General features: G+C 60.8%; 60 protein-coding genes (1 of these 60 running past the window's edge). 25 read left to right on the top strand and 35 right to left on the bottom strand.

Annotated elements, in window-relative coordinates:
• Both IGW03_RS07250 and IGW03_RS07245 read right to left on the bottom strand, forming a co-directional pair.
• Positions 1-315 carry the 5' portion of a GntR family transcriptional regulator gene (locus tag IGW03_RS07250; protein ID WP_194721861.1) on the bottom strand. Its footprint begins 312 nt before the window's first position, so only the first 315 of its 627 coding nucleotides appear in the window; the start codon lies at positions 313-315; the stop codon falls past the left edge of the window.
• Positions 312-482 carry a hypothetical protein gene (locus IGW03_RS07245; RefSeq protein ID WP_194721860.1) on the bottom strand — a complete coding sequence of 57 codons (171 nt, stop codon included), beginning with the start codon at positions 480-482 and terminating at the stop codon, positions 312-314. Before IGW03_RS07245 ends, IGW03_RS07250 begins: the two co-directional genes overlap by 4 nt.
• A 9-nt stretch (positions 483-491) precedes the next feature.
• On the opposite strand from IGW03_RS07245, the gene IGW03_RS07240 reads away from it, so the two are divergent.
• Complete coding sequence (locus IGW03_RS07240; RefSeq protein ID WP_194721859.1) at positions 492-1,676, top strand: NAD(P)/FAD-dependent oxidoreductase; 1,185 nt, start codon at positions 492-494, stop codon at positions 1,674-1,676.
• Positions 1,677-1,691: 15 nt separating this feature from the next.
• On the top strand, positions 1,692-2,345 hold the full coding sequence (bluB, locus tag IGW03_RS07235; RefSeq protein ID WP_194721858.1) for a 5,6-dimethylbenzimidazole synthase: 654 nt from the start codon (positions 1,692-1,694) through the stop codon (positions 2,343-2,345).
• On the opposite strand, the gene IGW03_RS07230 is transcribed toward bluB, so the two are convergent.
• The 7 genes from IGW03_RS07230 to IGW03_RS07200 form a co-directional block, all read right to left on the bottom strand.
• Positions 2,339-2,629 carry a hypothetical protein gene (locus tag IGW03_RS07230; RefSeq protein WP_194721857.1) on the bottom strand — a complete coding sequence of 97 codons (291 nt, stop codon included), beginning with the start codon at positions 2,627-2,629 and terminating at the stop codon, positions 2,339-2,341. The two genes, bluB and IGW03_RS07230, sit on opposite strands and share 7 nt — an antisense overlap.
• A 64-nt stretch (positions 2,630-2,693) precedes the next feature.
• On the bottom strand, positions 2,694-3,146 hold the full coding sequence (locus IGW03_RS07225) for an SRPBCC family protein (protein WP_228535173.1): 453 nt from the start codon (positions 3,144-3,146) through the stop codon (positions 2,694-2,696).
• Entirely contained in the window at positions 3,139-4,419 is a 1,281-nt protein-coding gene (locus tag IGW03_RS07220) for a vWA domain-containing protein (RefSeq protein WP_194721855.1), read from the bottom strand. The genes IGW03_RS07225 and IGW03_RS07220 overlap by 8 nt, the downstream gene beginning before the upstream one ends.
• Positions 4,416-5,345: an AAA family ATPase gene (locus IGW03_RS07215; protein ID WP_194721854.1), complete on the bottom strand. Its 930-nt coding sequence runs from the start codon at positions 5,343-5,345 to the stop codon at positions 4,416-4,418. The genes IGW03_RS07220 and IGW03_RS07215 overlap by 4 nt, the downstream gene beginning before the upstream one ends.
• Positions 5,346-5,379: 34 nt before the next feature.
• Positions 5,380-6,177: an FAD binding domain-containing protein gene (locus tag IGW03_RS07210; RefSeq protein ID WP_194721853.1), complete on the bottom strand. Its 798-nt coding sequence runs from the start codon at positions 6,175-6,177 to the stop codon at positions 5,380-5,382.
• An 8-nt stretch (positions 6,178-6,185) separates the two neighbouring features.
• Positions 6,186-8,591, bottom strand: a complete 2,406-nt coding sequence (locus tag IGW03_RS07205; protein ID WP_194721852.1) for a xanthine dehydrogenase family protein molybdopterin-binding subunit — start codon at positions 8,589-8,591, stop codon at positions 6,186-6,188.
• Between the two features lies 1 nt (position 8,592).
• Positions 8,593-9,069, bottom strand: a complete 477-nt coding sequence (locus tag IGW03_RS07200) for a (2Fe-2S)-binding protein (RefSeq protein ID WP_194721851.1) — start codon at positions 9,067-9,069, stop codon at positions 8,593-8,595.
• A 485-nt stretch (positions 9,070-9,554) separates the two neighbouring features.
• Between IGW03_RS07200 and IGW03_RS07195 the strand changes: the two genes are divergently transcribed.
• From IGW03_RS07195 to IGW03_RS07175, 5 genes are all read left to right on the top strand, one after another.
• On the top strand, positions 9,555-10,577 hold the full coding sequence (locus IGW03_RS07195) for an XdhC family protein (protein ID WP_194721850.1): 1,023 nt from the start codon (positions 9,555-9,557) through the stop codon (positions 10,575-10,577).
• 168 nt (positions 10,578-10,745) lie between these two features.
• Positions 10,746-11,495, top strand: a complete 750-nt coding sequence (gene modA, locus IGW03_RS07190; RefSeq protein ID WP_194721849.1) for a molybdate ABC transporter substrate-binding protein — start codon at positions 10,746-10,748, stop codon at positions 11,493-11,495.
• Between the two features lie 16 nt (positions 11,496-11,511).
• Complete coding sequence (gene modB / locus IGW03_RS07185) at positions 11,512-12,183, top strand: molybdate ABC transporter permease subunit (RefSeq protein WP_194721848.1); 672 nt, start codon at positions 11,512-11,514, stop codon at positions 12,181-12,183.
• A gap of 11 nt (positions 12,184-12,194) precedes the next feature.
• Positions 12,195-12,896, top strand: a complete 702-nt coding sequence (locus IGW03_RS07180) for an ATP-binding cassette domain-containing protein (protein ID WP_194721847.1) — start codon at positions 12,195-12,197, stop codon at positions 12,894-12,896.
• A gap of 144 nt (positions 12,897-13,040) precedes the next feature.
• Positions 13,041-13,853, top strand: coding sequence for a TOBE domain-containing protein (locus IGW03_RS07175; protein ID WP_194721846.1), 813 nt, complete (start codon positions 13,041-13,043; stop codon positions 13,851-13,853).
• Positions 13,854-13,886: 33 nt separating this feature from the next.
• Here the strand turns inward: IGW03_RS07175 and IGW03_RS07170 are convergent, their stop codons facing one another.
• On the bottom strand, positions 13,887-14,417 hold the full coding sequence (locus IGW03_RS07170; RefSeq protein ID WP_194721845.1) for a MerR family transcriptional regulator: 531 nt from the start codon (positions 14,415-14,417) through the stop codon (positions 13,887-13,889).
• A gap of 96 nt (positions 14,418-14,513) precedes the next feature.
• Between IGW03_RS07170 and IGW03_RS07165 the strand changes: the two genes are divergently transcribed.
• Positions 14,514-14,804, top strand: a complete 291-nt coding sequence (locus IGW03_RS07165; RefSeq protein ID WP_194721844.1) for a hypothetical protein — start codon at positions 14,514-14,516, stop codon at positions 14,802-14,804.
• Between the two features lie 114 nt (positions 14,805-14,918).
• Here the strand turns inward: IGW03_RS07165 and IGW03_RS07160 are convergent, their stop codons facing one another.
• The 3 genes from IGW03_RS07160 to IGW03_RS07150 all read right to left on the bottom strand — a co-directional run bounded on the left by IGW03_RS07160 (position 14,919) and on the right by IGW03_RS07150 (position 16,569).
• On the bottom strand, positions 14,919-15,398 hold the full coding sequence (locus tag IGW03_RS07160; RefSeq protein WP_194721843.1) for a cupin domain-containing protein: 480 nt from the start codon (positions 15,396-15,398) through the stop codon (positions 14,919-14,921).
• Between the two features lie 126 nt (positions 15,399-15,524).
• Entirely contained in the window at positions 15,525-15,938 is a 414-nt protein-coding gene (locus IGW03_RS07155) for a VOC family protein (protein ID WP_194721842.1), read from the bottom strand.
• Between the two features lie 103 nt (positions 15,939-16,041).
• Positions 16,042-16,569, bottom strand: a complete 528-nt coding sequence (locus tag IGW03_RS07150; RefSeq protein WP_194721841.1) for a L,D-transpeptidase — start codon at positions 16,567-16,569, stop codon at positions 16,042-16,044.
• Between the two features lie 293 nt (positions 16,570-16,862).
• On the opposite strand from IGW03_RS07150, the gene IGW03_RS07145 reads away from it, so the two are divergent.
• The 3 genes from IGW03_RS07145 to IGW03_RS07135 all read left to right on the top strand — a co-directional run bounded on the left by IGW03_RS07145 (position 16,863) and on the right by IGW03_RS07135 (position 19,191).
• Positions 16,863-17,360, top strand: coding sequence for a cupin domain-containing protein (locus tag IGW03_RS07145; protein ID WP_194721840.1), 498 nt, complete (start codon positions 16,863-16,865; stop codon positions 17,358-17,360).
• Positions 17,361-17,558: 198 nt separating this feature from the next.
• Positions 17,559-18,428, top strand: a complete 870-nt coding sequence (locus IGW03_RS07140; protein ID WP_228535167.1) for a cytochrome b/b6 domain-containing protein — start codon at positions 17,559-17,561, stop codon at positions 18,426-18,428.
• Positions 18,415-19,191, top strand: a complete 777-nt coding sequence (locus IGW03_RS07135; RefSeq protein WP_323744941.1) for a molybdopterin-binding protein — start codon at positions 18,415-18,417, stop codon at positions 19,189-19,191. The genes IGW03_RS07140 and IGW03_RS07135 overlap by 14 nt, the downstream gene beginning before the upstream one ends.
• A 237-nt stretch (positions 19,192-19,428) precedes the next feature.
• Here the strand turns inward: IGW03_RS07135 and IGW03_RS07130 are convergent, their stop codons facing one another.
• Positions 19,429-19,674 carry a hypothetical protein gene (locus IGW03_RS07130; RefSeq protein ID WP_194721839.1) on the bottom strand — a complete coding sequence of 82 codons (246 nt, stop codon included), beginning with the start codon at positions 19,672-19,674 and terminating at the stop codon, positions 19,429-19,431.
• Positions 19,675-20,192: 518 nt separating this feature from the next.
• Between IGW03_RS07130 and IGW03_RS07125 the strand changes: the two genes are divergently transcribed.
• The 4 genes from IGW03_RS07125 to IGW03_RS07110 all read left to right on the top strand — a co-directional run bounded on the left by IGW03_RS07125 (position 20,193) and on the right by IGW03_RS07110 (position 23,649).
• Positions 20,193-20,483: a GYD domain-containing protein gene (locus IGW03_RS07125; protein ID WP_194721838.1), complete on the top strand. Its 291-nt coding sequence runs from the start codon at positions 20,193-20,195 to the stop codon at positions 20,481-20,483.
• Between the two features lie 37 nt (positions 20,484-20,520).
• Complete coding sequence (gene ycaC / locus IGW03_RS07120) at positions 20,521-21,153, top strand: isochorismate family cysteine hydrolase YcaC (protein ID WP_194721837.1); 633 nt, start codon at positions 20,521-20,523, stop codon at positions 21,151-21,153.
• A 481-nt stretch (positions 21,154-21,634) separates the two neighbouring features.
• Entirely contained in the window at positions 21,635-22,753 is a 1,119-nt protein-coding gene (locus IGW03_RS07115) for a sensor domain-containing diguanylate cyclase (protein ID WP_194721836.1), read from the top strand.
• Between the two features lie 194 nt (positions 22,754-22,947).
• Entirely contained in the window at positions 22,948-23,649 is a 702-nt protein-coding gene (locus IGW03_RS07110; RefSeq protein WP_194721835.1) for an alpha/beta fold hydrolase, read from the top strand.
• 82 nt (positions 23,650-23,731) lie between these two features.
• Here IGW03_RS07110 and IGW03_RS07105 read toward each other — a convergent pair whose 3' ends face one another.
• Both IGW03_RS07105 and IGW03_RS07100 read right to left on the bottom strand, forming a co-directional pair.
• On the bottom strand, positions 23,732-24,205 hold the full coding sequence (locus IGW03_RS07105) for an AtaL-like protein (RefSeq protein ID WP_194721834.1): 474 nt from the start codon (positions 24,203-24,205) through the stop codon (positions 23,732-23,734).
• Between the two features lie 48 nt (positions 24,206-24,253).
• Entirely contained in the window at positions 24,254-25,123 is an 870-nt protein-coding gene (locus tag IGW03_RS07100) for an NmrA/HSCARG family protein (protein ID WP_194721833.1), read from the bottom strand.
• 102 nt (positions 25,124-25,225) lie between these two features.
• Between IGW03_RS07100 and IGW03_RS07095 the strand changes: the two genes are divergently transcribed.
• Positions 25,226-26,119 carry a LysR family transcriptional regulator gene (locus IGW03_RS07095; protein WP_194721832.1) on the top strand — a complete coding sequence of 298 codons (894 nt, stop codon included), beginning with the start codon at positions 25,226-25,228 and terminating at the stop codon, positions 26,117-26,119.
• A gap of 62 nt (positions 26,120-26,181) precedes the next feature.
• Here IGW03_RS07095 and IGW03_RS07090 read toward each other — a convergent pair whose 3' ends face one another.
• From IGW03_RS07090 to IGW03_RS07080, 3 genes are all read right to left on the bottom strand, one after another.
• Complete coding sequence (locus tag IGW03_RS07090) at positions 26,182-26,616, bottom strand: DUF2000 family protein (protein WP_194721831.1); 435 nt, start codon at positions 26,614-26,616, stop codon at positions 26,182-26,184.
• A 47-nt stretch (positions 26,617-26,663) separates the two neighbouring features.
• Entirely contained in the window at positions 26,664-27,497 is an 834-nt protein-coding gene (locus IGW03_RS07085) for an AraC family transcriptional regulator (protein ID WP_194721830.1), read from the bottom strand.
• Between the two features lie 155 nt (positions 27,498-27,652).
• Positions 27,653-28,537 carry an aldo/keto reductase family oxidoreductase gene (locus IGW03_RS07080; protein WP_194721829.1) on the bottom strand — a complete coding sequence of 295 codons (885 nt, stop codon included), beginning with the start codon at positions 28,535-28,537 and terminating at the stop codon, positions 27,653-27,655.
• Positions 28,538-28,634: 97 nt separating this feature from the next.
• Between IGW03_RS07080 and IGW03_RS07075 the strand changes: the two genes are divergently transcribed.
• From IGW03_RS07075 to IGW03_RS07065, 3 genes are all read left to right on the top strand, one after another.
• Positions 28,635-29,543 (top strand): LysR family transcriptional regulator, encoded by a 909-nt coding sequence (locus IGW03_RS07075; RefSeq protein WP_194721828.1) that lies wholly within the window; start codon positions 28,635-28,637, stop codon positions 29,541-29,543.
• 386 nt (positions 29,544-29,929) lie between these two features.
• A complete protein-coding gene (locus IGW03_RS07070; protein WP_194721827.1) occupies positions 29,930-30,991 on the top strand; it encodes a MerR family transcriptional regulator in 1,062 nt (353 codons plus the stop codon).
• Positions 30,988-32,400, top strand: coding sequence for a carotenoid oxygenase family protein (locus IGW03_RS07065; protein WP_194721826.1), 1,413 nt, complete (start codon positions 30,988-30,990; stop codon positions 32,398-32,400). Before IGW03_RS07070 ends, IGW03_RS07065 begins: the two co-directional genes overlap by 4 nt.
• 318 nt (positions 32,401-32,718) lie before the next feature.
• On the opposite strand, the gene IGW03_RS07060 is transcribed toward IGW03_RS07065, so the two are convergent.
• From IGW03_RS07060 to IGW03_RS07040, 5 genes are all read right to left on the bottom strand, one after another.
• Positions 32,719-33,237 carry a hypothetical protein gene (locus tag IGW03_RS07060; RefSeq protein WP_194721825.1) on the bottom strand — a complete coding sequence of 173 codons (519 nt, stop codon included), beginning with the start codon at positions 33,235-33,237 and terminating at the stop codon, positions 32,719-32,721.
• A gap of 145 nt (positions 33,238-33,382) precedes the next feature.
• A complete protein-coding gene (locus IGW03_RS07055; protein ID WP_194721824.1) occupies positions 33,383-34,153 on the bottom strand; it encodes a glycoside hydrolase family 16 protein in 771 nt (256 codons plus the stop codon).
• A gap of 41 nt (positions 34,154-34,194) precedes the next feature.
• Positions 34,195-34,674: a hypothetical protein gene (locus IGW03_RS07050; RefSeq protein WP_194721823.1), complete on the bottom strand. Its 480-nt coding sequence runs from the start codon at positions 34,672-34,674 to the stop codon at positions 34,195-34,197.
• Positions 34,675-34,987: 313 nt separating this feature from the next.
• On the bottom strand, positions 34,988-35,572 hold the full coding sequence (locus IGW03_RS07045; protein WP_194721822.1) for a DUF2867 domain-containing protein: 585 nt from the start codon (positions 35,570-35,572) through the stop codon (positions 34,988-34,990).
• Between the two features lie 98 nt (positions 35,573-35,670).
• Positions 35,671-37,098 (bottom strand): cytochrome P450, encoded by a 1,428-nt coding sequence (locus IGW03_RS07040; protein ID WP_194721821.1) that lies wholly within the window; start codon positions 37,096-37,098, stop codon positions 35,671-35,673.
• On the opposite strand from IGW03_RS07040, the gene IGW03_RS07035 reads away from it, so the two are divergent.
• Positions 37,097-38,122, top strand: coding sequence for a helix-turn-helix transcriptional regulator (locus tag IGW03_RS07035; RefSeq protein WP_323744940.1), 1,026 nt, complete (start codon positions 37,097-37,099; stop codon positions 38,120-38,122). The two genes, IGW03_RS07040 and IGW03_RS07035, sit on opposite strands and share 2 nt — an antisense overlap.
• 159 nt (positions 38,123-38,281) lie before the next feature.
• Here IGW03_RS07035 and IGW03_RS07030 read toward each other — a convergent pair whose 3' ends face one another.
• Positions 38,282-39,073 carry a PhzF family phenazine biosynthesis protein gene (locus tag IGW03_RS07030; protein WP_194721820.1) on the bottom strand — a complete coding sequence of 264 codons (792 nt, stop codon included), beginning with the start codon at positions 39,071-39,073 and terminating at the stop codon, positions 38,282-38,284.
• Positions 39,074-39,433: 360 nt separating this feature from the next.
• On the opposite strand from IGW03_RS07030, the gene IGW03_RS07025 reads away from it, so the two are divergent.
• Positions 39,434-40,258 (top strand): isocitrate lyase/PEP mutase family protein, encoded by an 825-nt coding sequence (locus tag IGW03_RS07025; RefSeq protein ID WP_194721819.1) that lies wholly within the window; start codon positions 39,434-39,436, stop codon positions 40,256-40,258.
• Positions 40,259-40,550: 292 nt separating this feature from the next.
• Entirely contained in the window at positions 40,551-43,463 is a 2,913-nt protein-coding gene (locus IGW03_RS07020) for a PAS domain S-box protein (protein WP_194721818.1), read from the top strand.
• Positions 43,464-43,609: 146 nt separating this feature from the next.
• Here the strand turns inward: IGW03_RS07020 and IGW03_RS07015 are convergent, their stop codons facing one another.
• The 4 genes from IGW03_RS07015 to IGW03_RS07000 all read right to left on the bottom strand — a co-directional run bounded on the left by IGW03_RS07015 (position 43,610) and on the right by IGW03_RS07000 (position 46,295).
• Positions 43,610-44,194, bottom strand: a complete 585-nt coding sequence (locus tag IGW03_RS07015; protein WP_194721817.1) for a GNAT family N-acetyltransferase — start codon at positions 44,192-44,194, stop codon at positions 43,610-43,612.
• A 240-nt stretch (positions 44,195-44,434) separates the two neighbouring features.
• Positions 44,435-45,067 (bottom strand): dihydrofolate reductase family protein, encoded by a 633-nt coding sequence (locus tag IGW03_RS07010; RefSeq protein WP_194721816.1) that lies wholly within the window; start codon positions 45,065-45,067, stop codon positions 44,435-44,437.
• Entirely contained in the window at positions 45,064-45,759 is a 696-nt protein-coding gene (locus IGW03_RS07005; protein WP_194721815.1) for a glutathione S-transferase family protein, read from the bottom strand. Before IGW03_RS07005 ends, IGW03_RS07010 begins: the two co-directional genes overlap by 4 nt.
• A gap of 98 nt (positions 45,760-45,857) precedes the next feature.
• On the bottom strand, positions 45,858-46,295 hold the full coding sequence (locus IGW03_RS07000; protein WP_194721814.1) for a VOC family protein: 438 nt from the start codon (positions 46,293-46,295) through the stop codon (positions 45,858-45,860).
• A 160-nt stretch (positions 46,296-46,455) separates the two neighbouring features.
• On the opposite strand from IGW03_RS07000, the gene IGW03_RS06995 reads away from it, so the two are divergent.
• Positions 46,456-47,100, top strand: coding sequence for a TetR/AcrR family transcriptional regulator (locus IGW03_RS06995; RefSeq protein WP_194721813.1), 645 nt, complete (start codon positions 46,456-46,458; stop codon positions 47,098-47,100).
• 108 nt (positions 47,101-47,208) lie between these two features.
• Here IGW03_RS06995 and IGW03_RS06990 read toward each other — a convergent pair whose 3' ends face one another.
• From IGW03_RS06990 to IGW03_RS06980, 3 genes are all read right to left on the bottom strand, one after another.
• The gene (locus tag IGW03_RS06990) at positions 47,209-47,736 is read right to left on the bottom strand and encodes a superoxide dismutase family protein (protein WP_228535203.1); all 528 of its coding nucleotides are present in this window, start codon (positions 47,734-47,736) and stop codon (positions 47,209-47,211) included.
• 348 nt (positions 47,737-48,084) lie between these two features.
• A complete protein-coding gene (locus IGW03_RS06985) occupies positions 48,085-48,309 on the bottom strand; it encodes a DUF2798 domain-containing protein (RefSeq protein ID WP_228535165.1) in 225 nt (74 codons plus the stop codon).
• A 76-nt stretch (positions 48,310-48,385) separates the two neighbouring features.
• Positions 48,386-48,877 (bottom strand): DUF2938 domain-containing protein, encoded by a 492-nt coding sequence (locus tag IGW03_RS06980; protein WP_194721811.1) that lies wholly within the window; start codon positions 48,875-48,877, stop codon positions 48,386-48,388.
• Positions 48,878-48,963: 86 nt separating this feature from the next.
• On the opposite strand from IGW03_RS06980, the gene IGW03_RS06975 reads away from it, so the two are divergent.
• Positions 48,964-49,407 (top strand): helix-turn-helix domain-containing protein, encoded by a 444-nt coding sequence (locus tag IGW03_RS06975; RefSeq protein WP_194721810.1) that lies wholly within the window; start codon positions 48,964-48,966, stop codon positions 49,405-49,407.
• On the opposite strand, the gene IGW03_RS06970 is transcribed toward IGW03_RS06975, so the two are convergent.
• Positions 49,404-51,152: a histidine kinase famiy protein gene (locus IGW03_RS06970; protein WP_194721809.1), complete on the bottom strand. Its 1,749-nt coding sequence runs from the start codon at positions 51,150-51,152 to the stop codon at positions 49,404-49,406. The two genes, IGW03_RS06975 and IGW03_RS06970, sit on opposite strands and share 4 nt — an antisense overlap.
• Positions 51,153-51,506: 354 nt before the next feature.
• Here IGW03_RS06970 and IGW03_RS06965 point away from each other — a divergent pair, with 354 nt between their 5' ends.
• Positions 51,507-52,751 carry a glycoside hydrolase family 1 protein gene (locus IGW03_RS06965; RefSeq protein WP_228535163.1) on the top strand — a complete coding sequence of 415 codons (1,245 nt, stop codon included), beginning with the start codon at positions 51,507-51,509 and terminating at the stop codon, positions 52,749-52,751.
• Between the two features lie 65 nt (positions 52,752-52,816).
• On the opposite strand, the gene IGW03_RS06960 is transcribed toward IGW03_RS06965, so the two are convergent.
• Together IGW03_RS06960 and IGW03_RS06955 are read right to left on the bottom strand one after the other, a co-directional pair.
• Entirely contained in the window at positions 52,817-53,179 is a 363-nt protein-coding gene (locus IGW03_RS06960) for a hypothetical protein (protein WP_194721808.1), read from the bottom strand.
• Between the two features lie 226 nt (positions 53,180-53,405).
• Positions 53,406-53,573: a hypothetical protein gene (locus IGW03_RS06955; protein ID WP_194721807.1), complete on the bottom strand. Its 168-nt coding sequence runs from the start codon at positions 53,571-53,573 to the stop codon at positions 53,406-53,408.
• Positions 53,574-53,644 lie beyond the last annotated feature (71 nt).

Below are 53,644 nucleotides of genomic sequence, written 5' to 3'. Positions count from 1 at the left end.
GATGGCTTCGGCCTCGGCAATGTGCGCATGGCGCAGATTCGGAATGGACAGTTTCAGCGCGCGCGTTTCGAGACCGATGCGGATGTCGAGCATTTCGATTACGTCATCGATGGTATGCACCAGCACCACCGTCCCCTTCTGCGGGTCTTGCCGCACCAGGCCTTCGCCTTCGAGGCGCTTGAGCGCATCGTTGACCGGCAGGCCGTCGACGCCGAATTCGTTCGCGAGCTGTTCCTGATCGAGCGGCGTGCCGCCGCCGAGGTCGCCATCGAAGATGCGCTTGCGTAGCGTGGCGAGGATCTGGTCTGAAGTCACATGAGCCATCTGTGGTCGGCCTTGATCGTTTCCATTGCAGCACCGAAAAGGGCGGGCTGCCATGAGGTAATGTGCAAGGCATTATACTTTCGTAACGCGGGATAGGATACGGCAGGCATGCTGCGCCGGCCATTTTCCGCGCCGGATTCTTCGTCTGTATTGGCCATGGAAAACACATGACACCACTGCGCGGCAACTACGACGTCCTGATTGCGGGCGGCGGCATTATCGGAACGGCAATAGCCTGTTCTCTCAAGCAACAAAGTCCGGCGATCGAGATCGCGGTCATCGAACCCGATCCGACCTACGAGTTCGCATCGACGCCGCGCGCCTCGGGCGGCGCCAGGCGCCTTTTCTCCTGCCCGGAAAACGTGGCGATGTCGCAGTACAGCATCGACTTCATCAAGCGCTTCGGCGAACTGATGAGCGTCGATGGCGAGACCGCGCACATCGACTGGAAGGAGCAGGGCTATCTCTTCATCGTGCAGGGTGCGGCGGCCCTGCGCGTGCTGGAGGAGAACGCGCAGGTGCAGCGCTCGTTCGGCGCCGACATCCGCCTGCTCGACCGCGAAGGCGTGCGCAGCCTGTTTCCCTCCATGCGCGTCGACGACATCGACGGCGCCGCCTATTCTCCCGGTGACGGCTGGTGCGACCCCAGCAGCTTCCTGCAGGGCATGCGCCGCAAGGCCCATTCGCTCGGCGTCGAATACGTGCAGGCGAAGGTGGTCGACATCATCAATTCCGGCGGCCGCCTCAAGGGCGCGGTGCTCAGTACCGGCGACTCGGTCAGGGCCGAAATGCTGGTCAATGCCGCCGGCGCCTGGTCGGCGCGGGTCAGCGCAATGGCCGGCATGTTCCTGCCGGTCAGCCCGCTGCGGCGCTTCGAGCATTTCTTCACCGGGCAGAACAAAATAGAACCGCTGCCTTACGTGAAGGATCTGCAGCGATTGGCATTCCGCCCCGAAGGCAACGGCTACTCCGGCGGGCTGGTCAATTCGCATGAGCCGCGCGGCTTCAACTTCGAAGTCGATCACGACTATTTCGAACGCGCGGTCTGGCCGGCGCTGGCCCACCGCTTCCCGAGCGCCTTCGAAGGCGTGAAGTGCCACCGCACCTGGTCGGGGCTGTACGAGCAGTGCGAGCTCGACGGCAACCCCATCATCGGCAGCTGGACCGGGCATCATGAAAACTTCTTCGTCGCCACCGGCTTCTCAGGCCACGGCATGATGCATGCGCCGGCGGTCGGCCGCGCGATCGCCGAACTGATCCTGCATCGCCGCTTCGAAACCATAGACTTGGGTAGGCTGGGCTATGGAAGGGTGCTGAAGAATGAGCCTTATGCTGAACGCGGCATTCTCTGATCGGCAATGAACGACATGCCAGAATCATTCAGCACGGAAGACATCAATGCAGTCTACAAGGCCATTGCGCAGCGCCGCGATGTCCGTCATTTCATTCCCGGCCCTGTCGACGAGGCGCTGCTCGCGCGCCTGCTGACGGCGGCGCATCATGCGCCCAGCGTCGGCATGATGCAGCCGTGGCGCTTCATCCGCATACGGCGGCAGGAACTGCGCGATGCGATCTACCGCATGGTCGATGAAGAGCGCCAGCGCACCGCCGATGCGCTCGGTGAACGCGGTAACGAATTCATGCGGCTCAAGGTGGAGGGCATCCGCGAATGCGGAGAACTGCTGGTGGTGGCCTTGATGGACAGGCGCGAGCCGCACATCTTCGGCCGCAGGACGCTGCCGGAAATGGACCTGGCCTCGGTCTCCTGCGCGATCCAGAACATGTGGCTGGCGTCGCGCGCCGAAGGCCTCGGCATGGGCTGGGTCTCGCTGTTCGATCCCGAGCGCCTGGCGCAGCTGCTCGGCATTCCGCCGGGCGGCAAGCCAGTAGCCATTCTCTGCCTCGGTCATGTCGAGCGCTTCTACCCCAAGCCCATGCTGGAGCTCGAAGGCTGGGCTCAATCCCGCCGGCTTGACGAACTGGTGTCGGAAGACGGCTGGAAGGACGCGGACGACTACTGAAAGTCGGGCCGCTGCACGCCGCCGGTCTGCTTGCAGTTGGGGCAGGAAATGACGATGCCGCCCAGAACGTTGGTCAGGCTCTTTTCCGCTGCGCCTTCGGTTGCGGTCCAGGTTTCGCCGCACTGCAGACACTCCACGGATGCGGAGGCAATCGCCTTCTGCGCGCTTTCCGCGGTGCCGTCCTCGCCTTTTGCCTCGGACGGTATTTCCTGCATGCGCACATTCGAGACCTTGAATCCCTTGATCTCTCTGATCTCGTTCGTATTGTTCGTCTCTTCAGCCATGTCTGTCTCCGTGTATTGCATCAATGGTTGATATCGGCGATGCCAGGCAATGCTGGACCGTGCATCAGGCAGAGCCCTGCGGCTCTTCCTTGAGTTCCCTCGCCAGCGCGGCGAAGAAGTCGGTGGCCATCTTGTTGGCGGCGCCGTCGACCAGGCGCGAGCCGATCTGCGCCAGTCTGCCGCCGATCTGCGCCGACGCGGTATAGGCAAGCTTCGTGTCCTCGCCTTCGGGCGACAGCGAGACCTTCGCATTCCCCTTGGCAAAGCCGGCCATCCCGCCCTGGCCCTCGAAGTTGATGGTGTAGGACTCGGGAGGATTCAGGTCGAGCAGGAAAATCTTTCCCGCGAACTTGGCGCTCACCGGCCCCACCTTGACCGCCATCGATACCTTGTACTGGTTGTCCTCGATGGGCTCGATGGCTTCGCAGCCGGTGATGCACCGCTTGAGCAGTTCCGGATCGTTGAGCGCCGACCAGACCTTGTCCGGCGGCGCCGGCACGATTTGTACGTTAGACATTTCCATGGAGTCCTCCTGATGATCTTGGTGAATGAGGTAATGCGGTTCGCGAACCCGGGCGCCGGGAGCCGGTCTCGGACAGCGCTTCGCCGAGACGGCTCAGGCTGGTCAGGTTATGCACGGGCAGGAAAAGATCGGTGTGCGGCAGCATGGCGCGGATGCCGGCCGGCTTGGCCTCGAAGCCCTCGTAGCGCAGCAGCGGATTAAGCCAGATCAGCCGGCGGCAAGAGAGGCCGAGCCGTTCCATTTCGGCGCCGACGCTTTCCCTGCCTTCGCTGTCGCCGCTGTCGAGTCCGTCGGTGATTAGCAGCACCACCGTACCCTGTCCGAGCAGCCTGCGTCCCCAGTGCCGGTTGAAGTCCGCGAGGCAGGCGCCTATCCTCGTCCCGCCTGCCCAGTCCGCAACCTGGCGCGATACCTGGCCGAGCGCGGCGTCGATGTCGCGGTCGCGCAGCAGCGGGGTGATGTTGGACAGGCGCGTGCCGAACAGGAAGGTATGCACCCGCCGCCTGCTGTTGGAGACCGCATGGATGAAATGCAGCAGCATGCGCGTATAGCTTTCCATCGAACCGGAGATGTCGCACAGGATCACCAGGCTGACCGGACGCGGGCGCGGCGTGCGATGCCGCAGCTCCATGCCGCCGTCCATGCTGCGGATCATCTGCCGCATAGTATTGCGCAGATCGACCTGCGCGCCATGCGAGACTGGGCGCGAGCGGCGGCTAGCGATCTCCGGCAGGGGCATGCGCATGGAGGCAATCAGCTTCTTCGCCTCGGCCTGTTCTTGCGCAGTCATTGCCGCGAAATCCTTGGTCCGCAGCACTTCAAGCTGGGACATCGTCATCGACGCATCGAGCTTCAAATCCGGAGGCAGGTCCTCGGGCGGCTGTGCGGCATGGGGCCGCTTGGGCAGCATCGCCTGCGCAACGCGCGGCGCGACCGTAGACGTATTGTCTTTCGGGGAGCGCACGCCGCCCAGCAGATCCTGAAGCTGCTGCAGCTGCTGGCGTATGCGCGACGGGTCGCGCCAGAACAGTTCGAATGCCTGGTCGAACAAGTCTTGCTGGTCGCGCCTGTCGACCAGGACGGTGGACAGCGCATAGTAGAAATCGTCGCGCCTTTCCACGCCGACCGCCTGCAAGGCCTGCAGCGCATCGATCACCTTGGCCGGTCCGATCGCCAGCCCGGCGCGGCGCAGCACGCGCGCAAAGTGAACCACGTTCTCCGCCAGCCGGCCCTGCTGCTTTTCCTGCTCCGGCACGGCGGTGCTCATCGCATTCCCGCGGCGTCCGCCCGGACGTCATTGACGAGCTGCGCGATGGTTCCTTCATTCATCCGCGCGATGTCGTCCTCGTATTTCAGCACCACGCCCAGCGTCGCCTGCACCGCTTCCGGGTCGAGCACGGTCTTGTCCAGCGCCGCAAGCGATGCTGCCCAGTCGAGGGTTTCCGCGACGCCGGGCGCCTTGTACAGCTCCATCGTGCGCAACCTGGCGATGAAGGCGACCACTTCCCGGCTCAAGGTTTCGGCAACCTGCGGCACGCGGCAGCGGACGATGGCCAGCTCGCGCTCCTTGTCGGGATAGTCCACCCAGTGATAGAAGCAGCGCCGCTTCACCGCATCATGGATTTCGCGGGTGCGGTTCGAGGTGATCACCACCAGCGGCGGGCGCTCCGCGCGTATCGTGCCCAGCTCGGGAATAGTGACCTGGTACTCGGCGAGCACTTCGAGCAGATAGGCCTCGAAGGGTTCGTCGGCGCGGTCGAGTTCGTCGATCAGCAGCACCGGAGGGCCGCTGTCAGTCGTTTCCAGCGCCTGCAGCAAGGGGCGCTTGATCAGAAAGCGGTCGGTGAAGATGTCGGCTTCCAGCCTGTCCTTCGAAGCCTGGCCCGCCGCTTCGGCAAGCCGGATCTCGATCATCTGGCGCGGATAGTTCCACTCATAGACCGCGTTGGCGATGTCGAGCCCTTCATAGCATTGCAGGCGCACGAGGCGCCGGTTGAGACCGGCGGCCAGCGCCTTGGCGACTTCGGTCTTTCCGACTCCGGCTTCGCCCTCCAGGAAAAGCGGACGGCCCATCACCATGGCGAGATAGAGCGTCGTCGACAGATGGCGCTCGGCGATGTATTGCCGTGACGCCAGGAGCTGCGCCACCTCGTCGACGGACGCGGGAGGACGGTCGATGGCGTCTGCTGTCATGTGGGCGCTGTGGAAATGATGTCGCAGCGCAGCCTCATTTCAATGCCTCGGCGACGGCGCGTCCGGCCAGCACCGGAATCAGGTGCGCACGATAGGCGGCGCTCGCATGCAGGTCGGAACTCAATCCGTCCGGCGCAATGCTGACCGCTTTGGCAGCATCGGCAGTGAAGTTCGCTTCCAGCGCCTTTTCGAGGTCCGTCGCGCGGAATGCGCAGCCGGCGCAGCCCGTCACCGCGACGCGCACGCGACCGTCCGCGCCGCGTGCAACGAAGACGCCCACCAGTGCGAAGCGCGAGGCGGGATTGACGAACTTGATGTAAGCCGCCTTCTCCGGAATCGGAAACTGCACCGCCGTGATGATTTCGCCCGGCTGCAGCGCCGTCTCGTACATGCCGGTGAAGAAGGCATCCGCCTCGATGCTGCGCCGGTCGGTGCGGATGGTGGCGTTCAGGCCGAGCGCGGCAGCCGGATAACAGGCGGCGGGATCGTTGTTGGCGAGCGAGCCGCCGATGGTGCCGAGATTGCGCACCTGGACATCGCCGATTTCACCCGCGAGATAAGCCAGCGCAGGAATGGATTGCTTCACATCGCCGGAGCCGGCAATTTCGGCATGGCAGGTGCCGGCGCCGATGACCAGCGCATCGCCTTCGCGCCGGACGCCGCGCAGTTCCGCAATGCCGCCAAGGTCCACCAGAGCGGCAGGCGCGGCCAGCCGCAGCTTCATCGCCGCGATCAGGCTTTGTCCGCCGGCCAGCGGCCGGCTTTCAGGATCGGCGAGCAGGGCAACGGCTTCGCTCACGCTCTTGGGTTGATGCAATTCGAATGCATACATGGGCTACCTCACGGAGTCTGGTTGGCTGACTGCGCCGCCTGCCTGGCGGACTGAATGGCGTTCCATACGCGCTCAGGAGACGCCGGCATATCGAGGTGCGTCACGCCCAGCGGCGACAGCGCGTCGATCACCGCATTGATCACCGCCGGCGGCGAGCCGATCGCTCCGGCTTCGCCGCAGCCCTTGGCGCCCAGCGGATTGTGGGTGCAGGGGGTCACGCGGCTGCCGACCTTGAAGCTCGGCAGGTCCTCTGCGCGCGGCATCGCGTAATCCATGTAGCTGCCCGAAAGCAGCTGCGCGGTGTCGCGGTCGTAGACGCAGTTCTCCAGCAGGGCCTGTCCTATGCCTTGCGCCAGCCCGCCATGCACCTGGCCTTCGACGATCATCGGATTGATGATGTTGCCGAAGTCGTCGACCGCGGTCATCGCGGCCACCTCGACGACGCCGGTCTCGGGATCGACTTCCACTTCGCAGATGTGGGCGCCGGCCGGGTAGGTGAAATTCGTCGGATCGTAGAACGCGGTTTCGTTCAGGCCCGGCTCCAGCTTGTCCAGCGGGTAGTTGTGCGGCACATAGGCCGACAGCGCAACCTGCGCGAAGGGCACGCTGCGGTCGGTGCCGGCAATGGTGAACTTGCCGTCCTTGAACTCGATGTCGCCGGCCGAGGCTTCCATCAGGTGGGCGGCGATCTGCTTGCCCTTGGCCTCGATCTTGTCGAGCGCCTTGATGATGGCCGATCCGCCCACCGCCAGCGAGCGCGAGCCGTAGGTGCCCATGCCGAAGGGCACGCGGCCGGTGTCGCCGTGCACGATGTCGACCTGGTCGAAGGGAATGCCGAGCCGGGCCGAGACGATCTGCGCGAAGGTGGTTTCATGTCCCTGTCCATGGCTGTGCGAGCCGGTGAACACCGTCACGCTGCCGGTGGGATGGACGCGGATCTCGCCGACCTCGTACAGGCCTGCCCGGGCGCCGAGCGCGCCGGCGATGTTCGACGGCGCCAGGCCGCAGGCTTCGATATAAGTCGAATATCCGATGCCGCGCAGCTTGCCGCGCTGCTTTGCTTCCTCGCGCCGGGCGGGGAAGCCTGCGATATCGGCCAGTTCGATGGCGCCGTCGAGGCAGGCATTGAAATCGCCGATGTCGTATTGCAGCGCCACCGGTGTCTGGTAGGGAAAGGTCGTGATGAAATTGCGGCGCCGCAGCTCGACGTCATCAATGTTCATCTCGCGGGCCACCGCCGACACCAGCCGCTCGACCACATAGGCCGCTTCCGGCCTGCCCGCGCCGCGATAGGCATCGACCGGCGTGGTGTTGGTGAATACGCCGTCGACCTCGGCATAGATCTGCGGCGTCGCGTATTGCCCGGCCAGCAGCGTCGCATACAGGATGGTCGGTACCGAAGTCGCGAAAGTGGACAGGTAGGCGCCGAGATTGGCGACCGTGTGCACGCGCATGGCGAGGAACTTGCCGTTCTGGTCCACCGCCATTTCCGCCGTGGTGGCATGGTCCCTGCCGTGCGCATCGGACAGGAAGGATTCCGAGCGCTCGGCGGTCCACTTCACCGGGCGGTTGAGCTTCTTCGATGCCCAGGCCAGCACCACGTCTTCCGGATACAGGAAGATCTTCGAGCCGAAGCCGCCGCCGACATCGGGCGCGATGACGCGCATCTTGTGTTCCGGCAGGCCCAGCACGAAGGCCGTCAGCAGCAGCCGCTCCACATGCGGATTTTGGTTGGCGACGTACAGCGTATAGCTGTCGTCGCCCCGGTTGTACTGGGCCAGCGCGGCGCGCGGCTCGATCGCGTTGGGCACCAGCCGGTTGTTTGTCACTTCGATTCTGGTGACATGATGCGCCTGCGCGAACGCGGCATCGACCGCCGCCTTGTCGCCCAGCGCCCAGGTATAGCATTTGTTGTCGGGCGCGATATCGTGCACCACCGGTGCGCCCTGCCTGATCGCGTCGCGTGCGTCGGCGACGGCGGGCAGGGTGTCGTAATCGACCTGGATCAGCTCGGCCGCATCCTTGGCCTGCATGTAGGTGGAAGCGACCACGAGCGCGACCTGGTCGCCGACATGGCGAACCTTGCCTTGCGCAAGCGCCGGATGCGGCGGCTCCTTCATCGGCTGACCGTTGACATCGGTGATCAGCCAGCCGCAGGGCACGCTGCCCACGTTGTCGGCGGCAAGATCCTCGCCGGTGAGCACCGCGACGACGCCGGGCGCGCTGCGCGCCGCGCTCGCATCGATCGACTTGATCATGGCATGCGCATGCGGCGAGCGCAGGAAATACGCATAGGTCTGGCCGGGCACCTGGACGTCGTCGGTGTACCTGCCGCTGCCGGTGACGAAACGGTAATCTTCCTTGCGGCGCACTGAGGCGCCGATGCCGGTTTCACGTTCTGAAGGCGCGTTCATGTCAGGCTCCGCTCATGTTGGCGGCGCCGACCTGGACCGCCTTGACGATGTTGTGATAGCCGGTGCAGCGGCAGATGTTGCCCTTGAGCTGCTCGCGGATTTCACGTTCCGATGCATTGGGATGATGCTTTGCGATATCGATGGCGCACATGATCATGCCGGTGGTGCAGAAGCCGCACTGCAGGCCATGGCATTCCTTGAAGGCGGCCTGCATCGGATGCAGTTCGCCGCCGGGGCCGGCGATGCCTTCGATCGTCGTCACCTGCGCGTCCTGGAACTGCGCCGCCAGCGCCGAGCACGCCTTGACGGCATTGCCGTTGACGATCACCGTGCAGGCGCCGCACTGGCTGGTGTCGCATCCGACGTGAGTGCCGGTCAGTGACAGGTTTTCGCGAAGGAACTGGACAAGCAGGGTGCGCGGATCGATTTCCGCGCTCGCCGGCGAGCCATTGACGGTCATGGATACCTTGATTGCCATGCGATTACTCCTCGATTGGAATGTCGTGCGTTCAGGCGCTCTGGCAGGAGGAATCGCCGCAGGGGCAGCAAAGGGAATCGGCCGGGCGGGCGGAATTTGCAACGCGCGCATCCATCCGCGGGGCTTGTCTCCATTATTTGTCCCGATAACCCGGCCCTCGCCTTGTCATCGATTCTTAAAATTAATTAATTGCAGCCGGCAGCGATGCCGGCAATGCAAAAACGAGCGTACTTCCGCTGAGTCCGGCATCTTTGCGCTACGTCAAGAAAAACTTCGGCGCTGCAAGCAAACTTTTTTATTAAGCTGTTCGATTAAGAAACGGGATATGAGCCTTCCTGCATGCGGGAAATTTTCTAAGGTGCCCCCGTCCTTCACGACGCTAAAGTGCTCCAATTTGACACAGTCGCTGATTGCGCAGTGCGTGCAGTGTGCCGGAGCCGTTTTCCTCAACTTCATTTCACGAGGCGCCTCCGGCGTACGCAAGCATGGACAGCATCGACATGGAAGTCCTGAAAAGCTGCGAGCAATGGCTGGCAAGCGGCCACCGCTGCGAGCTCATTACCGTGGTAAAGACCTGGGGTTCCAGCCCGCGTCCCGAAGGGGCCATGCTCGCCATGTGCGACGACGGCAGGGTAGTGGGGTCCGTGTCGGGCGGCTGCATCGAAGACGACCTCATCCACCGGGTCCGTACGCAGGGTCTCACGCGTGTCGTGCCCGAGATCGTCACCTACGGCATCACCGCCGACGAGGCGCATCGTTTCGGCCTGCCGTGCGGCGGCACGATACAGCTGGTCATCGAGCCGCTTTCAGCCTCCAGCCAGATCAACGAACTGCTGCAGCGCCTGGCCTCGCATGAACTGGTCGCGCGCCGGCTCGACCTGCGCAGCGGCGAGGTCACGCTCGGCCCGGCACATGCCGGAATGGGGCTGCAGGTATCGAGCACGACATTCACCACGATCCATGGTCCGCGCTGGCGTCTCCTGATCATCGGCGCGGGACAGCTGTCGCGCTTCCTGGCGCAGATCGCGGTGGGCATGGATTACCATGTGACGGTCTGCGATCCGCGCGAGGAATACCGGACCGACTGGCAGGTCGATGGCGTGGAACTGGTGCACGGCATGCCCGACGATGTGGTAATTGAAATGCACATCGATGCAAGAACCGCGGTACTGGCATTGACCCATGATCCCAAGCTCGACGATCTCGCGCTCATGGAGGCGCTGAAATCGGACGCTTTCTATGTCGGCGCCATCGGCTCGCGCGCCAACAACGCCAAGCGGCGCGAACGGCTCAAGCTGTTCGATCTGGATGACGCACAGTTATCGAAACTGCATGGACCGGTCGGCATCTACATCGGCAGCAAGACGCCGCCGGAAATTGCGGTGTCGATTCTCGCCGAGATGACCGCAGCCAAGAACGGCGTGGCGTTGCCCGCCGAAGTGCGAGTCGCGCATGCCAAAGAGGCAAGGAAAGCAGAACGGGAAGATTCCAGCTGCACGCGGAGCTAGTACTGAAATCCGGCTGAACGCTGCGCGCTGCCTAAAGGTATTTCGCCTCGTGCACCATCTTCCGTCCCGAAGCGATGATGCGGATTGATAACAGGCATATGCCGGAGCGTATTGGCATGGCGCTATATACAAGTGTATATTGCGATTTTTGCCACCATAAGGAATCGCATGCGCCGTGCCTCTGCCGTCATTGCCGTTGTTGCACTCATGGCAACAGGCGTCTCCCATGCCGGCGAGATCGTCGTCTCCGCTGCGGCCAGCCTGACCAATGCGTTCAAGGACATTGCCCAGGCGTATGAGGCACAGCATGCCGGAAGCAAGGTGTCGTTGAACTTCGGCGCGTCGGGTGCCTTGCTGCAGCAGATGGCCAAGGGGGCGCCGGTGGATGTCTTTGCCTCTGCGGACCAGGAAACCATGGATCAGGCAGTGAAGCAGAACCTGGTCCAGGCGCGCGACAGGCAAGACTTCGTACGCAACAGCCTGGTGCTCATCGTTCCCGCCGACGGCAAGCCTGCCATCGGAAAACTGGGCGACCTCACTCAAGCGGAGGTCAAGCGCATTGCCATCGGCAATCCGGCCAGCGTGCCGGTAGGGCGTTATACCCGGCAGGCATTGGAGACCGCAAGGCTGTGGCGCGCCGTGGAACCCAAGATGATCGGCACGCAGAATGTGCGCCAGTCGCTCGACTATGTCGCCCGCGGAGAAGTCGATGCCGGCTTCGTGTACATGACCGATGCCGCCCTGATGAAGGACAAGGTCAGGGTCGCGTTCGACGTGCCGCTCGACACGGAGATCCGTTATCCCATCGCCAAGGCCGCGAACAGCGCCAACGCCGCGGAGGCTTCCCGCTTCATCGCCTTTGTCCTGTCGCCGCCATCGCAAGCCATCCTCGGCAAGTATGGCTTCAGGAAACCGTAACGGAGCGCCGCGCACCATGGAGCCCGTCTGGACCGCACTGGGATTGTCGCTCAAGGTGGCCGGCTGGGCCACGGCCCTCAATCTGGTCCTTGGAGTGGGCATCGGGTTGCTGTTTGCCAGAAAGCGGTTCCCGGGCCGTGAACTGCTCGACACCTTGCTGACCCTGCCGATGGTGATGCCGCCCACCGTGCTTGGCTACTATCTGCTCGTGCTGCTGGGCAGGCGCAGCGAACTCGGCGCATTCCTGCAGGAGCATTTCGGCATTAACCTGATCTTCACCTGGCAGGGCGCGGTCATCGCCGCTGCGATCGTCGCATTTCCATTGACATACAAGCCGGCACGGGCAGCTTTCGAAGGCATCGACGGTCAACTGGAGCAGGCGGCGAGGGTGCTCGGCATTTCCGAGATCGGTATTTTTCTGCGCGTGACGCTGCCGCTTGCCTGGCGCGGCATCCTGGCCGGCCTGCTGCTGACCTTCGCCCGCGCCCTGGGAGAATTCGGCGCCACGCTGATGGTGGCCGGCAGCATCCCCGGCAAGACCCAGACCCTGTCGATCGCCGTTTATGAAGCGGTGCAGGCAGGCCAGGACGACACCGCCACCCTGCTGGTGCTCATCACATCCGCGGTATGCGTCACCGTATTGCTCTCGGCCGGCCGGCTCGCCCCCGGACGAATCGCACATCGTTAAGGACCAAGCGCGTGAAGCTCGACCTCGATATCCGGAAGACCTTGCGCTCGGGACAGCGCCGTTTTCAGTTGAACGTCAGTTTCCGCTCAACGGCGTCGCGCATCGTCGTCTTCGGCCCCTCGGGCGCCGGCAAAAGCATGCTGCTCAAGGCCATCGCCGGACTGATCAAGCCGGACGAGGGCCATATCCAGCTCGGGAACGACATGCTGTTCGATGCCCGCGCCGGCATCTCGCTGGCGCCGCAGCAGCGCAGGCTCGCCTACCTGTTCCAGGAGTATGCATTGTTCCCCCATCTGAGCGTGCGCCAGAATATCGCTTTCGGCCTGGTCGGCGGTTGGCGCAATCCTTCTGCGTCCATCCGTTCGGAAACCGTGGAGTACTGGATCGACGCCTTTCGCCTGTCTCATGTCGCGCATCAGCATCCGGCCGAACTGTCGGGAGGACAGAAGCAGCGCACGGCTTTGGCAAGAGCATTGGTGGCATCGCCGCGCGCCATCCTGCTGGACGAACCGTTCGCGGCGCTGGACCCGGAATTGCGCAGGGAAATGCGTACCGAGCTTGACGAGCTGCAGCGGCGGCTGGGCGTTCCGATGATCCTGATCACGCATGATCCGGAAGACGCGCGGGTGTTCGGCGAAGAGACGATACGCATGCAGGAGGGGAGCATCCTGCCGTCACCGTCAATCGTTCAGCCGATCGGCCTGGCGGGATAATCCGGCCGCTTGTCCGAAGGCGTTCAAACCAGGAAGCCAGATACATGAACCTTGCCTCAGCCATGCCGTTGACCCGGTTTTCTTCCGCGAAGAACTGCGAGCAATTCCGGATATGTTGTGTCCCGAAAACAGGCGGAGAAAGCAATGGCCGCAGACAATAAGGAAATCGAACTGCGCGGCAACGTGTGGATGATGGTCGGCGGCGAAAACTTCGGCGGGCATGGACGCATTGCCCTGCTGGCCGGGATCGCCGCATGCGGATCGATCACGCAGGCCGCCAAGTCGATGAAGATGAGCTACAAGGCAGCCTGGGACGCCATCGATACCATGAATAATCTTGCCGGCGAGCCTCTGGTGGAACGGCTGGCCGGCGGCAAGGGCGGGGGCGGCACGCGGCTAACGCCGCGCGGCGAACAGCTCGTCGCCAATTTCAGGCTGATCGATCGCGTTCATCGCGAATTCGTCATGCAGCTGAACAGGCAAGCCACCGGCCTCGCGGATGATTTTTCACTGCTCAGGAGACTCAACATGCGAACGAGCGCACGCAATCAGTTTCTCGGCCGGGTCAGCAGGCTCAAGACCGGTGCGGTGAATGACGAAGTCGAACTCGAGATTGCCGGCGGCCAGACACTGGTGGCCATCGTCACGCATGAAAGCGTCGAAAACCTGGGGCTGCAGGTCGGATCGGAAGCCTTCGCCCTGGTCAAGTCCTCCTCGGTGATCGTCATGACCGACGACGAAGGCGTCCGCCTTTCCGCGCGCAACCGGCTTGCCGGCACCGTAACGCGGCTGGTGCCGGGCGCGGTGAATACCGAAGTCGTCATCGAACTGCCCGGCGGCGGAGCGGTGGCGGCGATCATCACCAATGAGAGCAGCAAGGCGCTGGCGCTGGCGGAAGGCGCCGCAGCCACCGCCTTGTTCAAGGCTTCCAGCGTCATTCTCGGCGTGCCGGCCTGACGCGGTTCATTTGATCAGGCCGGCCTTTGTTCTTCAAGTCCGCCTGATCTCATTGAAGGCCGACGTTTTTGCCGGCGTCTTCCGTTTCGCATGTTTCGATGGGGCCGGGCAGCATGCGGCGTCCTGAGCAGCCGCATTGCGTGCCGCATCGGCAGCAGCCAAGTCTTCAATGATCGTGCAGTCCCGCGTCGGTCCCTTGCAGCAGGCCGCGTCGCAGCTCGCCACGAAGCCAGCCAGGCTTGCCTCCAGCTGGCGCATTTCTTCAAGCTTCGCCCTCACTGCATCGAGGTGCGTTTGCGCCAGGTCACGCACTTCAATGCAGGCGCGGCCGCCATCCTCGAACAGCTTGACGAGCTCCCGGACTTGCTCGATGGGGAAACCGAAGTCGCGGCAACGCCTGATGAATCCCAGGCGTTTCAAATCGCCGTCGCGGTAGTAGCGGTGGCCATTGGCTGCGCGTTCCGCCTTGGGCAACAGGCCTATTTCCTCGTAATAACGAATCGTCGGCACATTGGTACTGGTTTGCGAAGCCAGGGCGCCGATCGTGAGACCGGGTTGCGGCATGCTGCTCTCCCTCAAAAAGTCCTTGCACCTAAAGTTACTTGAGGTCGTACCTTTCATGCAAGCGCAACATGTCAATCCCTTTGAAAGGAGCTGGTGATGAAAGAAACACAGGTGAATAGAGGTTCGACAGTCATGAAGGCTGGTGCCGCCGGGGCCGCCATTGCGGCTTGCGCAGCCTGCTGCGCTCCCTTGCTGGCGCCGCTGCTTGCCTGGCTGGGGCTGTCGGGCCTGGGCATGGCAGCGGCAGGCTGGTATGTCGAAATCGCGGTCCTGGCGGCGGCCGGTCTTTGCGGTGTGCTGGTCCTGCGTCATCGCAGAGCCGCAAGGCAGGCAAAATCATGCCGTGTTGACGGCGGCTGCGGATGCGGGAGCGGACCCAAGGCTTGATGCCACCCGGCGAAAGGTCCGCAAGATGAAAACTGACAAAGGCGCTCCCAGGGCTTTCATGGCAGGGCGGTAACCGGTCGCGGGTCGAGGTTTCGCATGGCGCGCATATCGTCATCAATAAGGCGTTCCATCCTTATGGCTGAACTGCCATTTGCCGTCTCTCAGTTCGGCTTGAATATCGTCATCGGGAAACGAGCCCTGGTCTCCTGGCGTCCGGTCGCCGACTTCGAGATACACGACCGTTTCAGCGGTGTCGTTGACGAGATGATGTGCATTCCCCGTACCGGCCTTGAAGCCGGCGCACATGCCGGGAGCGAGACGGGTATCGCCGTCGTTCGTGCGCAGCGTGGGGGTGCCGTCGAGGATGTAGATGAACTCGTCCTGCCGGGAATGGCTGTGACGAAGGGCGGACATGGCACCCGGAGCGAGGCGGGTCAGGTTGACGCCGAAATTGCTCAAGCCGAAGACGTCGCCGAGTTGCCGCTTCTCCCGGCCGCTGACGCGCGAGGCAAACGGCTCCGGATAGTTCGAAGGCTTGGTGCGCGGGGGAATCTCTTCCGCCTGGATTGCGATGACATGTTTGGGAAGGCTCATGATGGCTTTCTGCGATCCGACTTCCATGGGATTGAAACATCCGGGTTCGACCGAGCGTTGCATCATATCGCGCCGCGCGCATCGAAGGCATGTACAGTTCCGCACGAACCGGCCGGTACAGTCACGTCAATTTGACTGGGGCGGTGGTTCCGGCGCCGCATGGCATACGACGCAAAGCTTGTTCCCTTCGGGATCGCGGAAGTAGGCTCCGTAGTAGTTCTGGTGATACTGAGGGCGCAGCCCCGGCGCGCCTTCGCAGCTGCCGCCATGGGCAAGCGCGGTGTCATGGGCCTTGCGCACCATGTCGTGATCTCTTGCCTGAAACGCCACCATCTGCCCGTTGCCCGCATCATGCTCCTGTCCGTCGTAAGGCGTGCCGATCAGGAACAAGGGTCGCGGGCCGTCCGCAGTCTGCCAGCCGGCCCAAGGCCGGCTCCGGTCGCAGAATCGCTGTTCGATATCCAGGACTTTCATGAGCGGCTCGTAGAAGGACAAGGCGCGGTCGAAGTCGCGTACGCCGACGAAAACATGAGAGAACATGATGGTCACGGTCCTTGATGAGAACGGTAGGGAGCAATACTGGCATGTTCGATTTGCGAAGGCAACATCGTCTCTGCCGCCACACGAACGGCAGGCGGCAGCATTATCGATTCAAGTCGGATCCGTCGGACGCACGGATATGCACGGCAGTACCGGCATCGACCATGTCGAACAGCTCGATGATGTCCCTGTTGCGCATCCTGATGCATCCGTGCGACTTGGGAATGCCCATCGGCTCGGTCTCGGGACAGCCATGCAGATAGATATGGCGCCGCATGGTATCCACCGAACCGAAGCGGTTTCTTCCCGGCTCGCATCCGCACAGCCAGAGAATCCTCGACAGGATCCAATCCCTGCCCGGGTATTCCCTGCCCAGCGCCGGGGAATAGATTTCACCCGTCGGCCGGCGTCCGACGAATACCGTGTTTTCGAGACAGCCGGCGCCGATCTTCGCCCGTATGCGATGCCTGCCGCGCGGAGTACGGCCGCTGCCTTCTCTTTCTCCGGCGCCGTTGAGCGCCGTCGATATCGGGTAAGTTCGCAGAAGCCGATCATCCTCCAGCACGGACAGTGTTTGCTCGGCGATGCTGATGATGATTTCTTTATGCGCAATGTGAAGCGTTGAGGCCATTTAACGGAATGTTTGGTTTGAAGCTTTTGAAGTTGTAGAAGGCAGGCTTGAGTTGCGTCAAAACGAAAGGACTCGGGACTGGTTGGCTCCGCAAAGTCTTACGATACTGAATAGGCTGACTTTCGATACATCGTGAAAGTGCAGCGAAGTGGCCGTTACCCATTGCCCGAAAAGACTAATCATAATTCAATACGTCATGGTGAAATGTGATTGTCGGCATGAATACCAACAAGCAGCGGCAACAAGCGTGACCGTCCTGTACAGGCAGGTTCGATCAGGCGCAGGAGGCTATCATGGACGTCTTCCGGTTTGGCAGTCTGCAGCGGGCTTCGGTGGTAATGCTATCGATATTGGCCATGCGCCCGGCACTCGGTGCCGATGCAGCGACTGAAGCGGTTTTCATCGATCCCGGACAGATCAAATGGCAGGATGCACCATCCACTTTACCTAAAGGCGCCAAGGCCGTCGTGCTGTCGGGCGACCCAGGCAAGGACGGGCCCTTCGTGCTCAGGTTGAAGGCGCCCGCAGGATACAAAATCCCGCCGCACTGGCATACGGGCGCCGAATATCTGACTATCATTTCAGGCGCGTTCTACCTCGGCAGCGGCGACAAGATGGACAAGGCCAATGAACATGCGATGAAGGCAGGGGCATTTCACTACCTGCCTGCCAGGGTGCATCACTATGCGTACACGAAGGAGGCGACCGTCGTGCAGGTTCACGGCAATGGGCCGTTCGATATCAACTACGTAAACTCTGCTGACGATCCGCAGAAGGCTGTCAGGCAATAGCTGTGAGCCAGCAGCGTATCAGTGAGCCGGTACGACGCAGATGCACTCTGCCGCTGTTCGCCCTGCTCCAGGGCAATGCGCTCTTCACGGAATCTTGATGCCATACCTTGGCCCGGCCGGCATGGATTGCCGTTCACCTATTCATCAACTATAGTGACCTCACCCGGGCGCCGGGTGTTCTCCTGAATGGAGGTCACCATGCAGGAAACAGCCTCTTCCTTGATGCCGCGGTCGAACAGGGAAACTCTCTATTACCGCCATCGCCTGCCGGTAAGGTTGATGCATTGGATCAACGTCCTGTGCCTCGTCATTCTGTTCATGAGCGGTCTATCCATCTTCAACGCGCATCCGGCGCTCTACTGGGGAGACTCGTCTTACAGCGGCCGTCCTGCAATCCTGCAGATCACGTCTGTCGATGTTGATTCTGTGCCGAAGGGGATCGCAAGGTTCGGCAGCTATCAAATCAATACGACGGGTGTCCTGGGCGTGACGACCAGCCGTGACGGCGTGACAAGCAGATATGCTTTTCCATCATGGATGACGATACCTGGGTATTACTCATTGGCATACGCCCGGCAGTGGCATTTCTTCTTCGCATGGCTGTTCGTCTTCAATGGCGTCGCGTTCCTTGTGTACAGCATCTGGAGCGGGCATCTTGCACGTGACCTCGCTCCCGGCAAGCAAGAGCTTGAAGGAATCGGCGAATCGATCAAGGACCATCTCCGTTTCAGGCATCCGCGTGGCGAGGCGGCCAGGCATTACAACGTGCTTCAAAAGCTCGCTTATGTCACTGTCATTTTCATCCTTCTTCCGCTGATCGCACTGATGGGAATGGCGATGTCGCCGGCGCTCGACACCGTCATCGCGGGCTGGGTCGATTGGGTCGGCGGGCGGCAATCGGCGCGCACCATTCATTTCATCATTGCGTGGATGCTGGTCGCGTTTGTACTGATTCACGTTTTCGAGGTGATCGTGAGCGGATTATGGAATCACCTGCGATCGATGATTACCGGCTACTACGATACCGGTCCCGAACCTTCACCGGGAGTCCGCCGTGAAATCACATGAGCCGGGCAGGCGTGCATTTCTCAACCGCTCCCTGCAAGCCCTGAGTCTGCTGGGCATGGTCGGATGCGATCGCCTTAGCCGTGATGCAAGCTTTCAGGAAATTCTCTCCAGCGGCGAGACGTTGAGCCGCGTGGCGCACAAGGCGCTGCTGCCACGCAAGGCATTGGCGCAGGAATTCAGCGAACGCGACATGTCGCCGTACTTTCGCAGCAATGGTACAAGCAATCCGGACAATCCGGATTATCAAGCCCTGGTCGCGAACGGTTTTCAAGACTGGAGGTTGAAAGTGGACGGCATGGTGGAGAACCGGCTTGAGCTGTCGATAGCGCAGCTCCGCACGATGCCGAGGCGTACCCAGATCACCCGCCATGATTGCGTGGAAGGCTGGAGTGCGATCGCAAAATGGACTGGCGTACCTCTTGCGCATGTTCTCGATGCTGCGCATGTGCATCCGGATGCCCGCTTTGCCGTATTCCATTGCGCCGACCCCATGGATGGTCCCGGATCGGCGCATTATTACGAAAGCATTGACTTCGATGACGCGTTTCATCCCCAGACTATCCTTGCTTACGAGTTGAACGGCCGCGAACTGCCGATCGCAAATGGCGCTCCATTACGCCTGCGCGTCGAACGCCAGCTCGGGTACAAGCATGCCAAATATCTTGCCCGCATCGAACTGGTTGGCAGCCTGCGCGACATCCGGGGAGGAAAAGGCGGCTACTGGGAGGATGGACATGGTTATCAGTGGTATGCCGGGATCTGACTTTAAGCACAAGTGCTTATCCCGAGTAACGTTACCAGCCATTGAGGACATCGAGTGCCGCCAGTCGTGAAGAGCCAATCACATGGCATGGCACTTGGCAGGGACCGGAACGAAAACGGAGTTCAATCGCATTCACCTCTGCGCCGCGTTCATGCAATGGCCAATGGGCAAGACGCAAGAGCGCGATACCTGTTACATCGGTCTCACTATGCCTCTGGCTGTATGAGCGTGAAAGGATCAATGCAGTCGCGTCGAGGCGTTGAATGAATAATATTCGTCCGCCGGATCAGTGATGCTGCCACCCGTGTTCCTTGCGTTCTCACAGAGGTACGCTCCACAAATCAGGAAGCGACGCATCTGGTCGTCGGTAATGTGATCGGATACTGAGGCCAACGTCTCGGCGTAGATTCTGGCGACGATATACGCGTCTGCGTTGCCCGGCTTTATGCGTTCAAGCAATGACATGATCTGGTACTCATCCATGGCACGTCCTCCATTGCTGTCATCATCAGTGGATGTGAGTGGACGCGGTTTGTATGGTTCAAGACATAGCCGATGACAAATATCGATCAGTTGCATAAGCGGATAGCATTTTTGCTATTTGCCTGCTTCGCCTGTTGACTACGTTATTTTTCTGGCACCTCCTCGGTGATGGCCTACACTGAATGCGCATGGAAGGCCATAGCGTGAATGGATGATTTCGACGAAAGCAGGCTGCCGCCATGATTGAGCCTCAGCTGTACAGTGTCGCAAGGACCTGGAATCGAAATAAATCCTGATGCCATCGGCGATTACCGGACGTGCTGACAGCATCTGTCCTGCCCGCTGATGCCCCTTTGCTGCCATGGCGCCGGTTTTGCGCATCAAAGCTCCTTCCGTGCAGCATCTGAATGATATGGAAACGCACTAATGCACTCCTCATCGAGCGCGAAGGATGGCGGTCTTCTTCGTCGCTGCTACACCGCTTTCCGACCGCCAGCATTACTCCGATGGAGGTTGACATGGCAACTTACGTTTCACTCGTGAATTTTACCGATCAGGGAATGCGGAATGTCAAGGACACGACGGATCGGCTCGCAGCATTCAAGGGGACGGCAGAGAAACTTGGTGTAAGTGTAAGGAGCGCCTATTACACCGTGGGGAAATACGACATCATCCTCACTTTGGAAGGCTCCGATGAGGCCGTAACCACCGCGCAGTTGAAGGTTGGTTCACTCGGCAATGTGCGTACGCAGACCCTGCGTGCCTTCTCGCCAGAGGAAATGAAGGCGATGCTCGGCAAACTGCCGTGAGCCGTTCCGGATTGACTCACCCAAGAGGGAAGAAATCATGAGTACACCCTTCAAGTACACCAGGCTTTCGAAAGACAATGCCGCACTGCTGCTGGTTGACCATCAAGCAGGCCTGATCTCCCTGGTTCAGGATTTTTCACCGGGAGAGTTCAAGAACAATGTGCTGGCTGTTGCCTCCTGCGGCAAGTACTTCCAGTTGCCGACCATTCTCACGACCAGCTTCGAGAACGGCCCAAACGGTCCGCTCGTCCCCGAACTGAAAGAGGCATTCCCCAATGCACCCTATATCGCCCGGCCCGGCAACATCAATGCCTGGGACAACGAGGATTTCGTCAATGCGGTCAGGAAAACCGGACGCAGGCAGCTCATCATCGCCGGCGTGGTCACCGAGGTCTGCGTGGCTTTCCCGGCGCTATCCGCTATCGAGGAGGGATACGAGGTATTCGTGATCACCGACGCCTCGGGTACCTTCAACGAGGTCACGCGTCACAGCGCCTGGCTGCGGATGCAGGCTGCCGGCGTGCAGATGATGACCTGGTTCGGCATGGCCTGCGAGCTGCACCGCGACTGGCGCAACGATATTGAAGGCCTCGGCGCGCTTTTCTCCAACCATATTCCAAACTATCGGAATCTGATGACAAGCTATTTCACGATGGCAGGCAGGAAGTAGCGATGCCGCATGTTGTGTTCCAGCAGTCAGCCCGGCCGACGGCAAGCCCGAGGCTGAGCTGACGCGTTCATCCGGCTTGCAGGATATGCCCGGAAAGATGTTCGATAGGTAGCCATACACCTGGAAGAAGGCCGCGGTGTCAGAGTCGATCTTCGATAAGGTCCTCTGCTCGTGTATGCCGTCATCAACACTTTCGTTCTGGCGGTAGTGATCTTTACCTGATGGCGTAAACGATCATGACGCGTTATATGCAATTGGGTGCAGTAGGTCATGCCGGATTTTGAGCGGCACGTCAAGGATTGCCATTAGCGGTGCATTCCGAATTCCTCTCCAATGCCGCCTGATGCTCCTTTTAAATTCCTTCCGCAACAACGCGTATATTCAACACGGATCTCATAAAAAAATTTGCAGACACGACTCAGCGACAAGCCGGGAAAGACTTGTTACACTTGCCTTAAAGAAAGCAAAGGCGCGTCGTTGAATGAGTGCAGCAACCAGCAGCAATCCCGACCATTGGGTGGTCAGCATGAACCGGCGCAACCGGACATGGTGTACGTTCTTTAACTTCGTTACGGTCGGCACACTATTGCTGGAGCGCGGCCAGGGCACCGTTATCTGGATACTGGCAGGCCTGCAGTTCCTGGTGTATCCGCAGGTGATCTACCTGATCGCGCGGCGTGCCAGGAATCCCATGCGGGCCGAGATGAACAATGTCACTCTCGATGCCGTCTGTGTCGGCGGTTGGGCTGCGGCGCTCGGCTTTCCGCTCTGGATCACTTTTACCTTCACGCTGACATCGGTCCTTACCACCACCGCGTTCAAGGGATGGTGGGGTATCGCGCAAACTGCGGCCGGCATGGCTGCCGGCGCATTGGCAGCCGTCATGGCAGGCGGCTTCCGTTTCGAGCCGGCGACCGGCTGGGCGCCGACGCTCCTGAGCATGTTCACCTCTCTATCCTACGTTACGCTGGTTTCCTACAGCGCCTACATAAGAACCATCAAGCTGTCGCAAACCCGCGCGCATTTGAAGCGAAACGAGCAGGAACTCAAGCGCCAGCTCGACGAGATCAACAGCCTGCAGGCCCGCCTGCAGGAACAGGCAACCCGCGACGCGCTGACCGGCTTGTACAACCGGCGCTATTGCGACGAAACGCTCGAACGCGAACTGGCACGCTGCCGGCGTAACGGTCAGGAGCTCAGCATACTGATGATCGATGTCGATCATTTCAAGCAAATCAACGACAGCTACGGCCACCAGGCAGGAGACGAAGTACTTCGTGCTTTGGCCTTTCTGCTCAACGAACAGGTACGGGCCTCGGATGTCGCCTGCCGGTATGGCGGCGAGGAGTTTCTGGTGCTGCTGCCAGGCGCCGGACCGGAGAGTGCACTGCAGCGGGCAGAAGCCTGGAGGGAGGCGTTTTCCGCCGTGCCGATCCGCTTCGGGCCGCACGAGATACGGGCAACGCTATCCACCGGCATTGCCGCCTACCCAAGCCATGGCGCCGAGCCGCAAACCTTGCTGCGTGCCGCTGATATGGCGCTGTACCAGGCCAAGGCAGACGGACGCAACCGCACGTCAGTGACGGCTTGGCCTGGATAGACCGCCTGCCTGCCGACCAGGCGTCCGGTTCGAGGCAGGACGGCAGTCCGAAACAGGCTGCATGCGGCATTGGCGGAGACACAAAAAGGGGCAGCTGATCGGGTTATCGGCATTCAACCAATGCCGCCGGAATCGATTATCCTTGCAAAGGCTGCACCGGACGAAGTGCGGCGAACCAAGCAAAGGAGATACCCATGGCGGACTTCGTGCTCGTACATGGCGCCTGGCATGGCGCGTGGTGCTGGAAGAGAATCCTGCCCGGCTTGTGGTCTGCAGGCCACCGGGCTTTTGCGGTAACGCTCACCGGCACGGGGGAGCGCGCGCACCAGCTATCGCCGAACGTGACGCTGCGTACGCATGCCGACGATGTGGCCGCCGTGGTGGAGGCAGAAGAGTTGCGGGACGCGATCGTCGTCGGCCACAGTTACGCAGGCATGGTGATCACCGCACTCGCCGATCGCATGCCGGAGCGCATTGCGCGTCTTGTGTATCTGGATGCCGTCGTGCCTTTGCCCGGGGAATGCTGGTCCAGTACCCATGCGGCGCAGACGCAAGCGCAGCGCCGCCAGGCTATTACCGAAACCGGCAGCATCCCGCCACCCGATCCTGCATTGTTCGGGCTGAGCGGCGAGGATGCAGAGTGGGTCGCTCGGCGGCAAACGCCACAGCCCGGCGGCGTTTATGACGATCCGCTGCATTTCGATGCCGCGCGCGTATCCGCTCTTCCGCGTACCTTCATTGATTGTCACGCGCCAGCGCTGGGGACGATTGCAGTGATGCGCGAGCGCGTTCGCCAGCAAGCAGGGTGGCAGGTGGTGGAAATCGCAACGGGTCATGATGCGATGATCAGCGCGCCTCAGGAGGTGCTGAACTTGCTGCTGTCGATGAGCAGCTGAGCGGGCTGCGAATTCCGGCAAGGCCTTGATGATCGAGACGCCTCGCCGGAGGCCGTCCCGGGATTGCGGATGATTTCGTGGTTCAGAGCTTGCCCTCCGCGAGCAATTCGCGCGTCCTTTTCAGCGTCGAGATCAAGGCGTTCCTGTAGCCCTTGTCGCCGTCCATCCAGGCCTGTTCCGCCTGCTCCTCCGGACCGTCCGGCTCCTTGCCGCGCAGGCCGAGGTAGCAGTAGAACCTGAGTTGCAGTACGCCCGCATCGTCCTCGAACAGCTCGTTGATGATCGCCCCTTCCCGCGGACCGGTCGCCTGGAAGAAGGACACTTTCTTCTCCGGCTCGAAAGTGATGATTTCACGCAGGTCATCGCCTGCAATCGTGGCTTTGCGCATGATATGCGTCACGCTTTCTTCCACGACGTCGCATCGCGTGCAGAGACCGGGCGGAAGGAACAGGCGGGCGTCGCGGGCCTTGAGCACCAGGCCGCTCCATGCCTGCGAACGGGTGAGCAGGGTTTCGCCTTCCGGATTGACCGGCACAGTGGCAGTTGAATAGATCATGATGGCATTCCTTGTGGTTGGGATCAGGGTTGGGGTTCGCCGGCGCCGTCAGGCGGCGGCTGCAATTTCGGAGGCGAAGGCGCGGTAAGAGCGTAGCGGGCGTCCCAGCAGTGCGGTCAGTCGCTCGACGTCTCCCGTGCCGGGAATCATGCCGTCGCTGAGAAAGCGCTCGCTCATCAGGCGCATGTCATAAGCCATCCATCCCGGCATGAACTTGCCGAGGGTTTGCTCGAACCCGGCGGTGTCATCGCCGCCGTAGACGACGGGACGATGCAGCACTTCGGACCAGATGGCAGCGATGTCGGTACCGGTCAGCGTATCGGGGCCGACGAGATTGATACGCTCGAGGGGAAGCAGCCCGGAGGCCTGGTCCCGGCGCATCAACTCGATGGCCGCAATCTCGCTGATGTCGCGCGGATCGATCATCGCCAGTCCCTTGCCGCCTACGGGCATCGGATAAACGCCGTAGCCGAATACCGCTTCCCTGACCGTCAGGTCGTTGCTCATGAAATAGGCAGGGCGCAGGATGGTAGCGCTGAAACCTGACTGCTCGATCATGCGCTCGACGCCGAACTTGCCAGCGAAATGCGGTACGTTCACGTAGAGGTCACTGTGAATCACCGACAAATAGACGAGGCGTTCAATGCCGGCTTCCCTGGCAAGGTTGAGCGCGATCAGTGCCTGGGTGAATTCATCGGGCACCACGGCGTTGAGAAGGAACAGGGTGGATACGCCTGAGAAAGCGGGGCGCAGCGAAGCGGGATCGAGCAGGTCGCCTGCGGCAATGTCGACGCCTGCCGGGAAATCGGCTTTGGCGGGATTGCGAACGAGCGCGCGCACTCTGGCTCCGCGTCTGACGAGGTGTTCGACAACTTGATGGCCGACTGTGCCGGTAGCGCCGGTAACAAGGATGGTCATGGAAATACTCCTGTAGTGGTTGGAAAGCAGTTTCATCTTAGTGATCCCATCCGTGAAACGATAGACCTTATAATGGGACTGACTGTCTCATTGGTGGAACACATGGACTTGCTAGCGCTCGCTGATTTCAATCTTGTTGCCCGGCACGGCGGATTTGGAAGCGCTGCCCGCGCTTCGGGGCGTCCGAAGGCAACCCTGTCACGGCGGGTCGCGGAACTGGAGAGCAGCCTCAAGCTGCGCTTGTTCGAACGCGGAGCGCGCACATTGAAGCTCACCCAGGAAGGACGGGCGCTTTACGAGCGGACGGGAGCCTTGCTTACCGAACTCGACGAGACGGCAGCGGCCATCGCTTCCGGGGCAGACAAGCCGCGCGGCAGGCTGCGGATCAGCGCGCCCCTGCTTTTTTCTCAGATCGCCATGGGAAAGCTGGCCGCCGGGTTCTTCCTCAGGTATCCCGAAGTCCGGCTTGAGGTTACGACCGAAGACCGCGCCGTCGACATGGTCGAAGAAGGCTATGAGTTGGTGATCAGGGTCAATCCGGCTCCGGATGAAAACCTCGTCGGAAGGATCTTCCTGCGCGATCGGCAGGTGGTGGTGGCGAGCCCGACCCTGAACCGGCCTTCGGACACTGCCGCAGTGCCTGCCGTCGTACGCGGAACGGGTGAGGGAGTTTCGGCCTGGGATGTGAAGGCAGCGGCTGGAAGATCAAGCATCGCTATCGACCCCGTCCTTTGCCTGTCATCGCTGATCATGGTCCGCGATGCAGTCCGTGCGGGTGTCGGAGCCGGGCGTCTCCCATTGTCGCTCGTCAGTCACGATCTGGCTGCCGGCAGGCTTGTCCATTGGGGTGACGCCGCCGAACCCGAGATTGCGCTGTGGATTCTTTATCCTTCGCGCCGGCTGCTGAGCGCTCGTGTCGCCGCCTTCCTGGACTATCTGAAGGAAGCGTTCCCCATGGGCACGGCCGACGAGCTGGCCGCCTATGTCGGCGGATAAGATGCGCCGGCGTCCCTTCGTTCCGGTTCCGGATGGCCGTGCCTATCGCCGCCTAGCTCCGCCTAGCTCCAAAGGCTGAGCCCTGCCGTCATGCTGCGCAGGAGCTTCTTGTCTCCGATTAACGCGATGCCCGACATTTCCATGTTTTCGAAGTGTCCGACGGCGACCGCATCGAGCAGCTGCCGGTAATCGGTCGTGCCTTGGCCGTCGCGCGGGAACACTACGCAGTCCACGAGATTCGGCGCCGCCTGCGCGGCGAACCTGCATAGCGAAGCCGCAGACGCCGACAGTACGCTGATACCGACCGATATCAGGCCCGGAAACCTGCAGCCCGCGGCATCGGCCAACGACGCGCCGACCAGAGCGGGATGGCGCTGGCCGGCAGTCAATGCAAGCACCGCGGCGGCGTTCGCGGCCTTGCCTGCCGCCAGTGCTGCGTTGAGGATGATGACGCAACGGGTTGCCGGGAGCGGCTGTGAAGCATTGTTCGATTCCATCGAGCCTCCTTTGATGTCGGAAGCTGCTGATTCTTGCAGCTTGGCCGTCACGCGTCTGGAAGCTTTGTGCAGTGGCTGCGATAGGCAGCCGGGGTCAGCCCGTATGCCCGGCGGAACCAGCGGCCCAGGTGACTCTGGTCGGCAAAGCCGAGCATCGCAGCTACGTCCGCAGGCGTTTCGCCATGGGCGAGCAGGCGCCGCGCGCGTGACAGGCGCAGCTGGATCAGATAGGCATGGGGCGCAAGGCCGTAGACGTGCTTGAACCCGCGCGTGAGCCTGAAACGGTCGACACCCGCCACTTCGGCGAGCTCATCGAGGCTGATGTCCTGGTCGTAGTGCGCATGGAGATAGTCGCGCGAGCGCTGCGCCACGGTCGGCAGGCGCACGTCGGTGCAGGCTTTTGTCCGGCGATGCAGGTGCGGGCCTAGGCCGGCCAGCACGGTGTCGAGCGCGGTCTGCCGGACGATGCGCATGTCGGTTTCCTGCAGAACGCGGAACGCGCATGCAATCGCGGCGGTCAGGCCTGGGTCGTCAACCAGGGTGGCGACGAAGCCCGGCGTGCCGACCGAAGGCCCGAATATCTCATGCATTTCCCGCTCCAGCCATGCCGGATCCAGGTAGAGCATCGAGTAGGTGAAGCCATCGGGAGCCGGCGCATGGCCGTCGTGGATCTCGCCCGGCTCCAGCATGAAGACCTGGCCGGGCCGGCTGCTATGCAAGGTATTGCGGCAATGAAACTGCTGCAGTCCCTGCTCGGTGAAACCGACCAGGTAGCTGTCGTGCCAGTGCGGCTCGTACGCATGCCCGAGGAAATGCGCCCGTATGGTTTCTATGCCCGTCTCGGCGTCCTGCCGCAGACGTATCCAGTTGCCAGCTTGCATGAGGGTAAATCGGTCATCAATGCCAGGGTTAGCCTCGGATTCTGACACAGCGGGCACGGATGTCTGGAAGATTTGTGCACACGCGCTACGTGGAGCAGGCGTGCTCCCGCGAGCCGGCCCGAGGTTTCTTGCCGGCGCGATCAGGTATTTAGGCATTAACAAACGGCATCGCTTTTGCCGGCAATGCTCTCGAGCCTCTTCAGCGCGCCCTCGGGCAGCGCGAGTTCGGCGGCTGCCAGGTTCTCATGCAGATGCGCGACCGATGACGTACCCGGAATAAGCAGGATGTTCGGCGCGCGCTGCAGCAGCCAGGCAATCGCCACCTGCATCGGCGTTGCACCGAGATCTGCAGCCACTGCGGTCAGCTCGGCCGACTGCAGCGGACTGAAACCGCCCAGCGGGAAGAACGGCACGTAGGCGATGCCTTCCCGGGCCAGCATGTCGATCAGCATGTCGTCATTGCGGTGAACCAGGTTGTACATGTTCTGAACGCATGCAATCGGCACGATGCGCAGCGCTTCCTCGACCTGAGCCAGCGTCACGTTGCTGACGCCGACATGGCGGACCAGTCCCTCCTCGCGCAGTTGGGCAAGGGCGGTGAGTGGCTCCTCCAGCGAGCCTTCGGCCGGTCCATGGACATCCAGCATGCTTCGGAAATTCACAACGTCCAGCGCATCCAACCCGAGGTTGCGCAGATTGTCATGCACCGCCTGCCGCAGTTCCGCGGCCGACGTCGCCGGCAGCCAGGCGCCCTGGGCATCCCGCCGTGCACCGATCTTGGTGACGATGGTCAAGTCTTCGGGATACGGATGCAGCGCCTCCCGGATCAGCTGATTGGTGACATGCGGCCCGTAGAAATCCGAGGTGTCGATGTGATTGACGCCGCGCGCAATGGCTTCGCGCAGTACGGCGCGCGCTGCCGCCGGGTCCCTGGGCGGGCCGAATACGCCGGGGCCGGCCAGCTGCATGGCGCCATAGCCGAGGCGGCGGACAGCGCGGTCGCCAAGCATGTAAGTGCCGGCACGATCGATATTGGACATGGGTTTCTCCTTGTGTTTTCAGAGCATCAACGATAGTCCCGGCCAGTCCATGAGACAATCCGGTGCAATCAGCACGGGTTGTACGTAAAGGCGCACAATGAAAATCGACCTCGGAGACCTTTCTGCTTTCGTTGCCGTCGCACGTGCCGGCGGTTTTCGCGATGCCGCACGAATGACGAACGGCAGCGCGTCCGGCCTGAGCGACGCTGTGCGCCGCCTCGAGACGCGGCTCGGCGTGCGCCTGCTCAACCGCACCACGCGCAGTGTCGTGCCGACCGAAGCCGGCAGAAGCTTGCTCGCGCGGCTCGAACCGGTGCTGAACGAAGTCGACAGCGCGCTCGACGTTGTCAACGGTTTCCGGGACACACCAACAGGTACGCTGCGGCTGAACGTACCGCTCAGCGCGGCACGGCTTGTGCTGCCGTCCATCGTGCCGCGCTTTCTAGCCAGGTATCCGGAGATTCGCCTCGAAGTGACCGCCGACGAAAACTTCGTCGATGTCCTCGCCGCCGGCTGCGATGCCGGCATCCGCTATGAAGAGCGGCTGGAGCAGGACATGATCGCCGTGCCGATCGGACCGCGCATGCAGCGCACCGCCGCCGCTGCCTCGCCGGATTATCTTGCCCGGCATGGCCGGCCGCAGCATCCGAGCGAACTGCTCGGCCACAGCTGCATGCGCGCACGTTTTCCCAGCGGCGCCATGGCGCAGTACACATTCGAACGGGACGGCGAAACAGTGCATATCGATCCGAACGGCCCCTTGCAGGTCCAGATCGGCGGGGCCGTCGACCTGGCGGTCGAGGCGGCGGTAGCCGGCCTCGGCATCGTGTATCTGTTCGAGGACTGGCTGCGCCCCTATATCGAACGCGGCGCGCTGGAACCCGTTCTGGAGCCGTGGTGGCCGCAATTCTCAGGCCCTTTCCTGTATTACCCGGGGCGCAGGCTGGTACCGGCGCCGCTGCGCGCCTTCGTGGATTTCATCCGCAATGATGCTGCGTCGCAGTAGCCGGGCGCCGCAGGCCTCGATCATCCATGTTTGAAACATAGGCGGTCAAGGCGTCTCGGGGTGCCTTCAGCATCGCAGAGCTTTAGCCGCCGGGCCGCGCATGGTCATGACCGGCCCGGCGACCTACGCTTCCACTCTTGACGCTCCCTTTCCGTCAAGCCTGAGCTGATACCAATCCCAAGGCATCACATGCCATGAGATCGCGTCTTTTTCCGCCTGCCCGCGTTGTGCTCGTCATCCATAGCCCCGCCATGGATTCCTCCCACGCCTTGCCAGACGAAAAAATCCATCGTTCTCATCTGGCACGTTATGCCTTGGGATTGGTATGGGCCCTTGACTCTCTCCCAACGGGAGGGTTTAGCATGTCGAAAACCTTGGGAGACCTCATGCTTTTAAGAATTGGCGAACTGTCCAAACGCACCGGCATCACGATCCGGGCATTGCGGCATTACGACGAGATCGGCCTGCTTTCGCCTTCAGCACGTTCGGAGGGCGGGTTCCGGCTTTACGGGCAGGAGGACGTCGGCAAGCTCTATCGCATACAGGCGCTTTGCCGCCTTAACCTGTCGCTCGCCGAAATCCAGCAGCTTCTGAGCGAAGGCGGCGCGGCCTTTCCGGACGTGGTGGAAAAGCAGATTGCATTCCTGAACCACCAGATCAGCCATGCCGTTGCCTTGCGCGACCACCTCGCCGAGCTTCAATCCAGGCTCGCCCGATCCAGCGAGCCAGCCATCGACGACTGGCTAGGCGTGCTGGCGCAGATGTCGGTCGCCCCCAGGTATTTCAATGATGAAGAGCGCGATGCGCTGGCAGCGCATCGCGTCTGCGGCAAAGCGGACCTCGCAGAAGACAAGGCGGCGTTGATCACTGCATTGCGGCAGCTTGTGGCACAAGGTGCCGCAGCCGACAGCGACGATGCGCAGGAACTGGGCTACCGCTGGATTCAGCTGTTGATGTCTGAAGTCGGCAACGACGAAGGGCTGCTGATGAAATACTACGCAATGCAATGGAACGAGGATGCCCTTCACTTGCTGTCCGGGATAGACCAGGCCGGAATGACTTACATATCGCAAGCCATGGCTTATCGCCGCTTGAAGATCTACGCGAAATACTGCAGCGGTGAAGAGATCCAGGTTCTGCGGCGCCACTATATTCGATACACCACATCATGGCCGCCTCTCATTGCAGCAATACGCGGTCACATGGCCAATGGCACCGATCCGCAAGACCCCGACCTGCAGCATCTTGCTGCCGAATGGGCAGCGCTGGAGATCAGGAAGGCAGGCGGTGACCGGCAACTGGCAGCAAAACTCAAGCACGCGTTCATGCGCGAGCCGGCATTGCGGTTTGGCTCGGGCATCGATGAAGCGTTTCTTGAATATCTGGACAAGGCATCGCATGCGCTGCACAAGCATTCGAATCATCAACAGACCAAGGCCGCTCCATGACACTTGCTTCCCCTTTCCTGGCCGGAAATTTCGCACCGGTTCGCAGCGAACAGGACTTCACCGGACTGCCCGTCATCGGCAGCTTGCCGAAGGCATTGGCCGGCTCGCTTTACCGTGTCGGACCGAATCCGCAATTCGACCCGCGCGACGCGTTCTATCACTGGTTCGCCGGCGACGGCATGGTCCATCTGTTTCGCTTGGAGGACGGGAAGGTCGCCTACAGGAACCGCTGGATGCGCACGCCCAAATGGCAACTGGAGAACCAGGCTGGGCAAGCGCTGTTTGGTACCTTCGGCAATCCCGCGACCAGTGATCCGTCGGTAATCGGCCGCAGCACCGGAACCGCGAACACGAACATCGTTTTCCACGGCGGCCGCCTGTTCGCGCTTGAAGAATCGCACCAGCCGTTCGAGTTCGACCCGCTTACCCTGGAATCGAAGGGATACCAAAGTTTCGGCGGCGTGGTTTCCTCGCGCTTTACGGCGCATCCCAAGCCGGATCCCGACACAGGAGAACTGCACTTCTTCGCCTACTCGGCAGGCGGCCCGGGCACGACGGAAATGCATTACGGCACCCTGGACAAAGCGTGCCAGGTAACCAGAATGGAAAGCTTCCAGGCGCCTTACGCCAGCATGGTGCATGACTTCGTTGCGACAGGCGCGCACCTGCTGTTTCCTGTTACGCCACTTACCTCCAGCATGCAAAGGATCATGCAAGGAAAGCCCATGTTTGCCTGGGAAGCCGACCGTACCGTCCACATCGGCGTGTTGCCCAAAGGCGCCGATGCCGCTGCAATGCGGTGGCTGCACACCGATGCCTGCCATGTCTTCCATTTCATGAACGCATGGGAGGCGGAAGGCAGGATCACTGTGTATGCGATGGAAGCCGAGATGGCGCCTGGCATGCCTCATGCGGACGGCCGTCCAGGCGAGCCTGAGAGGTCTGCTGCAAGACTGTCCCGATGGACCATCGACCTTGGTAGCCAGACCGGAGACATCGAACGCTCGATCATTGATGACGTGCCCGCGGAATTTCCCAGGATCGACGAGCGATACACTGGCCGCCGCAACCGCTACGGCTGGTACGTTTGCCATGCGGACGGCACAATCAGGAATGAGGTGGAAAACGCCTTGTACGGAACCCTGACTTGCCATGACTTCACCACGAGGCGCAGGCAGCGCTTCAGCCTGCCGGAAGGCGATGTGCTGTCCGAGCCGGTGTTTGCGCCGCGCCATGCCGCAGCCGAAGAAGGCGACGGCTGGATACTGGTGACCGCATGGCGTCGGGGCGAGCAGCGCAGCGACCTGCTGGTGTTCAATGCGACTGATATCGAAGCCGGGCCGATTGCAGTCGTTCGGCTGCCGTGCCGGATTCCCTTCGGTTTTCATGGAGCATGGGTGCCGGCTTAACCAGACAGTCATGGTTGGGCAACTCATGCAGGCCATGAGTTGGTGATCATCGCATCGGGTTTCGGCGATTGCATTTTGAAATGTTCAACGCTTGGGAATTGCCGATTTATTCCTGATTGTTCAGGAAACAGGAGTACATGGCGATGACCGCTCCCACCCATGATGCGGTCAGCGCTCAGATTTAACGATATAGCGGAAGCGACTTAAACCAGACTTTGTTAGCTCCTCGAAACAGTCTCGCACTGTTCAAGTTGGCACGACTGCACAGGGATGTGCAGTCAAAGTAAACCATAGCAGTGCACAGCGATATGCTTTACCTTAATAGCGAACTTTATCCATCTGGACTCCGCCGAAACTTCCGGTGAAGTTTGGCGGCATTCGGAACGTGGGAGCGTTTATTATCGCTTTTCCTCCTTTAGCCCGACAGGCATTGGCTGCATCAAGATCCTGCTTGCCTTGATCTGCACCCAGCAAAGCCCATGTTTGCTGTAATTGAGATGGTGGAGTAGTAGGCTTGCTCTTGTTGTGCCTCATATCAATGCCGGCAAGTTTCGCGAGCTGGTATCCGACAATAAACATCTTCATGTTCGCTGATGAATATTCTGCGTTGGCGACTTGGCTTCGCGCGTAAAAATAGTGTTCTACCGCCGCCATGACTTCATCATCTTCGGAAAGTAGGTCATCTGAAAGCTGAGCCAGCTCGGATGGAGACAGTTGCTCATTTCTGATCGCATACAGAATCGACGCCACTCGCTTCAGCCGCTCAGGCACTGATCCTGATGAAGGCACTGCGCACCAAGCAGTGGCAATCCTTCGCACCATGTCGTCTTTTGACATCAAGAATCCTTCCATAAAGTTGTCTTGAATAATGCATTGAAAGCAGGCTCAAGGTGTTGATCCTGCCTTCCCCATGCAGCCATGGCCGTGTAGCGTCACGAAATACGCTTGGAGCTCCTTTAACGGGACGCCATGCATGGTGTTGTCAGCGCAGGATACGCCAGACTCGGACGTAGTTGATTTCAAACGAGTTCGCCTTGCCGACCGGCGTGGTTGCATCGGGTTCGCCGCTTGCGCTTCCGAACCATAAAGACAGCAGAATGTACATCGGGTCATTTAATGAAACGAGACGGCTGTATTTGGCGACGCCATCGAAGTAAAACGTTATTTTTCCAGCTTCCCATCGCACCGCATACTTGTGAAATCCTGCCGACAGGTCCGGTGTCGTGATCGCTCGGCTGCCGGAGAGAACGCTAGCGTCCTTCCAGATGGTCATCCCATAGGCATTAGGGTGCAGGCTGGTATCGGACCAGCCGGTGTCGGGGCCACCCCCGGGATACGCCTCCATGATGTCGATCTCGGGTCGACGGTCGCCGATATGAGCGAGCAGCCAGAATGCAGGCCACACGCCTTTACCATAGGGTAATTTGGCCTCGATCTCGAAATAGCCATAGCGCTGGGAGAACTTGCCATCGGTATCGATGGTGCGGTTGAAGAAATTGTTGGACGCATCGCGTTGCGGCCATATTTTCAAGGCGCCATTCTCTATCACATAGTTTTTGGCCGGATTGCTTGACTCGTACCAGATATGGTCGTTCCATCGGCTTAAGGTCGATCCGGTATTGAACTCTTCCGAGAAGGTCAGCGCGTAGTTGCGAGAGGATTGTCCGTAGGGCGCGTACTGGGCTAGTACTTGTGCGGGTAGAAGGAACATCGCCATCAGCAGCGCGAGGAATGCTGCCTTGCAGTGTTTCATGATGAGACCTATCGAGTCAGGGACAGCGATTTAACGAGCCATTAAGGAGTACGGCTGAACGGATTGTTCATCAGCCCCGGAGGAGCGCGCCGGTTCACGTTAATTTTGTACAAGTCTTGCAAATGCAAGCGACAGGCAATCACCGAGCGCTGCTTCAGGCAGGCATCTCGTGCTCCGGCAAAGCTGTGCGACATCGGGAACACCCGTGTTCCGGCAGGGAAAAAGCGTTGCAGGCCGGGTGCTTGTCCTGGAGGAGCACCATCAAACAGGCGTGCAAGGAGTTCGTTATCGCTCAAGGCTGCAATCTGCTGCAAATCCGCCGGATTTGCCGCCGGAAGCACATCGAATGGAAATTCGTCGGGGCCTTGCTCCGGGGGCGGCCCGGCGGAAGATCCTTCAGGAGCACCAGCCTGGGTGCCGGCAGGCGGACTGCCCGGCGGGTCAAGGTTTTGCGCTACGCCCATCGTGCTGATGAGCGTGATTGCCGAGGCGACGGCGAACGCGACCAATGGAAGCTTCATCAGAGTCTCCTTCTGATTAATGTAGCTACCTGCATGGTGTCGTGTGCGTGGTAACTTCCGAGGATGCGTCACTTAATGTTAGGCGTGTTGTGTTGAACAAGATAGCGGCAATCCTGTAACTCGATCACCTGATGAGCTAGATCAAAGTTGCAAATTGCCATATCAATTGCAGTGCCGCGTCAAGCACGATGAGCACGCCTGTCTCAACTTGCCGGCTGCCTCGCATGGAATAAAGGGAAGCAGACCGACTCATTGCGGTAAGCGTGAAGATAGCCCTTGCTTGACTGGAAGGCGCGCCGGCTACCGCCTGCAATCAAGCACGTCCATGTTGAATGACGTTGAATGCTCTTGAATCAACACGGCTGCTCAAGGGCCAACCGGCTCGAGCGGCATGACGGAGGATGGTTTGAACGATCAATCGATGAAATGGCGCAATTAAAAAGATATAGAAGCGACCCGGACGGTTATGACAGTGAACAACGGTGGACAAGGTGAGGCAGGATTTTTCTCCGGGAGATGAGTGCCCGGAGCAAAGTACAGACAGTCGAAAGTCCAGGTGCCTGTCATCTTCTCCAAGAATGATTTCCGTTTCATCGATGCTGTAGATTTTGAAAAAACCGACACGGTTCGCCTTGCCGTTCCGGGCGAGCGAATTGAGGCGCTTTATGGTTTTGAGGCCGAAGCTCGCTACCAGCGCGTCTCTTATCTTCATGAGTACGGTCATCCACGGCGATAGCTGGCAGAAAATGAATCGCGCCAACAGCTCCGGATCGGTCGACGCGCCTGCCGGCAGCTCAATAGAGTAAGCGTCGGCGAAGCTTGCCGATGAATGGGTTCCGGCAATTCCGGAGGCTGACGGGAGTGGCACCGCAGTTACGCGGCGAGCTTGCATATCCATGTATGCGCTCCTGTAGGTATTTCCAAGTCAAGTTGGCTGCATATCATCGCGCAATTGATAATCCGCGAAGGTGACTGATGAACCCTATGCTGATTCCACTATTTCACGGCTGCCGTCGAGAGCTTCAAGTGCAATGGGCGATCCGGCCGCAGGGTGATGTTGAACACCGGCCGGGGTGCGGTCATCCCGTCCGGGACCGTCACTGCAAAGCGCTGCAGGAACATCGCTGCGATGATTGTCATCTCGGTCATCGCCAAATGCTGCCCCAGGCACACTCGCGGCCCGGTACCGAAAGGCATGAAGGCGCCGCGCGGGAAGCCCGGTGCATCTGTGCCAAAGCGCTCTGGACGAAACGCGTGCGGATCCGGAAACCATCGCGGGTCGTGGTGCATCAACTGCACCGGCACTGTGAACATGGTGCGCGCGGGCAGTTGCCAGGCTCCCAGGGTGACCGCACGAAGGGAGCGACGGGTCAGCAGCACCGGCGCTGCCGGATACAGGCGAAGCGTCTCCTGGAGCGTTTGAGTCAGGTAGGCGAGCGAAGGCAGGTCGTGTGCCGTGGGGGTTCTGCCTTGCAGTACGGTTTGAATCTCCTGCCGGGCAGCGGCTTGCGCTTGCGGGTTGGCCGCCATGCACCATGCCCACCAGGTCAGCGTGGCGGCAGCAGTTTCGTGTCCGGCAAGGAATGCCGTCATGCATTCATCGCGCACGGTTTTCAATGGCCACGCAGCGGGATCCTCGCGGTGCAATGCCAGCAGCTGGCTGAGCAGATCCTTGGGCCAGGTAGCGGGAGCCAGTATCAGCCGTGCCTGTATATGCCGGTCGATCAATCGATTGAGTACATCGAGTGCCTGCCGCTTGGCACGTTTCCACGGCATCCAGTCAGGCCAGCTTGCGGGCCAATACATTTCGGCATTGCCGGCCACGGCTGTGTCGTGCACAGCCCTTTCGGCAGTACGCGCGTCCTCGTCGATCTCGCTGGAGAACATCATTCGCACGATGACATCCATCGCAAGAGACGTCATTGAGCTCTCGATCGGCCAGCTCGCATCGCCGGTACGCCATTGCAGGAAGGCCTTTGCAGCCGCGGCCGAAATTGCCGGAACGAAGGATTGGACAGCTTTCGGGGAAAAGCTGGGCTGCAGGGCATGCCGCCTGGATCGCCAAGGCTCGCCCTCGGCAATCAGGACGCTACGTCCGTGCAATTGCGAAAACACCTCAATGCCCCGTTCCCATCGGACCAGTGCATCGTGATGGTTGACCAGCAGTTCACGCACGAACTGCGGTTCCGACACCACGATTTGGTGTTCCGGCCAGATTCGCAGATGGACCAGCCCGCCATAGTCTCGTCGCCATTCAGCCAATGCGCCCGGCAGATCGCGTGCCATGCGGCGAAGCAGGCTCCATCCGGTCAGGCCGGACGGCGGCCCGGGCGGCCAGCAGCCGGCCGGGTGCAGCTGAAGTGCCGGGGCCGTGCCGTCTGCATCGGCATGAAAGGGGCAATCGGACGATGTTGGAGGTTTCATGCTGCGTATTATGTGCCGCGCGTTTAACGAAATCTTGAACGGAAACGACATGCCTGCTGGCAGCCTGCGCTTGCTATACTCGGCGGCTATGGCTTCCGAACAGCTGGATACACTGCCGCTTTGCCCCGACCCGCTTGAGCGTGCTCCCCGCGCATGTGGCACGGATGGCACCCCGAATGCATGGCTGCGCCTTGCGCCCCCTGCGCTGCAAGGTGCACTGGTCGCGCTGGTTGCCCGGGATACGAGCAAGCTTCCGCTAATCAGCGCGCAACGCCTTTCGCACTTTCCTGCGTCGCCCCTGGTGACGATTTCCTGGTTTCGGAGCCTTGATGTCGGTTTGGTCGAGCGCGGCGAAAGCGGTCCTTGCTGGCGGCCGTTCGGCGCGCAGGTAGTCATCTCCGGCAGTCAATCGCATCCGACGGTAAGCTGGGCGCCGGCCACAGGGCGCGGTTACATGGCGTGCTTCGCTGCAGACGCTGCTCAAGCACTATTCGAGCTGGACCTCGCCGCGATCCAGGATCGCTTTGTCCCCGTCGATCAGGTACTCGGCGACAAATGGTCGACGCTCTGGAAGGCTTTGCTGGCGAGCGATGATGCGGATGTGTTGTCCGTCCTGGAGAGTCATTTCGCAGGGCGTTGGCAGACGCTGCAAGGCCGTGCTTCGACACAGCCGTCGCTGCGTCAACTGGGACGCCATTGGGTGGAGCGTCTGGCTTGGCAAGCACAGGAGTGGCGGCGCATGCACAGTCCGCGGCATGTGGAGCGGCGCATCAAGTCCTTCAGCGGAAGGTCGCTACGCGAGTGGCAAGCTCTGGTCAGGACAGAGGGCCTGTTCTTCGCCGCACGAGATCGATACGAGTCCGGGCAGCCGTTCGATTGGGCCGCGCTGGCTCAGGATGAAGGATTTGCCGACCAGGCGCATATGAGCCGCGTGGCCAAGCGGATCACAGGATTTTCGCCGGGCGAGTTTGCCCATCGGTTTATTGAAGACGAGTCCTTCTGGATGTACCGGCTATGGGTGTGAAAGCCTCATGAAAATATAGAAGCGCTGCAAGTCATAGCCGCAGGTACATTCTTAATGCTTGTTGCATGCATCCCGGGCCGGGCAGGAAATGCGGGACCATCCCGCAACGGTCGATGGACGGCCGGCGCTGCTATCGTGCGAACGATCCGGATACGCCTTTCATGCAGGCCGGGCTCTTCCTCCGACAAGAATGTCGGTTCCATCGATGCGCGTACGCATCAGGCAGGCGCGTCCCGTTGCCCGTCCTTGCAGGAGCGTGATGCCGTGGCCCAGCAATGCGGTCAGGGCGCCTGCCGCCACCCCGGTTGCGCTGTCCTCCAGGGCGGCATCGAGGTGATTGAAGTTGCGGCCTTCGTAGCTGCCGTTATTCAGCCTGCAGTACACATAGAGCCCATTGACGCCCGCCTCCTTGCCCCATGCGACAATCGCCGGGAGATCGGGTGCCAAGCCATATAACGTGGCCGCATCCGCTACTTCGACCAGCAGTTTCGGACTTCCAACGGAGGCTGCGCGCGGGGTAGCCGACAGCGCCAGGCCCGGTGCAGCCAACAGGCGCTCGACCAGGCCCGGCGCTGCGTCGGGCTGCGGCGTGTCCTGTGCTTGCAGGCGCACAAATACCTCGCCGTCGGCATCTGCGGTTAGTCCCAGCCGCTGGCCGCGCACAGCGGTCATTATCGTCAGTTCTCTACCCAAGCCATGACGCATGAACAAGCGCTGTCCGACAGCCAGGGTCGCATGCAGGCACAGGGGACTGCGCATATGCGGATAGAAATAGTCGACCACGGCGGCCACGCCAGGCTCATTTGATGGATCGATCCAGACGCAGGTCATGGCGCGTTCGCGCGCGAAGGCTTGACGCGCGTCCATAGTCACCGGCTCACCCTCGATCACCAGGGCCGGATTGCCGTTGTCGGCGTGTTCTCCGAAGCATCGGAAAGCGTGAATCTGCATGGTATTCCCGGTTCATTTTGTCTGTGTGGGTTAAAGTGTATACGGTCGTTGAAACTCCATCGGCATCCATGTTGCAAGGCATGCCTGCAGTTGCTCTCCGAGAGCAGCCGTCGGCACTCAGGAAACATGCGTTCGGCATCAATGGAATACGCAAGCTGCCGTTTGAACGACTCTTCATGTCTTAAGCAGCAATTTTCAACAGCCTGTCGCGACCTGAAGCGATCTGCCTGAGCTACATCGATGTCAACATCGTTGAATTCATCGCGTGCGGTGCCAAAAGTGATTCTTCCGCCGCTGATGCGCAAATTGTCGGGGTACAGCAAAAACCCTGGCAGCATTCTCAACCAACAGGAGTTCAATATGTCTCGTACCGTTGCTGAAAAACGCGCTGCCTTCCGTACGATGCACGCATCCGGCTGCTTCATGCTTCCCAATCCTTGGGACGTCGGCAGCGCCCGCTATCTCGCCAGCCTCGGCTTTTCGGCCCTCGCCACGACGAGCGCGGGATTTGCCTGGTCGACCGGGCGTGCCGACAATCACGTCACGCGCGAAAGTATTCTCGGCCATCTTCGCGTGATGGTCGATGCGACCGACTTGCCCGTCAACGCCGACTTCGAGAACGGTTTCGGCGAGGATCCGGCCGGCGTGGCCGAAAGCGTGAAGCTGGCGGTTGCCACCGGGGTCGCCGGCTTGTCGATCGAGGACTCCACCGGCGATCCGAAGATGCCCCAGTTTTCGATCGAGGTCGCGGCGGAAAGGCTCAAGGCAGCGCGTCGCGCCATCGATGAGTGCGGCAGCGATACGCTGCTGGTCGGGCGCGCTGAAAATTTCTTCGTCGGTGTGCCGGATCTGGAAGATGCGATTTCACGCTTGAAGGCTTACGCGGCCGCCGGCGCGGATTGCCTCTATGCGCCTGGTATTCAGACCCTAGAGCAGATCGAAGCCGTGGTCGCCGCGGTCGCGCCCAAGCCTGTGAACGTGCTGATCGGATCGACGTCGGAGTTTACGCAGGAGGAATTGGCCGCGCTCGGCGTGCGGCGCATCAGCGTAGGCGGCGGATTGGCGCGGGCAGCTTGGGGAGGCTTCATGCGAGCCGCGCAAGCGCTCGCCAAGGGCCGCTTCGACGGCTTTGCCGATGCCGCACCAGGCAAGCAGCTCAACGCCATGTTTCTTGGAGATGAGTAAGGACGAGGAGTCGTGCCCGCCTCTTTTCCATTTCCTTGATTTTTAAGAAACAGGATGATGGCGCGAACCGATTCGTTTGAAACGTTTGACGGGGCATGAATAAAGGTCTGCCACGCACCGGAGCCGTGTCGCCCTGTTCCACTCGGCAATCTTCTTGCGTTTTCCCATTCCGGTACAATGACGCTCGATAAACGCGCCAATGCCCGGACCAGCAGCATTCGAAATCGTGCTGGTGCAATGTGCAATGGTTCCGGGCGCTTCGACAGTTCTCCCCAAGATGAAACGATTTGCATTGTCCCGCGTACCCCTATGGGTACAAGGCGCCGCGAGCCTGATTGTTGCCTTGGCGCTCTTCTGGTCCCTCATCTTTTACGACCTGCATCGCCTGCACCAGCAAACCCTTGTCGGAAGCCAGGTCGAAACACGGAACCTGGTCCGCGCGTTTGCCGAAGAGGTCAAGTCCTCGGTCAATGCGATCGATCTGACGCTCATTGACCTGCGAGATCGCTGGCAGATGCCGGGCATCGACTTCGCCGATGCCGTGCAAAAGCGCCAATCCTATCTTGCTGCGAATGTGGGTTTCCAGGTCGCGATCATCGACGCGGCCGGCTTGCTGCAGTTTTCCAGCGCCAACCCGCAAGCCAAGGGCATGAACCTGAGCGACCGGGAGCATTTCCGCGTGCATGTGGACCAGCCTGGCGACAAGCTCTTCGTCAGCAAGCCTGTGCTGGGGCGTGTCTCCCAGCGCTGGAGTATCCAGTTCACGCGTCCCATCAGTGGTTCAGGCGGCCAGTTTGCCGGGGTGATCGTGCTGTCGGTCGCACCGGAGTATTTCTCCCGGTTCTTTGACACCATTCATTTAGGCAAAGGCGGCGCCACCACGGTGCTGCACCCGAGCGGTGAAATCCTTGCGCGGTCCCCCACGCCGGAACTGGCGCTCGGGAAAGCAATGAAGCAGACATTCTGGAACGATCCGGCGCGTGACAACGGCTGGTATCGCGCCCCATCGGAGATCGATGGCGTCGAACGCATGTATGCCTGGCGCACCTTGCCCACGGCCGGCTTAGCGGTGACGGTTGGCCAATCCATTGATACTGTCCTGGCACCCTATTACGCCCAACGCAAAATCTACCTGCTCGGCGGCCTGGGCGTATCGCTTCTGCTTTTGCTTGTCAGCCTTGTCCTCTTGCGAAGTCTGCAGCAACGGGCCAACGATGCGGCCGCTCTGGCGGCGAGCGAAGCGCGCTGGAAGTTTGCGCTGGAAGGCGCCGGCGACGGCGTGTGGGACCTCGACCCTGGGAACCAGCAGGTAACGCTGTCGCCGCGCTGGAAAGAGATGCTGGGGTATCAGGAAGGGGAAGTCGGCAGCCGAATGGATGATTGGACCGGCCGTATTCACCCGGATGATCTGCCGGCCTTTCGCCGGGCATTCGAGGCGCATCTGGCCGGGGGATCGCCTGGATATATCAGTGAGCACCGCCTGCGCTGCAAGGATGGAGACTGGAAATGGATCATGGAGCGCGGGATGGTGGTCAGCCGCACGCCGGAGGGCAGGGCGGTGCGCATGGTTGGCACCGCAACGGATATTTCCGACCGCAAGCGTAATGACGCTGCGCTGCAGGATTCCATCAGGCGGTTGAAGGAAGAGCAAAAGCGCGTTCAAGTCATCATCGACAACTCCCATGATGCCTTTCTCAGCGCGGATGGCGACGGCTGCATCACCGACTGGAACCGCAAGGCTGAACGGACCTTTGGCTGGCCCGCCGAGGATGCCCTCGGAAAAGACTTCAGCGAACTGATCGTTCCGCCGGAAAAGCGGGCGGCGCACAACGCCGGATACCGGCGCTTCATTGCCACCGGCAAGGGAGCCTTGATCGACACGGTGATGGAACTGGAAGCCTTGCGCCGGGACGGCTCCCGCATCCCGGTGGAATTGGCATTGACCGGATACCACAATGGCCAAGGCTATGTGACGAATGCTTTTATCCGCGACATCACCGAACGCAAGAATGCGGAACGGCGGGACCGGGAGCGCCTGCATTCGCTGGAGGAAACCCGCAAGGCGCTGCAGCAGGCACAGAAACTCGAAGCGCTCGGCCGCCTGACCGGCGGCATTGCGCATGACTTCAACAATGTCCTGCAGACCCTGACCATGGGTATTGACCTGGCGCTGATGACGTCGGAAAGTCCGAAGGTCAAGACCACACTCGAGGCATCCAGGCGCGCAGTCGAGCGCGGTGTCGAACTGACCAGGCAGCTGCTGGTATTCGGAAGGGCGCAGGATGCGCATCTGAAAGTGGTTGATCTGAGCGTGCAGATCGACGGCATGCTCGCATTGCTGAAGGGCGCTTTGCCAAGCACCATCGAATTTCAGCTGCACTTGCAAGAAGACTTGTGGGCGGTCGAGATCGATCCATTGCAGTTCGAGCTTGCCTTGCTCAACCTTGCGATGAACGCACGGGATGCCATGCCGGCCGGAGGCGTGTTTCACATCGAAGGCCGCAACGAAGTTCTCGCCAATGCGGGCAGTGACCGCGCACCGGGAGAGTATGTGTGCCTGACGATTTCCGATACGGGTGAGGGGATGACGCCGGAGGTGCTTGCCAAGGCGGTGGACCCGTTCTTCACGACGAAGGAAGTCGGCAAGGGTTCCGGCATGGGACTGGCACAGGTCTACGGTTTTGTGAAGCAGATGAACGGCGTTCTCAACCTGCGCAGCGAACCCGGCACAGGGCTGGAGGTCTCCATTCTCCTGCCGCGCGCAAGGACAAGGCAGGTGGAAAGGGAAGAGTCAAAGCCAGCTCATGGTCGGCCAGCAGCGTTACGAAACCAGTCCATCCTGTTTGTCGAAGATGATCCTCTGATCAGGCAAACGGTGCATCCGGCCTTGGAAGCCCATGGATTTCATGTGGTGTCGGCCAATGACGGCGAGCAGGCGCTTGAATGGCTTGAATCGGCGCACAAGTTCGATCTGGTCTTTTCCGACGTGGTCATGCCCGGCAAGATCGACGGCATCAGGTTGTCCGAGATCGTTCGCGAGCAATACCAGGATCTGAAAGTCGTGTTGACCACGGGCTATTCCGAGCGGAGGGTAACGCTGCCCGACGTGAAGGTGCTGCCCAAGCCATATCAGATCGGGCAGGTTATTGACATTCTTAACCAGACTTTGCAGGACACGGTCAGCGATCCTGGTTCCTGCACCTGATACTTGTCCGGCAGGGGGCTATCTTCACTGCTGAAGCTGGAACGGGTCACTGACCGTTCGCGTCGCAGCGGATTGAACGGCCATGCCGCCCGATGTCGATTTGCAATCCATGCAGCACCGGCACCTGCTGCTTCCCGGCTTGCCGATCAAAGCAACGCCCGCGCCCCGAGGCGTTGCTCCAGTCCCCGTTTCACTTCCGGCCATTCATCGTCAATGATGCTGTAGCGCACCGAGTTTCTTTTCCGGCCGCCGGGCATGATGCGTTCGTTGCGTATGAGTCCCTCATACTTTGCGCCCAGGCGCAATATTGCCTGGCGCGACTTGGCATTGTTTTCGTCGGTCGTCAATTGCACCCTGATGCAGTTCAGCGTTTCGAAGGCATGGGTCAGCATCAGGTATTTTGCCTCCGTGTTGGCAAACGTCTTCTGCCACGACGCCGCCAGCCATGTGCTTCCGATTTCAAGCTTGCGATTGATGCGGTCGATTTTCCAGAAGCGCGTGGAGCCGATGATTTCCGATGAATCCTTCAGCATGGTCACGAAAGGCATGACCGTTCCGGCTTCATGTCCGGCAAGGGCGGCGTGAATATAGTTTTCGACGGTTGCCGCAGATGGGACGACAGTCAGCTCCGATTTCCACAGTTCCCCGTCGCTCGCCGCGGCGATCAGGGCATCTGCATCGGATTGCTGCAGTTGACGGAGAACGATTCGACTGCCGGTAAGGATGAGCATGGGTTGGATTTGTCGCGGGGGTGGTTGTCCGGCTTGCTGAGCTTGCACGATACCAGGCAAGTGCGGTGTCTGTCTTCGCACAAGGCCAAGCCCTGCGATCGGCGGTGCCGGAAACTGTCTTCCTTCACCTGGTAAGGAGCGGCCCCTTGAGGCATCAGAAGCCCCGCGTCAAACGCTCCGGTCGAGCCGCGCGCGGGCCGCTCAATGGCCCATCCGGGGTAGCCGATTGCAGGGCGGTTGCTACCGACGCACATAGCGCAAGTGCGTGGCATCCGGCCCATCGAGAACCTTGTCGATGCGGAACTGCGGCCCGGGCTCGCGCAGGTTCTCGAAGAGGCGGCGCCCGCCGCCGAACAGCACGGGAGCCAATGCGATTTCCAATTCGTCGACGACACCCAGGTTCAGGTACTGCTGGATCACATCCGCTCCGCCCGCGATACGAATATCGCGGCCGCCTGCGGATTCCCGAGCCAGTTCCAGTGCACGCTCCGGCCCGTCATTGATGAAGAAAAAGATCGTTCCGCCCGGGCGCACCCAGGGTTCGCGTTTCTCATTGGTGAGTACGTACACCGGCGTGTGAAACGGCGCCTCTTCCGGCCATGCCTGCTCACCCTGGTCGAACATGCGCTTGCCCATGATGTTGGCACCGATGCGCTCCGCCGTGCTTCGCACCAGGTCATTGACCGGGCCGGTCTCTCCTTCCGGTCCGCGCTTGAGGAGATTCTCGCGGAAGTACCGTTGCTTGAGAAGCCAGCCCATCATCGCGCCCCATTTTGCGCCCCAGTTCTTGTACGCCGGATTCTCCATGGTCATTCCCTCCGGTGCCATGTAACCGTCGAGGCTGAGTCCGATGTTGATGAATACCCTGCTCATGGTTCTCCTCCGTGCGAATCATTGTGAAGCCGTTCCACCGGCGCGGCCGGTCGGCTTGCGTTGTAAGTGGCCAGCTGGGCCTTGTAGGCCCGCTTGTAGGCGGGCCGCGCTTCGCCGCGAGCGACATAGGCAGAGAGGTTGGGAAATCCGTCCAGAATGCCGGATGGTTTTATCCGGAGCAGCACCGATATCATCATCAGGTCGCCTGCGCTGAACGCGCCATCGAGCCAGTCCGCATCGCCAAGGCGTGCGGAAAGCTGTTTCAAGCGGACACGGACACGCTCTTCGACCAGAGGAAGACGTTCCTTATTCCAGGGCTTGTCGTGCTCGAGCAGCCTGGCCGTTCCGAGTTCGAGGATTGGGGGCTCCACCGTGTTGGCTGCGGCAAACATCCACGCGATGGCACGCGCACGGGCATTGGCATCCTCGGGAAGCAGGCGCGCATGGCGCTCTGCGATGTGAAACACGATCGCGCCGGTTTCGAACAGCACGAGATCGCCTTCTTCATAAGTGGGAATCTGGCCGAAAGGATGAAGCGCCAGATGGGCTGGTTCCTTCAACGCGGGGAACGAAAGCAGGCGAACCTCGTAAGGCCGGCCTGCTTCTTCAAGCGCCCAGCGCACGCGCGTATCGCGCGCCAATCCCTTTCCGCCATCGGGCGAATGTTCGAAAGCGGTGATGGTGGGGATCATTGGAAGACTCCGGGTGATTGCATGCTTGCCTCCTGGTTTAGAGCGCTTTCGGCTTGGCTGTACTGGCGATCCCGGCTGCTTTGGCTGCGGCGAGTCAGTCAATTGCCGGCAGGCTTGACGTCGATCAGGCCGCCGTTGATGATCCAGGGCGTGCCAAAGCGGTCCGTCAGCATGCCGAACGACTCGGCCCAAAATGTTTTTTGCAATGGCATCGTGATCTTGCCGCCTTCGCTCAAGCCATCGAACACCGGTCTGGCTTCTGCGGCGCTGGCATAGGAAAGCGTCAGGGAAAATCCTTTCATGCCCTGGTAAGGGTCGCAGCCCATCATGGCGTCGCCAGCCATGAGGATGCCTCCATCGATGGCCAGGCGCGCATGCATGACGCGGTCCTCGTTCCCGGGCGGTATCTGATCACGCATCGGCGATTCTCCATTCGTCATCATCATTTCGATCTTGCCGCCGAGTACGCGTTCATAAAAGCGCATGGCTTCCGCGCAGTTACCGTCGAAGCCAAGATATGCATTGAGTTGAGGCATGGTTTTTCCTTTTGAAGAAAGGCGGCCGTCGCGCAGGATTGATGCTGAAATGTGAATCTCAGAGAAACAGGAAATCGGAGGTTCGAGGGGTGCTCATGTTTGTGTACAGTGTCCACAAACAATAACATGGATAATGGACAGTGTCCACAATGGGGTAGTCATGGTAAAGAAAACAAATAATCCGACCGCGCGCGATACCTACCGGCATGGCGACTTGCGACATGCCTTGCTCGAGGCAGGCATCGAGCTGGCGCGTGCAGGAGGCGCCGATGCGATCGTCTTGCGTGAAGCCACGCGGCGCGCCGGTGTCGTACCCAACGCGGCCTATCGCCATTTCGCCAGTCGCCAGGAACTCTTGCTGGCCGTACGTGCATATACCCTGTCGCAACTGGCGATCACGATCGAAAGCGAAATGGCGGCCCTGAAGGAAAAACCGGGCTCGGCTGAACATGCGCGCGCCTGCCTTCGGGCAGTCGGTATCGGGTATTTGCGCTTTGCCCATGCCGAACCAGGATTGTTCCGCACAGCGTTCTCGGTTCCATTGAACGATGAAACCGAGGCCGACCCGGCGCGTGCCGGGCGCAGCGGCTTGAATCCCTTCCAGTTGCTGGGGGCGGCGCTGGATCGGCTTGTCGACACTGGCGTACTGCCTCCGGAACGGCGGATGGGTGCGGAATATCTTGCCTGGTCTGCCGTGCACGGCCTGGCCGTGCTCTTTACTGACGGCCCGCTGCGCAACCTGACCGATGCGCAAAGAGCAGTCGTCGGCAAGCGGGTAGTGGATATGGTGGAAAAGGGTTTGTGATCTCGGCGAACTGAACCTCATTGCGTTTGAAAATAATAGTTTTCGGCGCAAGCCGCAGAGCCACCTGCGGCTTGCGGGGCAAACGCAAGCAGGCGTTTCGCCGCATGCTTACTGTTTCGCCGTTCTCTCGATCACTCCGCATGCGATCCGGTCGCCCGCGTCACCGGTCGCCAGTGTCGCCGCATCCGGCGCGGCGGCATACCGGGTCGGAATGTTGGCGTAGTTGTCCGGGTTGGCATGGATGATGATCGCGCTGCCGTCCGAATCGAAGAGATCGGCAATGCTGAAGCGGTCGGTATGGATGGTCGCCTTGCCGGTGCCGTTTTCGTTCACCTGCAGGACGGGCAGGTCGCCGCTGTGGCTGCCATGCGTATGCTTGTCCTTGTCGAAGTGACCGCCGGCCGACGTGAAGGGCGGCGTGCAATCGCCGACCGCATGCACATGGAATCCGTGAAAGCCTGGAGGCAGGTCATGCACGCGCACCTGTACCGCCACGGTTCCGTTTTCATGCGGATTGATCGTCAGCTTGCCGACCGGGTTGCCGGACCTGTCCTGCAGCTTTGCTTCGGCCCCGGCGCCGTTGTCGTTGGCGCCGGCGGAAGATGCCAGCGCCGCCATCGACACCAGCGATACCATCAACAACAACTTTCTGCCCGTCGCTGCCCCGGGATGCCGGACAGCAGCGCTTGCTTTTCCACTCGTAGCCAGAGACCTGGCGACAGTCTTGCCCATTTGCCTTCTCCTCATGATGAAGTTCGCAAGAACATTCTTGCGTGCCCAGGGCGTCTGCAAGGGGCATGCCATCAGAGGAGCAGATTGAGATGGCGTCGGCGTTTCAACGGTTCATGGACATGGAACGGGCATTGCGTGTGTGCCCCTCGACTGGCATCGCAGAGACTCTGTCGGATGTCGGCCACCGCTATCCGGTTGCATGTCGGATGACATCCAACGCTTGTGCGAGGCAATGTTCGCCGGCGGCCGAGGTTATGCGGTGATGCGGCCGACGATGCGCCTGACCCATGGCGCCACGATTGCCACAGTGGGAAATGCGACGGGCCATGTGGTCAGGCAGCTTTTCAGCCATTGTGCGGGAAGGCCGGGATGGATTCCCTGCGAAGTGATGAGCACGAAGCCGGAAACGATACAGACCATGACAGACGACAGCAGGGCGCTGAAAAGGATGGGGGCGAAACGGGCGGGAATACGCATGTCATTCTCCTGGAAATTGCGTTGTGAAACGGATTGACGGGTGGGGCTTGAAAGTGAATTGATCGCTGCTCGGCAATTACGCCGCGATCAGGGCGTGCGCGGCCCAGCCGCCCGCATAGAGGCCGATGCCGAAGACCGCATGCGTGACGAGGCTTTGCAGGCGGGCCGCGCCGGGACGCGGCGTTCTCGATGCCGCGATGCCGGCGCCCATCCCCGGCTGCATCAGCAGGAACGGCGCGGCGACCGTTGCGATGCCGACGGCGAGAGCCGGGCCGATGCTGGGATGCCGGATCCAGGCGGAACCCCAGATGCCGATCAGCAGGCCGGCGAACGCAATGCCGGTCAGGTAATGGGCGGTCCATCCGATCAGCCGTTCGCCGGGCACCGGACATGCCGCCGCAATCGAATCATGGCGGAAGCGTCCCCCGCTCATGTGTCCGATCCAGCGGCCGACCATGCCATAGTCGGGCGGGGCAAGGCCAAGCAGGCGCTTGCGAACGATGGCCCACAGGTCCATCACTGCCGTGGCGCCTATCCCGGTGATCAGGACGGATGTCAGAGTATCCATGATGTTCTCCATTCTCGAAGTTGCCTTTGTCGGAAAGTGGAGGTAGCGTACAACTTCAAGTCAACTTGAAGTCAAGGGAGAAGGATATGGATATCAGCGAGGTGGCGCAGCGCTCCGGCGTTCCGGCGTCGACGCTGCGCTTTTACGAGGAAAAGGGTCTGCTCGCCTCCGTCGGCAGGCGGGGCCTGCGCCGCCTGTTCGGCCCCGACGTGCTCGACCGGCTCGCGCTGATCGCGCTCGGCCGTTCCGCCGGTTTTTCTCTCGACGAGATCGGCAGCATGTTCGCCGCGGACGGGCAGCCGCAGATCGACCGGCGGCAGCTGCTGCAGAAGGCGGAAGACCTCGATCGAACGATACGCAAGCTGAGTGCAATGCGCGACGGGCTGCGGCATGCGGCCGCCTGCTCGGCACCGAGCCACATGGAGTGCCCGACCTTCCGCCGCCTGCTGGGAATCGCCGCGTCCGGAGCGGCGGGCGGCAATGGCAGGAAGAGCTCGCCCGGAAAACGCCTCAGAGTAAAACCGCTCTAGCCTTCGTGACGGAAGCTGCCAGGCGGCGTGGGCGGTACGGTCTTTTCCAGCGCGATCCGCACCCGCTCCGCGAGTTCCGCCTGGCGATAGGGCTTGGTCAGGATATTGATCGTATCGGACGCCGTGCTGTGCCGCGGCAGTTCTTCCATGTAGCCGGTGGCCAGCAGTACCGGCAGATCGGGCTGGCGTTCGCGGGCGCGCTCCACCAATTGCAGGCCGTTCATGCCTCCGGGCATGATGATGTCGGTGAACAGCAGATCGATGTTGCCATAACGTTCCACCATCTCCAGGGCTTCTTCACCGCTTTGCGCGCCGAGCACGCGATAGCCCTGCGACTGCAGGAAGGCTTCGGCAAGTTCGCGCACATCCTGGCTGTCGTCCACCACCAGGATGGTCTTTCGTCCGAGGATGGCCGCCGGGCTCCAGTTGAGACCGCCGGGTTGCGGGTTAGCGCGGGCTGCGGCCAGTTCGAATGCCGAGCGGTCGGCAGCGGGAAAGATCATGCGGATGACAGTCCCCTCGCCGGGCGTGCTTTCGATTTCCAGACGGCCGTGCGACTGCTGTACGAATCCGTGCACCATCGCCAGGCCGAGACCGGTGCCGGGGCCCTTGGTGGTAAAGAAGGGTTCGGTGGCGCGCCGGGCGACTTCCGGCGGCATGCCTTCGCCTTCGTCGATCACGCAGAGGACGACATAGGTGCCGGAAGTCAGCCGGTGCGCTGCCAGCCTGTCCATGTCATTGATGACGGAAGTGGCGACAGTGACCTTGCCGCCGCCGGGCATCGCATCGCGCGCATTGATCAGCACGTTGAGCAGCGCCATTTCCATGTGCGTCGCATCCAGCGTGCAGGACGGCAGGCCCGGCTTGAGGTCGAGATGAAGGTCGACTTTTTCTCCCAGCGTCCTGACGAGCATTTCGCTGAACTCCACCACCAGCGAGTTGAGATTGATGCGCTTGGGTTCGAGGCGCTGCTTCCTGGCGAAGGTCAGCAGCTGCTGGGTCAGCTTGCTGGCCTTGTTGGCCGCCTTCTGCGCTCGCTCTACCGCTTCATGCGTGAAGCTGCCGGCGTCGAGCGTGCCGGCCGCCATTTCCAGGTTGCCGCTGATGACCTGCAGCAGGTTGTTGAAGTCGTGAGCGAGACCAGCGGTAAGCTGGCCGATCGCTTCCATCTTCTGCGCCTGCAGATAGGATTGCTCGGACACGCGCCGCCGCGTGATGTCGAGCTGGGACGCGAAGTAATACAGCAGCTTGCCGTCGGGGTCGAAGATCGGGCCGATGAACAGCGCATTCCAGAACGGGGTGCCGTCAGCCTTGTAGTTGAGGATGTCGACGGCTACTGCACGCTCTTCCCGCAGCGCCGCACGAATCTCGGCCACCGTGTCGCGATTCGTTTCCTCGCCCTGCAGCATGCGGCAATTGCGTCCGAGCACCTGGTCTTCTTCAAAGCCCGTCAGGTCGAGGAAGGCGCCGTTGACGAAAACAATGGGATTGTCTTCCTGGTTGGGGTCCGTCACCAGCATCGGCATGCGTGTCATTTCGACCGCGGCGAAGAAGATGTTGCCTCTTTCCTCCAGTCCGGGACGCGAGATATACGACGCCTGCCAGTGCTTGATGCCTGGATTGCCGAGCGGATTGTAGCTGCTGCCTTCCAACTGGCCGTCCGCCGGTGCGCCCGCGGCTTCCTTGCTTTCGCTCGTGTCGAGCGGCTTGCCTGCTCGCTCTTCCTGGTTGCTGCCTGTTGCCATGGTGCTTTTCCTAAATGTATGTCGGTCCGGCAGAGGCAATCGATTGCAATGAATGCGATCGGCGGTAGGCAGACCGTGTCGGTAATGTCGCGACGCGAAGTGAAGAGGCAATTATAGCTTTATGGCATTGCCCTGCCTTTGGGCGCAGGCTATGCCTTGATTCGGTTGAACCATGATGCGGAATGAGGCTCCAGAAGCATGGATTGAGCTTTTGCGTGAGGCTTCTTCCGCAATTGCTAAGTTCCTGGCGGGCAGGAGCGGTGGCTTGCGGCAAGTCAGGACGGCATCCCGGCAATGCGGCAACTTAAGCAGTTCGCAGGAGTCATCGTTATTCCACTCCAGCTGGAGACGTTCATGGCGAAGCATCCAGGCATCTTCCCGACTTTTTTCCTGTCAGGCTTTGAGTGCTCCACCTTTTTGTGGAAGGACCGCCAGCGCCGCAACCTGGTGGCCGAAACCCGGCATGACCGTCATGTCATGGAAGATTACCGCCTGCTGCATGCCTTGGGCATCGCCGTGGCGCGCGAAGCGATTCCATGGCCGCTTGCCGACCGGCACGGGCAACTCGATTTTTCCATGCTGGATCCCTTCATCGAGGCAATGCAGGCCAGCAAGGTGATCCCGATCTGGGACATGTGCCATTACGGCTATCCCGATGATCTCGATCCCTTCACGCCGGCCTTCACCGAGCGCTTCGCCGCCTATTGCCGGGCTGCCGCCGAATACGTGATCCCCAGGCTGCACGGTCCGCACTTCTTCACGCCGATCAACGAGATCACCTTCTTTTCCTTTTGCGCCGGCGAGTGGGGCTGGATCGCGCCTTACCGCCGTACCCGCGCCGACCGGATGCAGTTGCGCGTGGCGCTGTGCCGCGCCGCAATCGCCGGTGTGAATGCGATTCGCGAAGTCGATTCCGGCGCGCGCATGGTGCATGTCGATCCGCTGGTGCAGGTCGTCGCGCCGCGCGACCGGCCCGATCTCATCGAGGCCGCGCACCATGAAACCTATGTCGATACCTATCTTGCCTGGGACATCCTGTGCGGCCGCGTTCATCCCGAACTGGGCGGCGCGCCCGAGATTCTCGATATCGTCGGCGCCAACAACTACTCCTTCGGACAGATGGAGTACCGCGAGCACGGTCCGCATGCCGCACTCGATCCGGAGGACGACCGCATCGTGCCTCTGTGCGAACTGCTGGGCAACGTATGGCAGCGCTATCGGCGTCCGATGATCATTGGTGAAACCAGCGGCATGCGGCAGGGGCGCGCCGCATGGCTCAAGGACGTCACGGAAGAATCGCTGGCGGCAGTTGCCCGGGGAATGGACCTGCAGGGCATTTGCCTGTTCCCGGCAGTCGACATGCCCGACTGGCATACCGGGGAATGGCTGCACAACGGCATATGCGATCTGGTCGAAGATAACGGCGATCTGAGGCGGGCGCCGGACGAGGATTACATTCGGGAGCTGCGGCGCTGGCAGAAGGAGCTTAACCGTGTCGTTGCCCTCGACGAAGATCCGTTCAGCGACCCGGTGGAACTGCAGGATGTCGTCGATGCCGCGCATCGGCTGAACAAGCAGCCGGACCGCAACTGGTCGTAGGTGATGTGAAATCAGCCCGGATGGGGCATGCATCTATCGATTGATGCCGCCCGATGACATATCGTTCAGCGCGTCAATGTCGATTGCGGCGGCGCGGCCAAGGTGTTGCGCCAGCGTTCGATCTGGCGATGCTGCGCCAGCAGTCCCGGGGCGCTGCCCTCTTCCGCCTTGAGCAGGCTTGCATCGATCGCCTGCAGTTGACTGAACAGGCGTTCGTGTTCTTCGTGAAATATCTCGAGAAGCTCGTCTTTCGACAAATCCGGCGCAACTTTTTGCTGGTGCCGGTATTGCAAGCGTGCCAATACTTCTTTCACTCTTGCAAGCTCTTCGCAAATCGTTTTCTTCAAGACCAGGAGGTCCTGGCTTCGGTACTTGATTCCGTTGGCATCCATAACAGCCTCCACATTCACATGATGATTGCGCGGCATGGAAGTTCTGAAAAAATCGCTTCATAGATAAAAAAAGAGGCTTGAAATCCAAGCCACCATCCCTATCTCTCAACTGTCTCCTCCAACTCCTGTTGGATTCTCCCGCTGCCTCGACATGAGCAGCGGGTTTTTTTGTGTCTTTTGCAATCTGTTTCGTGCGTTGTTGCAGCCTGCCCCAGCTTTTCGCAACTTGTCCTGGCATGCCGCAGTGTATTGCCGCGAATGATTATTTCTGGATAGCGGACTCCAGTTCTTCAATGCATTTCTGCAGCGTAAAGGCTCTTACGGATTCCCGTTCATTCTCGCCGCCAATATCTTCAACATGAATCGACGATTTCCATCTTTCAAGAAGGTCGGTAAGCAGGTGCATGGGCACGGAGCGTTCGAGATGCATGGTGAATCCTGTAGTTAAGTGTTGGGTAGCAATGAGAATTGCAGGACGCTGGTAAGACGAGCTTTACAGAT

It is taken from the genome of Noviherbaspirillum malthae (assembly GCF_015352985.1).
Classification (GTDB): domain Bacteria; phylum Pseudomonadota; class Gammaproteobacteria; order Burkholderiales; family Burkholderiaceae_D; genus Noviherbaspirillum; species Noviherbaspirillum malthae.
Note: the sequence above shows the minus strand (reverse complement) of the source record. Positions and strands in the feature narration are given on the sequence as shown.

Coding starts and splice junctions, on each gene's coding strand:
- IGW03_RS07245 (WP_194721860.1), bottom strand. CDS start 482: ATGGCCAATACAGACGAAGAATCCGGCGCGGAAAATGGCCGGCGCAGC.
- IGW03_RS07240 (WP_194721859.1), top strand. CDS start 492: ATGACACCACTGCGCGGCAACTACGACGTCCTGATTGCGGGCGGCGGC.
- bluB (WP_194721858.1), top strand. CDS start 1,692: ATGCCAGAATCATTCAGCACGGAAGACATCAATGCAGTCTACAAGGCC.
- IGW03_RS07230 (WP_194721857.1), bottom strand. CDS start 2,629: ATGGCTGAAGAGACGAACAATACGAACGAGATCAGAGAGATCAAGGGA.
- IGW03_RS07225 (WP_228535173.1), bottom strand. CDS start 3,146: ATGTCTAACGTACAAATCGTGCCGGCGCCGCCGGACAAGGTCTGGTCG.
- IGW03_RS07220 (WP_194721855.1), bottom strand. CDS start 4,419: ATGAGCACCGCCGTGCCGGAGCAGGAAAAGCAGCAGGGCCGGCTGGCG.
- IGW03_RS07215 (WP_194721854.1), bottom strand. CDS start 5,345: ATGACAGCAGACGCCATCGACCGTCCTCCCGCGTCCGTCGACGAGGTG.
- IGW03_RS07210 (WP_194721853.1), bottom strand. CDS start 6,177: ATGTATGCATTCGAATTGCATCAACCCAAGAGCGTGAGCGAAGCCGTT.
- IGW03_RS07205 (WP_194721852.1), bottom strand. CDS start 8,591: ATGAACGCGCCTTCAGAACGTGAAACCGGCATCGGCGCCTCAGTGCGC.
- IGW03_RS07200 (WP_194721851.1), bottom strand. CDS start 9,069: ATGGCAATCAAGGTATCCATGACCGTCAATGGCTCGCCGGCGAGCGCG.
- IGW03_RS07195 (WP_194721850.1), top strand. CDS start 9,555: ATGGACAGCATCGACATGGAAGTCCTGAAAAGCTGCGAGCAATGGCTG.
- modA (WP_194721849.1), top strand. CDS start 10,746: ATGCGCCGTGCCTCTGCCGTCATTGCCGTTGTTGCACTCATGGCAACA.
- modB (WP_194721848.1), top strand. CDS start 11,512: ATGGAGCCCGTCTGGACCGCACTGGGATTGTCGCTCAAGGTGGCCGGC.
- IGW03_RS07175 (WP_194721846.1), top strand. CDS start 13,041: ATGGCCGCAGACAATAAGGAAATCGAACTGCGCGGCAACGTGTGGATG.
- IGW03_RS07170 (WP_194721845.1), bottom strand. CDS start 14,417: ATGCCGCAACCCGGTCTCACGATCGGCGCCCTGGCTTCGCAAACCAGT.
- IGW03_RS07165 (WP_194721844.1), top strand. CDS start 14,514: ATGAAAGAAACACAGGTGAATAGAGGTTCGACAGTCATGAAGGCTGGT.
- IGW03_RS07160 (WP_194721843.1), bottom strand. CDS start 15,398: ATGAGCCTTCCCAAACATGTCATCGCAATCCAGGCGGAAGAGATTCCC.
- IGW03_RS07155 (WP_194721842.1), bottom strand. CDS start 15,938: ATGTTCTCTCATGTTTTCGTCGGCGTACGCGACTTCGACCGCGCCTTG.
- IGW03_RS07150 (WP_194721841.1), bottom strand. CDS start 16,569: ATGGCCTCAACGCTTCACATTGCGCATAAAGAAATCATCATCAGCATC.
- IGW03_RS07145 (WP_194721840.1), top strand. CDS start 16,863: ATGGACGTCTTCCGGTTTGGCAGTCTGCAGCGGGCTTCGGTGGTAATG.
- IGW03_RS07140 (WP_228535167.1), top strand. CDS start 17,559: ATGCAGGAAACAGCCTCTTCCTTGATGCCGCGGTCGAACAGGGAAACT.
- IGW03_RS07130 (WP_194721839.1), bottom strand. CDS start 19,674: ATGGATGAGTACCAGATCATGTCATTGCTTGAACGCATAAAGCCGGGC.
- IGW03_RS07125 (WP_194721838.1), top strand. CDS start 20,193: ATGGCAACTTACGTTTCACTCGTGAATTTTACCGATCAGGGAATGCGG.
- ycaC (WP_194721837.1), top strand. CDS start 20,521: ATGAGTACACCCTTCAAGTACACCAGGCTTTCGAAAGACAATGCCGCA.
- IGW03_RS07115 (WP_194721836.1), top strand. CDS start 21,635: ATGAGTGCAGCAACCAGCAGCAATCCCGACCATTGGGTGGTCAGCATG.
- IGW03_RS07110 (WP_194721835.1), top strand. CDS start 22,948: ATGGCGGACTTCGTGCTCGTACATGGCGCCTGGCATGGCGCGTGGTGC.
- IGW03_RS07105 (WP_194721834.1), bottom strand. CDS start 24,205: ATGATCTATTCAACTGCCACTGTGCCGGTCAATCCGGAAGGCGAAACC.
- IGW03_RS07100 (WP_194721833.1), bottom strand. CDS start 25,123: ATGACCATCCTTGTTACCGGCGCTACCGGCACAGTCGGCCATCAAGTT.
- IGW03_RS07095 (WP_194721832.1), top strand. CDS start 25,226: ATGGACTTGCTAGCGCTCGCTGATTTCAATCTTGTTGCCCGGCACGGC.
- IGW03_RS07090 (WP_194721831.1), bottom strand. CDS start 26,616: ATGGAATCGAACAATGCTTCACAGCCGCTCCCGGCAACCCGTTGCGTC.
- IGW03_RS07085 (WP_194721830.1), bottom strand. CDS start 27,497: ATGCAAGCTGGCAACTGGATACGTCTGCGGCAGGACGCCGAGACGGGC.
- IGW03_RS07080 (WP_194721829.1), bottom strand. CDS start 28,537: ATGTCCAATATCGATCGTGCCGGCACTTACATGCTTGGCGACCGCGCT.
- IGW03_RS07075 (WP_194721828.1), top strand. CDS start 28,635: ATGAAAATCGACCTCGGAGACCTTTCTGCTTTCGTTGCCGTCGCACGT.
- IGW03_RS07070 (WP_194721827.1), top strand. CDS start 29,930: ATGCTTTTAAGAATTGGCGAACTGTCCAAACGCACCGGCATCACGATC.
- IGW03_RS07065 (WP_194721826.1), top strand. CDS start 30,988: ATGACACTTGCTTCCCCTTTCCTGGCCGGAAATTTCGCACCGGTTCGC.
- IGW03_RS07060 (WP_194721825.1), bottom strand. CDS start 33,237: ATGTCAAAAGACGACATGGTGCGAAGGATTGCCACTGCTTGGTGCGCA.
- IGW03_RS07055 (WP_194721824.1), bottom strand. CDS start 34,153: ATGAAACACTGCAAGGCAGCATTCCTCGCGCTGCTGATGGCGATGTTC.
- IGW03_RS07050 (WP_194721823.1), bottom strand. CDS start 34,674: ATGAAGCTTCCATTGGTCGCGTTCGCCGTCGCCTCGGCAATCACGCTC.
- IGW03_RS07045 (WP_194721822.1), bottom strand. CDS start 35,572: ATGGATATGCAAGCTCGCCGCGTAACTGCGGTGCCACTCCCGTCAGCC.
- IGW03_RS07035 (WP_323744940.1), top strand. CDS start 37,097: ATGCTGCGTATTATGTGCCGCGCGTTTAACGAAATCTTGAACGGAAAC.
- IGW03_RS07040 (WP_194721821.1), bottom strand. CDS start 37,098: ATGAAACCTCCAACATCGTCCGATTGCCCCTTTCATGCCGATGCAGAC.
- IGW03_RS07030 (WP_194721820.1), bottom strand. CDS start 39,073: ATGCAGATTCACGCTTTCCGATGCTTCGGAGAACACGCCGACAACGGC.
- IGW03_RS07025 (WP_194721819.1), top strand. CDS start 39,434: ATGTCTCGTACCGTTGCTGAAAAACGCGCTGCCTTCCGTACGATGCAC.
- IGW03_RS07015 (WP_194721817.1), bottom strand. CDS start 44,194: ATGCTCATCCTTACCGGCAGTCGAATCGTTCTCCGTCAACTGCAGCAA.
- IGW03_RS07010 (WP_194721816.1), bottom strand. CDS start 45,067: ATGAGCAGGGTATTCATCAACATCGGACTCAGCCTCGACGGTTACATG.
- IGW03_RS07005 (WP_194721815.1), bottom strand. CDS start 45,759: ATGATCCCCACCATCACCGCTTTCGAACATTCGCCCGATGGCGGAAAG.
- IGW03_RS07000 (WP_194721814.1), bottom strand. CDS start 46,295: ATGCCTCAACTCAATGCATATCTTGGCTTCGACGGTAACTGCGCGGAA.
- IGW03_RS06995 (WP_194721813.1), top strand. CDS start 46,456: ATGGTAAAGAAAACAAATAATCCGACCGCGCGCGATACCTACCGGCAT.
- IGW03_RS06990 (WP_228535203.1), bottom strand. CDS start 47,736: ATGGTATCGCTGGTGTCGATGGCGGCGCTGGCATCTTCCGCCGGCGCC.
- IGW03_RS06985 (WP_228535165.1), bottom strand. CDS start 48,309: ATGCGTATTCCCGCCCGTTTCGCCCCCATCCTTTTCAGCGCCCTGCTG.
- IGW03_RS06980 (WP_194721811.1), bottom strand. CDS start 48,877: ATGGATACTCTGACATCCGTCCTGATCACCGGGATAGGCGCCACGGCA.
- IGW03_RS06975 (WP_194721810.1), top strand. CDS start 48,964: ATGGATATCAGCGAGGTGGCGCAGCGCTCCGGCGTTCCGGCGTCGACG.
- IGW03_RS06970 (WP_194721809.1), bottom strand. CDS start 51,152: ATGGCAACAGGCAGCAACCAGGAAGAGCGAGCAGGCAAGCCGCTCGAC.
- IGW03_RS06965 (WP_228535163.1), top strand. CDS start 51,507: ATGGCGAAGCATCCAGGCATCTTCCCGACTTTTTTCCTGTCAGGCTTT.
- IGW03_RS06960 (WP_194721808.1), bottom strand. CDS start 53,179: ATGCCGCGCAATCATCATGTGAATGTGGAGGCTGTTATGGATGCCAAC.
- IGW03_RS06955 (WP_194721807.1), bottom strand. CDS start 53,573: ATGCATCTCGAACGCTCCGTGCCCATGCACCTGCTTACCGACCTTCTT.